Below are 55,224 nucleotides of genomic sequence, written 5' to 3' on the forward strand. Positions count from 1 at the left end.
CGGCGCGGGGCGGGCGGGGGGGGGCGCCCCCCCCCGGGCCGGGGCCCCCCCCCCGGCCCCGGGCGGGCCCCCCCCCCGCCCCCCACCCCCCCCCCGGGGGGGGGGGCCCCCCCCACCGCCGTGCCGTTCCCGCCCGGGCGGGGGAGTCAGCCGGCGGTATCGGCGGACGGGGGCGTCCAGAGCATGAGGTTGCTCATCAGCTCCGCCTGCTCGATGGCGTCGTCCAGGGCGTGGTGGGTGTGCGGGCGGGTGGAGAGCAGTTCGCGCGGCATCCGGCCCTTGACCGCCGCGCGCAGCGGGACCCGCGCCTTCGTCGCGTACAGGGTCTTCATGTCGAGGCAGCCGGAGTGCCCGAACGGGCTCTCGCCGCCGAAGCTCATCAAGTACCAGTAAAGGAAGGTCCAGTCGAAGGAGGCTGGGTACCCGCACATCACGGGCTGTGCCCCGGCGTCGGCGGAGACCTCCCGTACCCACGCGCGGAACTCCGCCATGGCCGCCGCCGGTTCGGCGCCCTCCCGGAGCAGCCGGTCCCGGTCGAGACCGCTGACAGCGAGCGCCTCGGGTACGTACTGGTCGCTGATCGGGCGGAGTTCGCGGTAGAAGGTCTGCCGTTCGGGGTCCGCGGCCGTATACGAAGCGCCGTCCTGCCGCCCCGCGACGGCGGCCCCGAAGCTGATCATCGAGTACGGACCGGGGATCGGGCCGTCGGCCTCGATGTCGACGGAGATGTAGAGGCTGGGGCGTGCGCTGCGGGCCGGCATGAGCGGGATCATGCCAGCTCGCGCCGCTCCGATCACCCCGATTCCCGGTGCCGGGAGGGTGGGACACCCGCTACGCGGGATTCCGGGGCGAGGACATCCGGTCCACCATCCGTACGACCGTCCGGCGGCTCGCGAGCCGTCCGCTGAAGGCCATGATGCGGTTCATGGATCCGGAGATCACGCTCGGCGGCGGATTCCTGCGGTCCAGCGCCTTCAGCGCGGTGCGCACCACCTCCGCGGAGCTCTGCATCCTGGTGCCGCTGGCGGCGTCCTCCGTGCCGACCACATCGAAGAACTCCGTCTTCGTCGCGCCGGGCGACAGCGCCAGGACGCGCAGCCCGGTGCCCTGGGACTCCTGCCAGAGTGCCTCGGTGAAACTGAGGACGAAGGCCTTGCTGGCGCCGTAGACGGCCATGTTCGGCACGGGCTGGTAGCCGGCCATGCTGGCGACGTTGACCAGGACGCCGTCGCCGCGGCTGCGCAGCGGGCCGATGAAGGTGCGGCTGATGTCGACGACGGCCATCACGTCGAGGCCCACTTCCTGGCGGAGCCGCTTCGGATCCTCGTCGTGGAAGCGCCCGTACGTGCCGAAGCCGGCGTTGTTGATGACGCTGGACACCGTGATCCCGCGCCGCTCGACCTCGGCGGCCAGCAGTTCACCGCACCCCTCGACGGACAGGTCCATGGCGACCGGCTCGACCCTGACGCCGTGCGCCGCCGACAGCTGCCCGGCGAGCTCCTTCAGGCGGTCCTCCCGGCGCGCGACGAGCACGAGGTCGGATCCTCGCGCGGCGAGCTGGCGGGCGAACTCGGCGCCCAGGCCGGAGCTCGCGCCGGTGATCAGGGTGGTCCGGCCCCGGTAGTCGACCGCGTTCACAGTGGCTCTCCTGCCCGTGGATGACATCGTTGGTAACACTGTATGCCCACTTGGCAGTGACTGCCAAGCGGGCAGTTGGGGCAAGGATGGCGGCCCGCCTATATGCTGGCCGGATGGGGATAACCGCAACGCAGCCGAGCCTGTGGGACCGCTCCCGGCAGGCCGTGGTCGCGAGCATCTTCGACACGGCCATGCGGCTCTTCGCCGAGCAGGGGTACGAGGCCACGACCATCGCGCAGATCGCCAAGGAGGCGGGCATCTCCCAGCGGTCGCTGTTCCGGTACTTCGGTACCAAGGAGGACATCGTCTGCGGTGAGCAGGAGGAGCTCGGCGAACTGCTGCGCGCGACGGTGGAGGCCCAGCCCGCCGCCGCCACTCCGTGGGAGGCCCTGCGCGCCGGTTTCGAGGTGCTCATGGAGGCGCACGGCGACCCCGGGCAGCTGCTGGAGATCACGGCGCTGATATTCGACACCCCGCCGCTGCGCGCCCGCTACACGCAGAAGCGGCTGCGCTGGCAGGAGATGGTCCTGCCCGCCGTCACGGCCCGTATGGCCGCCGGGAAGGGCTCGGGCCCGGGCCCGAGCCCGGTCTCCGAGCTGCGCGCCGCGGCGGTCACCGCCACCGTCTTCGCCTGCGTGGACGCCGCGACCGAGGCCTGGGTCCGCGGCGGCGGCAGCGCCGACCTGGCGGCCCTCTACGACGAGGCACTGGCCGCCGTCCGCGGCTGATCCGGAAAAGGGCGCCCGCGGAAGACTCCGCAGGCGCCCGGAACCCGGAACGTACGAATCAGGGGGCGGCGGACGTCAGGAACATGCCCGTGTGGTCGGCTCCGGCGGTGTTCTTGCAGCTGGACGCGGAGTTCGCGGGCTGGGCGACGGCGAGGTTCAGGCAGCGCCCGACCGCCAGCTGGCCGAAGTAGTTCGGGTGCATGGACTCCTGGACCGGCCCCTGCGTCTCGCTGCTGTCGATCCAGCGTGCCCACTCGCTCGTTTTCGCCGACGCGGGCGCCGAGCTGCTCACCAGCTTGCTGGCCTTCGCGCACACCTCACGGCCCTGCATCATGTCCCGCAGGTCCAGGAACTGCACGCCCTTGGCGGCGGCAACTCCCTTGAGGCGGCCCGCGATCTGCGGCACGAGCGAGTCGCGCGCCCAGTCCGAGTCCCGGTTCCAGAACGGGCAGCCGCCGGAGTTGAGGCGGCTCCAGTCGCTCTGCGTGTACCGGTTCTCGGCGCCGCGCGGGATCGGCGACGGGTAGGACTGGAGCACGATCCGGTACGAGGAGTCGGTGTACCCGGCGGCCCGCATCACGGCGCGGATCTCGTCCACCGACTTGCCGACGTTCGCCATGACCGCGTCCATCTTCTGGTCGACCCCGTACTGCTGGTCGTCGTAGCAGTACGAGCCCCACAGGACGAAGTCGAGGGCGCACTCCTTGATGATGTCGGCGAAGCCGAGGTCGTTTCCGCCGATGGACAGGGCGATGACCTTGACGTTGTCGGCCGCGGCCACGGTGGCGAGCTGATCGGCCTGGGGGGCCTCGCCCTTGAAGACCACGCCGCCGTTGGAGGCGCGGAAGACGTTCTCGGAAGTGGCCCCGGAGCAGGCCAGGTTCACGGCCACGTCGGCGATCGCCCCGGCGCTCGTGACCTCGGCGGAGTCGGAGCGGTGGCACCCCCCGGCGGTGCTCCCGTACACCTTGGCGGGGTCGTAGGTGTTCCCGGAGACCCAGGCGCGGTCGGTCCCGGTGCGATCCCCGCTGTTGGTCAGGCTGTTGCCCTTCCAGCGGCCGGCCTCGCCGGAGATGTAGCTGTCGCCCATGGACACCACGGCGGTGGGCCCGGTCCCGGGGCTGGCCACGGAGGTCCCGGCGGAGCCGGCGACCAGAGCGCTGACGGCGAGCGGCAGAACCATCCCGACCCCGGCGAGCCGTCGCACTCGTCTACGGGCCGGGTCCTTGCTGGCGTTGCGGAATCCGATCACGGCGGAACTCCTGCGGTCGGCCATGCCCAAGCCGAAGAGAACTCCGGTGCATGGCTGGGAAAGTGGGGGTACCGCCGGCCGGTGGCATCGGAAAGGTGACATGCAGCGTGTTGTTACCGCTAGGTAGCCGCAGATTACGATGACGTAACGACCGACCGGTCGTTCGGGCCCTCAACATTCCGCTTCCGCGGCCGAGTTCCACCGATCGCGCCGCGGCGCGCCGAGGTGCGCCGCTCGAAGTCCCGCACCCGCGCGTGGAAACGCCTCCGCCCCCGAGGCCTGGGGCCTTGGGGGCGGAGGTGGGGTCGGCCGCTGTGCGGGCGGTGGGGAGACCGGGGGTCAGCCGACCAGTTGGTCGTAGGCCGGGAGGGTGAGGAAGTCCGCGTAGTCCGCGTCCAGGGAGACCTGGAGGAGGAGGTCGTGGGCCTGCTGCCACTTTCCGGCCGCGAAGGCCTCCTCGCCGATCTCGGCGCGGATCGCGGTCAGTTCCCCGGCGGCGATCTCGCGGGTGAGGTCGGCGGTGGCCGTCACGGGTTCGCCGTCGTGCTCGAAGACGACACCCGCGTTGATCCACTGCCAGATCTGCGAGCGGGAGATCTCGGCGGTGGCCGCGTCCTCCATCAGGCCGAAGATGCCGACCGCGCCCAGGCCGCGCAGCCAGGCCTCGATGTAGCGGATGCCGACCTGGACGGCGTTGCGCAGGCCCTCGTACGTCGGCCTCGCGTCCAGCGAGTCGATCGCGATGAGCTCGCCCGGGGCCACCGAGACGTCCTCGCGCAGCCGGTCCTTCTGGTTCGGCTTCTCGCCGAGGACCGCGTCGAAGGAGGCCATCGCGATCGGCACCAGGTCGGGGTGGGCGACCCACGAGCCGTCGAAGCCGTCGCCCGCCTCACGGTCCTTGTCGGCCTTGACCTTCTCGAACGCGATCCGGTTGACCTCGGCGTCCTTGCGGGACGGGATGAAGGCCGCCATGCCGCCGATGGCGTGCGCGCCGCGCTTGTGGCAGGTGCGGACCAGGAGTTCGGTGTACGCCCGCATGAACGGGGCGGTCATCGTCACCGCGTTGCGGTCCGGGAGGACGAACTTCTCGCCGCCGTCGCGGAAGTTCTTCACGATCGAGAACAGGTAGTCCCAGCGGCCCGCGTTCAGGCCCGCCGCGTGGTCGCGCAGCTCGTAGAGGATCTCCTCCATCTCGTACGCGGCCGTGATGGTCTCGATCAGGACGGTCGCGCGGACCGTGCCCTGCGGGATGCCGACGTAGTCCTGGGAGAAGACGAAGATCTCGTTCCAGAGGCGCGCCTCCAGGTGCGACTCCGTCTTCGGCAGGTAGAAGTACGGGCCCTTGCCGAGCTCGATGAGGCGCTTGGCGTTGTGGAAGAAGTACAGGCCGAAGTCGACCAGCGCACCGGGGACCGGGCGGCCCTCGACCTGGAGGTGGCGCTCCTCCAGGTGCCAGCCGCGCGGGCGCATCACCACGGTCGCCAGCTGCTCGGTCGGCTTGAGGGCGTACGACTTGCCCGTGCGCGGGTCCGTGAAGTCGATGCGGCGCTCGTAGGCGTCGATGAGGTTGAGCTGGCCGGTGACGACGTTCTCCCAGGTGGGGGCGGAGGCGTCCTCGAAGTCGGCGAGCCAGACCTTGGCGCCCGAGTTCAGGGCGTTGACGGTCATCTTGCGGTCGGTCGGACCGGTGATCTCCACACGGCGGTCGTTCAGCGCGGCCGGCGCCGGCGCGACCTTCCACTCGCCCTCGCGGACCTGTGCGGTGTCCGGGAGGAAGTCGAGGTGGGAGGTGCGGGCGATTTCGGCGCGGCGCTCACCGCGGCGGGCGAGGAGCTCGTCACGGCGGGGCGTGAACCGCCGGTGGAGCTCGGCCACGAACGCGAGGGCCGCCTCGGTCAGGACTTCGTCCTGCCGGGGCAGGGGCTCGGCGTCGACGATGGCCAGCGATGACGGCGCTGGTGCGGACATATCTGTCACTCCTTCAGCGGCGGTGCCTGGCGGCCGCGGGGAATGCTCGCGCAGGACGGCACGCAGTGCCGTCGGGTGTGGAGAGTTCCGGGATACGGTCGCGGGCGCCGTCTGGGGGTTCAGGGCGCTTCTGACCAGTGGATAGTAATTTCCTTATGGTGGAAGTTCAATGGTTTGTTGATGTCGAGATTCTCTGAGTCGACAGAGTCCTGCGCCCGGTGGCCCTCAGTGCCACCTTCGTCACTGCCCGCTCAACTGCCCCTGGGTCGCCGCTCAAGCGAGTCGTGCCAGGTCGGGCGGGGTGTCGATGTCGAAGGCCTCGGCGATGTCCCCGCACTCCACCAGCGTGAGCTCGTCCGCGTGATCTGTCAGGTGCACCCGCGCGCCCTTGTCCCCCGTCGCCGTCGCCGCGATGTCGGCCCAGCGGTCCGCGCCGAAGAGCACCGGATGCCCGCGCTCCCCGCCGTACGCCGCCGCCACCAGGCTCGCGGGGGAGCGGTACGCCTCCCGGACCCGGGCCACGGCCGCCGGCCCGATCCCCGGCTGGTCCACCAGTGAGACGAGGGCCGCGCGGGCGCCCGTACCGGCGAGCGAGGCGAGGCCGACGCGCAGGGACGAGCCCATCCCCTCCGCCCAGTCGGGGTTGTCCACGACCACGCAGCCGGTCAGGTCCGCCCGCTCGCGGACCTCGGCCGCGGAGGCGCCGAGCACCACGTGGAGCGGACCGCAACCCGCCTCGCGCAGCACCCGTACCGCGTTCTCGACCAGCGGGCGGCCGCGGTACGGGAGCAGGGCCTTGGGGCGGCCGCCCAGGCGACGGCCGCCGCCCGCGGCGAGGAGCAAGCCGGCGATCACCGGGCTCGAGGGTGTGTGCGCGTCGTTGGCTGGCATGTCAGCGATTCTCGCCCCTGCGGGCCGGTGCGTGGCCGCCGCGTCAGGAGGCGTCGTACGCGGGCCAGCGCGGGCCCGAGCCGCAGCGGCTCGGAGATCCGGTTCTCGGCGGCGGCCACCAGGGCGCGTTCGTCGCGGTCGGTCAGGCGGGAGGGCGGGGTCGGCGCGGTCGTCGCGGTCGACGCGGTGAGCGGGGTCAGCGGGATCCGCGGGGTCGCCATGGCGGTCTCCTTGCCAATCGGGGGCCAATACCGCGAGTCTGGACCTCGATTGGTCTGGTCGGCAGAGCCAATCAGGGGAGGTTGGCATGGCAAACGGGCGAGTCGTCCAGACGGCGGACAGAACCCTCGGCAGTCGCCAGCTCGCGGCGCTGCTGCCCTCGGAGGTGCTGGCCCGCCCCGGCTACCGGTCCCTCGCCGACTCCGTGCGGACGCTGATCCTCGACGGCCGGATCGCCCTGCACGTACGGCTGCCCGCCGAGCGCGAGCTCGCCGAGGCGCTCGGCGCCAGCCGGGCCACCGTCACCGGGGCCTACGACCTGCTGCGCGAGAGCGGCTACGTCCGCAGCCGGCGCGGCTCCGGCACCTGGACCGAGCTCCCCGAGGGCCACGGCCCGGTCGGCGCGCACCTGCTGGCCGGCTCCGGCGGGTACCTGTCCGACGGGGAACCCGGGATCGACCTGGCCATCGCCGCCCTCGGCGCCCCGGAAGGCAGCCTCACCGAGGCCCTCGCCTGGGCCGCGCCCCGGCTGCCCGCGCTCGCCCGGACCCCCGGCTACCACCCCTTCGGCCTGCCGGACCTGCGCGGTGCCATCGCCGAGCGGTTCACCCGGCGCGGGCTTGCGACCCGCCCCGGGCAGATCCTGGTCACGGCCGGCGCCCAGCAGGCGTTCTCGCTGGTCGTGAGCCTGCTGTGCGGGCCCGGGGACCGGGTGGTGACCGAGAACCCCACGTACGCGAACGCCCTCGACGCGCTGCGGCAGGCGCGGCTGCGCACCGGGTCGATCGCCGTCTCCGACGCGGGCTGGGACATGGAGATCGCCGAGTCCACGCTGCGGCAGACCGTGCCGAGGGTGGCGTACGTGATCCCGGACTTCCACAATCCGACGGGCCTGCTGATGCCGCAGGAGCAGCGGCTGCGGCTGCTGGCCGCGACGCGGCGGACCGGGACGTGGCTGGTGGTCGACGAGACCATCGCCGACATCGCCCTGGACGTACCGGCGCCGGCGCCGCTGGCCTCGCTGGCGCCGAGGGGCGGGGCGGAGCACGTGGTGACGATCGGCTCGCTCAGCAAGACGCACTGGGGCGGGCTGCGGGTGGGGTGGGTCCGCGCCACCGCCAAGATGATCACGGAGCTGACGGCGGTGAAGGTGGCCGCGGACATGACGGGGTCGGTACTGGACCAGCTGGTGGCGCTGCCGCTGCTGGAGGGGCTGGAGCGGACGCTGCCGGCGCGGCTCGCACAGTTGCGGGGGCAGCGGGAGGCGTTGGAGCGGGCGCTGGAGCGGCACACTCCGGAGTGGTCGTGGGAGCGGGGGCCGGGCGGGCTGTCGCTGTGGGTGGATCTGGGGGAGCCGGTGAGCTCGGCGCTGGCGGAGCGGGCCGGCGCCTGCGGCGTGCACATCGGGCGGGGGGCGCGGTTCGGGGTGGATCCGGGGACGTTCGAGCACCGGCTGCGGATTCCGTACACGCTGGCCGCCGATCGCCTGGACGAGGCCGTTCGCCGGCTGGCGGCCGCCCTCCACGACGGCGTCCCCCTGACCCCCGCCGTGGAGCGGCCGCACTGGGTGGCGTGAGCCCGGTCGGCGGGCGTGGGAGGCCGGCCCGGCGAGGCCGGATGTGCCGGATCGGTTACGGGGTGCGGATCAGGCGGCGGGTGGCGGCCGTGGCCACCGCCGAGGTGCGGGAGTCGACGCCGAGCTTGGCGTAGATGTGGACCAGGTGGGATTTGACCGTGGCCTGGCTCAGGAAGAGCTTTTTGGAGATCTGCTGGTTCGACAGGCCGTCCGCGACCAGCTGGAGCACCTCCAGCTCCCGCTTCGTCAGTGCCTGCGCCGGCAGCCGCATGCGGTCCATCAGGCGCAGGGCCACCGCCGGGGCCAGCGCCGACTGGCCCGCCGCCGCCGTGCGCACCGCCGCCGCCAGCTCCTCCGGCGGGGCGTCCTTCAGCAGGTAGCCAGAGGCGCCCGCCTCCACCGCCGCCAGGATGTCGGCGTCCGTGTCGTACGTGGTCAGCACCAGGACCCGGGGCGCCCCGGGCCGGGCCGTGATCGCCGCCGTCGCCGCCGAGCCGTGCATGCCCGTACCGAACTGGAGGTCCATCAGGACCACGTCCACCGGCTCGGAGGCGGCCAGTTCCACCGCCCGCTCGGCGGTGGCGGCCTCCGCGACCACCGCGAAGTCCGGTTCGGTGTCCAGCACCGCGCGCAGCCCGGCCCGGACCACCGGGTGGTCGTCGGCCAGCAGCAGGCGGATCGTCATCAGGATGCCTCCAGGGGCAGCGGCAGGGTGACGGCCACGGCGGTGCCCTGGCCCGGCGCGGACTCCACGGTGAACAGCCCGCCCAGCGTCTCGGCCCGCGAGCGCATCGCGGGCAGCCCGAACCCGCCCTCGCCGGAGGGGGCCGAGGAGGGGTCGAAGCCGGTGCCGTCGTCGACGATGTCCAGCGTCACCGAGGCGTCCATGAAGGTCAGCGTGATCTCGGCGCGGTCCGCGCGGGCGTGCCGGACGACGTTGGCCAGCGCCGACTGGGCGATGCGGAGCAGGGCGACCTCGTACGGGGTGGGCAGGACCCGGGGCGGGCCGCTCAGGCAGAACCGGACGCGCGGCCCCGGCGCGGCCGTGCACAGCCGCTCCAGCGCGGCGGCGAGGGACCCGTGCTCCAGGTCGGGCGGGGTGAGCGCCCGTACGAACCGCCGTGCCTCGGCGAGGTTCTCCTGGGCGGCCTCCCGGGCCTGCGCGATGTGCGCGAGGGCTGCCGCCCGGGGGTCGGCGGGGCCGACCTCGGCGAGGGAACGTTCCGCCGCGCGGAGCAGGAGCTGGATCGAGGACAGGCCCTGGGCCAGGGTGTCGTGGATCTCGCGGGCCAGGCGTTCCCGCTCCGCCAGGATCCCGGCGTTCCGTTCGGCCGCGGCCAGTTCGGCCCGGGTGGCGATGAGCTCCTCGATCAGCTCGCGGCGGCGCTCGCTCTCGCGGTACAGCGCCTGGTAGCCCAGTACGGTCGCCACCGCCACGGCCCCGCCGAGCAGCGGTCCGAGGAAGGCCCCCGGCGAGACCGCACCGCTCTGCGCGTGCGCCAGGAAGCCGCCGATCGCCGCGCACGCCGTCACCGCGACGGCCGCGATGCCCCAGCGCAGCCGCAGCAGGTGCAGCTCCAGGAAGTACAGCGGGAACGCGATCCACAGCCCGTCGGGGGAGAGGACCAGCAGCCCCGCCCAGGCCGCGCCCAGCCCGGCCAGCCACACCGCCCCGGCGCGCGGCGAGCGGTGCACCGAGGGCGCCAGTACGCCCCCCGCGTACACCGCGGCCAGCACCGCACAGGCGGCCACCACCCAGCCGGCCTCCGGCGCGGAGTCGGTGACGGCCCGCCCGGCGGCCAGCGCGAGCAGCCCGAACAGCAGCGCGTGCAGGCACAGGCGCAGCACGCGCGAGACGGGGGTGAGGGGGCGCGGAGCGGGGGATTCAGGAGCAGTGGCCATGGCCCGACCAGCGTAAGCGCGGGTCGGCGGGGCCCGGTCAATCGAAAGTTTGATGTCCGGATGCGTCGTTCGATACCAGGATCGCTACCGTGGCGCGATGCCTTGTGTCCACGCGGAAGACCAGGGTGGGGATCATGTTCGTCGCATGGAGAGATCTACGGTTCGCGAAGGGCCGCTTCGCCCTCATGGGCTCGGTCGTACTGCTGATCACGCTGCTGGTCGGCCTGCTGTCCGGGCTCACCGCCGGCCTGGCCCGGGAGAACGTCTCGGCCGTCACCGGGCTGCCCGCCGGCCACCTGGCCTTCGCCGCGCCCACCGGGGACCAGAAGGTGTCCTTCACCAACTCCCAGGTGTCCGAGAAGGCCTGGCAGGCCTGGCGGGCCCAGCCCGAGGTGAAGTCGGCCGAGCCGCTCGGCATCCGCACCACCAACGCGTCGGCGGGCGCCCGCACCGCCGCGGTCTCCGTCTTCGGCGTCGACCCGGCCGGCCCCCTCCCGCCGCGCGGCAGCGGCCTCGCCCAGGGGCAGGTGGTCCTCACCGAGAAGGCCGCCAAGGAGCTCGGCGGCCTGAGCGCGGGCGGCAAGCTGAAGATCGGCCCGCTGGAACTTGCCGTGGCCGCCGTCTCCGGCACCGCCGCCTACAGCCACACCCCGGTCGTCTGGATGGACCTGAACGACTGGCAGCGCATCGGCAACCCGGGCACCTCCATCGACACCCTCGCCACCGTGATCGCGCTCGACACCGCCGGGTCGGCGGACCTCGCCGCCGGCGACAAGGCGGCCGGCACGAAGGCTCAGACCATCGACGAGGCACTCGGCGCCATAGGGTCCTACCAGGCCGAGAACGGCTCGCTCCAGCTCATGCGCGGCTTCCTCTTCGCCATCTCGGCCCTGGTCATAGGGGCCTTCTTCACCGTGTGGACGATCCAGCGCAGCGGTGACATCGCCGTGCTGAAGGCACTGGGCGCCTCCACCCCGTACCTGCTGAAGGACGCCCTCGGCCAGGCCGTCGTCATGCTCGCGATCGGCACCGGGCTCGGTACGGCGCTCGCCGCCGGGTTCGGCGCGCTGATCAGCGGCGGCAACGTCCCCTTCGTCCTCGACACGGCGACCGTGCTGGCGCCCGCCGCGATCATGATCGCGCTCGGCGCGCTGGGCGCGGCCCTGTCCATCCGGCGGATCACCGCCGTCGACCCCCTGACCGCCCTCGGGAGCGCCCGATGACCCTGCTCGTGCACGACGTCACGCTCACCTACCCGGACGGCGAGAGCCGGCTCACCGCCCTCGACCGGGTCCGCCTGGAGGTGCCCCCGGGCACCCTGACCGCGGTGATCGGGCCCTCCGGCTCGGGCAAGTCCAGCCTGCTGGCCGTCGCCGCCACCCTGGTCACCCCGGACTCCGGGCAGGTGGTGGTGGCCGGCCAGGACACCGCCCGGCTGAGCGCGGCCGAGAAGTCGGCCCTGCGCCGAGAGAAGATCGGCATCGTCTTCCAGCAGCCGAACCTGCTGGCCTCGCTCACCGCCGCCGAGCAGCTCCAGGTGATGACCCACCTCTCGGGCCGCCCCTCGCGGGCGCTGCGCCGCCGGGCGCTGGAACTGCTGGACGCGGTGGGGCTGGCCGACAAGGCCGACAAGCGGCCCCACCAGCTCTCCGGCGGCCAGCGCCAGCGGGTCAACATCGCCCGCGCCCTGATGAACGAGCCGGCCGTGCTCCTGGTCGACGAGCCGACGAGCGCCCTGGACCACGAGCGCGGGGCCGCCGTCCTCGACCTGCTGGTCACCCTGACCCGCGAGCGCTCCACCGCGACCGTGCTGGTCACCCACGACCACGCCCACCTGGAGCGGATGGACCGGACGGCGACGATGGCGGACGGCCGTCTGACGGACTCCGAGTCCGAGACGGTCCCGGCAGCCTGAGCGCCCGTACCTGCGCCAAGGCCCCGGCCCCCTCGCAGCAGAGGGGGCCGGGGCCTTCACGTACGTACGGGACCTACGCGGGGCTCTGGCTCTGCAGTGCCACCGACAGCTCGGCCGCGACGTTCTGCAGGATCGGCACGAAGGACTCGGCCACGGCCTCGGTCACCCGGCCCGCCGGACCCGAGATGGAGATCGCGGCGGCGGTCGGCGAGTTCGGCACCGACACGGCCAGGCAGCGGACTCCTATCTCCTGCTCGTTGTCGTCGACCGCGTAGCCCGCCTTGCGGACCTGCTCCAGGGCCTCCAGGAAGCCCTCGGGCGTGGTGATGGTCTTCTCGGTCGCGGCCGGCATCCCGGTGCGCGCCAGCAGCGCCCGTACCTCGTCGGCGGGCGTGTACGCGAGCAGCGCCTTGCCCACGCCGGTGGAGTGCGGCAGCACCCGGCGGCCGACCTCGGTGAACATGCGCATGGAGTGCTTGGACGGCACCTGGGCGACGTAGACGATCTCGTCCCCGTCGAGCAGGGCCATGTTGGCCGTCTCGCCGGTCTCCTCGACCAGGCGGGCGAGGTACGGCCGCGCCCAGGTTCCCAGCAGGCGCGACGCGGACTCGCCGAGGCGGATCAGCCGGGGGCCGAGGGAGTACCGTCGATTGGGCTGCTGCCGGACGTAGCCGCACGCCACCAGGGTGCGCATGAGGCGGTGGATGGTGGGCAGCGGCAGACCGCTGGCGGTGGAGAGCTCGCTGAGGCCGACCTCGCCCCCGGCATCGGCCATGCGTTCAAGCAGATCGAAGGCGCGCTCAAGGGACTGAACGCCACCGCTGGCGGCGGTGGGCTTTGCGGAAGCGTCGGTGGTGCTGGCGCTGGACGTCGGCACGGCGCGGTCCTTTCGGTGCTGGCAGGCAAGGAAGCAGCCTACCGGTCGGTCGGCGTCGGCCCTAGAGCCGGGTCGAAGCCGTCCCCGCCGGTCAGAGGGGGTTTGTCCGGGTCGCGGACCTCCTCGGAAAGTTACCCGTCCGCCCCCGGTGGTGGTAGCTACATTCTGGATAGTGAAATCTTAATTCCATCCTGTGGAAACATCCAATTGCGGCAGCGGTGTGTCGGTGCTCTGTCCGGCCGCTCTTGACGGGCCCCGGATCGGCGGCGAGACTCCGTCAACAGAACGTTGAATTTCGCTCTGTGGAAGTAGATGGGGAGGTTCCGGCGTGTCCGACGACGTGGAACTGGTACTGCGCTCGACTCGCGTCATCACCCCCGAGGGGACGCGCGCCGCTTCGGTCGCCGTCGCCGCCGGGAAGATCGTCGCCGTACTGCCGCACGACGCCGAGGTACCGGCCGGCGCCCGGTTCGAGGACTTCGGCGACGACGTCCTGCTCCCCGGCCTGGTCGACACCCACGTGCACGTGAACGACCCGGGCCGCACCGAGTGGGAGGGCTTCTGGACCGCCACCCGCGCTGCCGCGGCCGGGGGCATCACCACGATCCTCGACATGCCCCTCAACTCCCTGCCGCCGACCACCACGGTCGACAACCTCCGCGTCAAGCAGGAGGTCGCCCGGACCAAGGCGCACGTGGACGTCGGCTTCTGGGGCGGCGCCCTGCCGGACAACGTCAAGGACCTGCGCCCGCTGCACGACGCCGGCGTCTACGGCTTCAAGTGCTTCCTGTCGCCCTCCGGCGTCGACGAGTTCCCCGAGCTCGACCAGGAGCGGCTGGCCACCTCCCTCGCCGAGATCACCGGCTTCGGCGGCCTGATGATCGTGCACGCCGAGGACCCGCATCACCTGGATTCCGCTCCGGTCGTCCCCGGACCCAAGTACGCCGACTTCCTGGCCTCCCGCCCGCGCGACGCCGAGAACACCGCGATCGGCAACCTGATCGCCCAGGCGAAGCGGCTGAACGCGCGCGTCCACGTACTGCACCTGTCCTCCTCCGACGCGCTGCCGCTGATCGCCGCCGCCAAGGCCGAGGGCGTCCGGATCACCGTCGAGTCCTGCCCGCACTACCTCACCCTCACCGCCGAGGAAGTGCCGGACGGCGCGAGCGAGTTCAAGTGCTGCCCGCCCATCCGCGAGGCCGCCAACCAGGACCTGCTGTGGGACGCGCTCGCCGACGGCACCATCGACTGCATCGTCTCCGACCACTCGCCCTCCACGGCGGACCTGAAGACGAACGACTTCGCCACCGCGTGGGGCGGCATCTCCTCCCTCCAGCTCGGGCTGCCGGCCATCTGGACCGAGGCCCGCCGCCGCGGACGCACCCTGGAGGACGTCGTGCGCTGGATGTCGGCCGCCCCGGCCGCGCTCGCGGGCCTCGCCGGCAAGGGCGCGATCGAGGCCGGCCGCGACGCCGACTTCGCCGTGCTGGCCCCCGAAGAGACCTTCACCGTGGATCCCGCGGAACTGCACCACCGCAACCGGGTCACGGCGTACGCGGGCAAGACCCTGCACGGCGTCGTGAAGTCCACCTGGCTGCGCGGTACGCAGATCGCCGACCACGGCACCCCGACCGAGCCCACGGGCCGACTCCTCGAAAGGCAGAACTGACCAGTGGCGATTGAATCCTTCACCGGTAACGCGAACCCGTACGGAGGCGGCGACCCGTACGCCGACTACCGCACCGCGGACTTCCCGTTCACCCAGCACGCGAACCTCGCCGCGCGTCAGCTCGGCGCGGGCGTCCTCGCCGCCAACGACGAGTTCTTCGCCCAGCGCGAGAACCTGCTCGTCGAGGAGGCCGCGCACTTCGACCCCGAGCACTTCGGCCACAAGGGCAAGGTCATGGACGGCTGGGAGACCCGCCGCCGGCGCGGCGTCTCGGCCGGGCAGCCCTGGCCGACCGCCGAGGACCACGACTGGGCGCTGATCCGCCTCGGCGCCCCCGGCGTCATCCGGGGCATCGTCGTCGACACCGCCCACTTCCGCGGCAACATGCCGCAGGCCGTCTCGGTGGAGGCCGCCTCCGTCGAGGGCTCCCCGACCGCGGAGGAGCTCCTCTCCGACGACGTGAAGTGGACGACCCTCGTACCGCGCACCCCCGTCGGCGGCCACGCGGCCAACGGCTTCGAGGTCGACGTGGAGCAGCGCTTCACGCACCTGCGCCTGAACCAGCACCCGGACGGCGGCATCGCCCGCCTGCGCGTCTACGGCGAGGTCCGCCCCGACCCGAAGTGGCTCGCCGCGCTCGGCACCTTCGACGTGGTCGCCCTGGAGAACGGCGGCTCCGTCCAGGACGCCTCCAACCGCTTCTACTCCCCGCCGACCAACACCATCAACCCGGGCCGCTCCCGCAAGATGGACGACGGCTGGGAGACCGCCCGCCGCCGCGACAACGGCAACGACTGGATCCGCTACCAGCTGGTGGCCGACTCCGAGATCCGTGCCGTCGAGATCGACACCGCCTACCTCAAGGGCAACTCGGCCGGCTGGGCCTCGCTGTCCGTCAAGTCCGGCGAGGAGGGTGAGTGGACGGAGTTCCTGCCGCGCACCCGCCTGCAGCCCGACACCAACCACCGCTTCGTACTGGACACCCCGGCGGTCGGCACCCACGTCCGCATCGACATCTTCCCGGACGGCGGCTTCTCCCGCCTGCGCCTGTACGGCTCGCTGACGGAGGCCGGCGCGGCCGCGCTGACCGCCCGCCACCAGGAGCTGGGCGGCTGACGACGCCCCGTGACCGCCCCGGGGGCCGACACCCCCGGGGCTACGCCGCGTGGCCGCCGTCCACCGCGAACTCGGCGCCCGTCACATAGGCGGCGTCCGGGCCCGCGAGGAAGGACACCAGTCCCGCCACCTCCTGTGCGGTGCCGAAGCGCCCGAGGGCCGTCAGCGCGCTCTGCGCGGCGGCGTGGGGGCCGTCCGCCGGGTTCATGTCGGTGTCCACCGGGCCCGGGTGCACGAGGTTCGCGGTGATGCCGCGCCCGCCGAGCTCCCGCGCCAGCGCCTTGTTCAGGCCGGTCAGCGCGGCCTTGCTCATCGCGTACAGGGTGCCGCCCGGGCCGGGGACCCGTGCGGCCATGCAGCTGCCGATGGTGATGATCCGACCGCCGGTGCCCATCTGCGCGGCCGCGGCCCGGGTGGTCAGGAACACCCCGCGCACGTTGACCGCCAGTACCCGGTCCACATCGGCCGGGGTCAGGGTGTCCAGGGGTCCCAGTACGCCGATGCCGGCGTTGTTGACCAGGGTGTCGATCCGCCCCAGGCCCCGTACGGTCTCCGCCACCGCGGCGACCGCCTGCGCCGGGTCGCCCGCGTCGGCCCGGACCGCCAGGGCGCGCCGGCCGAGCGCCTCGATCCTGCCCACGACCTCGGCCGCGGCCTGCGCGCCGTGGACGTACGTGAGGGCGACGTCGGCCCCGTCCTGCGCCAGCCGCAGGGCGGTGGCCGCCCCGATACCGCGGCTGCCGCCGGTCACCAGTGCCACCACTGCTTCGTTGGTGCTCATGGTCCTTCTCCCTCGTTTCACTGCCCGATAAGTCGTTGCGGGTTCAATGAAATAGGGGGAGGGGAGCGTGCGCTGGCGGGAATCGGACCTCGCGTTCGTGCGCGCCGCGCCGATGAGTTCCGGGGCGGCCGGGAGTCTGAACCCGTGCAGGAGAAACCCGTGCAGGAGACACCGGACGCCAGGAGCGCAGAGACATGGGCAAGCTGACCCTCACCACCTTCCTGACCCTCGACGGCGTGATGCAGGCCCCCGGCGGGCCGGAGGAGGACGCCAGCGGCGGATTCGAGTACGGCGGCTGGCTGGCGCCGCTCGACGACGAGGGCGTGGGTGCGTTCACCACCGAGCTGTTCGACCGGGCCGGGGCCTTCCTGCTCGGGCGCCGGACGTACGAGATCTTCGCCGGCTACTGGCCGAAGAAGACCGACCCCACCGACCCGATCGCGAGCCGGCTGAACGGCCTGCCGAAGTACGTGGCCTCGACCACGCTCAAGGAACCGGCCTGGGCGGGGACCACCGTCATCGACGGGGAGCAGCTCCAGAGCGAGATCATGCGGATCAAGGACGCGCTGGAGGGGAGCCGGGAGCTCCAGGTGCACGGCAGCGGGCAGTTGGCCCAGTGGCTGCTGGCACGGGACCTCGTGGACGAGCTGAACCTGGAGGTGTTCCCCGTCTCCCTGGGCACCGGACGGCGGCTGTTCCCGACGGGCGGGCTGCCGACGGCCTACGAGCTGGCCGCCTCGCGCACGACGCCGAACGGCACCGCCATCCTCACGTACCGCCCGACGGGCCGCGCCACCTTCGCCACCTTCGACTGATCCGCGGGACGCGGGACGCCGGACGCCGGCCGGGGCCCGGGCGGGCCCCGGTGAAACCGCTCGACCGCCATGATCGGCTCCGGTACGGTGAGCCGCGCCCGAGGGAGCCGCCGAAGTCTCCACCCGCTTCACGCCGATGGAGAGTCCCTGGTGAGCTCGCCCGCCCTGCTCGCACGCACCGCCGCCCCCCGCCGCGCCTGGCTCGCCGACCTGCCCGTCCTGGCCGTCGCCGTCGTCTGGGGCGGCAGCTACCTCGCGGCCAAGGGCATCACCACGGCCCACACCGTGATCGCCGTCCTCGTCCTGCGCTTCGCGCTCGTACTGCCCGTACTGGCCGTCGCAGGGTGGCAGCGGCTGCGGGCGCTCACCGCCCGGCAACTGTCCGGTGCGGGCCTGCTGGGCCTCGTACTCGGCGGGATCTTCCTGCTGGAGACGTACGGGGTCGTCCACACCTCCGCCACCAACGCCGGGCTGATCATCAGCCTGACCATGATCTTCACCCCGCTCGCCGAGGCCGCCGTACGCCGCGAGGCCCCCTCGGGCGCCTTCCTCGCGGGCGCCGCGGCCTCCGTCGCCGGCGTCGTCCTGCTCACCCAGGGCGCCGGGTTCTCCGTCCCCGGCGCCGGCGACCTGCTCATCCTCGGCGCGGCCCTCGCCCGTACCCTGCACGTCCTGCTGATGGCGCGGATCAAGGCCGTGCAGGACGCCGACTCGCTGTCGCTGACCACCGTGCAACTCGGCGGCGCCGTCCTCGTCTTCGCCGTACTGGCCGCCGTACCCGGCACCGGCGACAGCCCCTGGGCGACGGCCGCCGCCTTCGGGCCCGCCGAATGGGCGGGGCTCGCCTTCCTCTCCGTCCTCTGCACGCTCTTCGCCTTCTACGTGCAGATGTGGGCCGTACGCCGCTCCTCGCCCTCCCGCGTCAGCCTGCTGCTCGGCACCGAACCCCTGTGGGCGGCCGCCGCGGGCATCGCCGTCGGCGGCGAACACCTCGGCCCGGCCGGGTTCGCGGGCGCCGCGCTCGTCCTCGGCGGCACCGCCTGGGGCCGCCGTGCCATGGCCGGATGATTTCGCAGGATTTCGTAGAGGGCCGTGTGGCCTCGTATGACCTCGTATGACCTCGGCAGTCGTCCAATGTCGGACGCGTGACCGGAAATCGATGGTCCCAGCACCGAGCGGTCACATTAATCTGACCGCATGCCACAACCGGACATCAGCGTGAACGACGCCGACTTCCACGCGGACCCCTACCCCTTCTACGCCCGGCTGCGCGCCGCGGGCCCGGTGCACCAGGTCGAGGTCACCGCCGCCGAGTACGCGCCCACGTTCCTGGTCGTCGGGTACGAAGAGTCCCGCCAGGCCCTGAACCACCCGGGTCTGCTGAAGAACTGGACCGGCAACGAGGTCCTGCCGGGCATCGCGACCACCGCCGCCAACAGCAACATGCTGGAGGCCGACCCGCCGCACCACACCCGGCTGCGCCGCCTGGTCGCCCGCGAGTTCACCCTGCGCCGCGTGCAGGCCATGCGCCCCCGCGTCCAGCGGATCACCGACGAACTGCTCGACGCCATGGCCGCCCGCCCGCAGCGCACGGCCGACCTGATCAAGGCCCTCGCCTTCCCGCTGCCCATGACGGTCATCGGCGAACTCCTCGGCGTCCCCGACCTGGACCGCGAGCGCTTCAGCTACTGGTCCAAGGAGGTCCTCGCGCCCACCTCCCTGACGCCGAGCACCACCGCGCACCAGAAGCTCGGCGACTACCTCGCGGAGCTCGTCGAGGCCAAGGCCGAGGACCCCGGCGAGGACCTGCTCAGCGCCCTCATCCGGACCCGCGACGAGGACGGCGACGCGCTGTCGCCCGACGAGCTGATCGGCATGGCCTTCCTGCTGCTGATCGCCGGCCACGAGACCACCGTCAACCTCATATCCAACGGCACGCGTGCCCTGCTGGCCCACCCGGACCAACTCGCCGCCCTGCGCTCCGACTACGACGGCCTGCTCGACGGCGCCATCGAGGAGATGCTCCGCTACGACGGCCCGGTGCAGAACACCACCTACCGCTACGCCCGCGAGGACATGGAGCTCGGCGGCACCGCCATCCCGGCCGGGGCCACCGTCCTCGTCTCGCTGGCCGGAGCGGACCGCGACCCCGGGCGGTACGAGGCCCCCGACGCGTTCGACATCCGGCGCGCCCCGCAGGGCCACCTCGCCTTCGGGCACGGGCTGCACTTCTGCATCGGCGCCCCGCTCGCCCGCATGGAGGGCCGCATCGCGCTCCGCGGCCTGCTGGAGCGCTTCCCGGACCTGGCCGAGGACCCGGCCGAGGAGGCGCCGACGTACATAGGGGGCAGCCTGATCCGCGGCGTGACCCGGCTCCCGGTGCGCTGGTAGCCGCGCCCGTGGCCGATTCCGTACCGCCCCCGCCCGCGTCCCCGGCGCCCCTACAGGTCCGGGAGCTCCGCCATGCGGACCTGGCGCCGCTCCCGCCGCGACAGCTCGCACGCCTCCGCGATCCGCAGCGCGGCCAGCGCCTCCCGGCCGTCGCACGGGTTGGGGCCCTCGCCGCGCACCAGGCGGACGAAGGCCGCCAGCTCCGCCTCGTACGCGGGGGCGAACCGCTCCAGGAAGCCCGTCCAGGGCTTGCTCGCCGGGGGCGGGCCGTGCGGTTCGGTCGAGGCGATCGGCGTACGGTCGTCCAGCCCCGAGGAGACCTGGTCGAGATCCCCGGCCAGCTCCATCCGCACGTCGTACCCGGCGCCGTTGCAGCGGGTGCCCGTACAGGTGGCCAGCGTCCCGTCGTCCAGGGTGAGGACGGCCACGGCGGTGTCCACGTCGCCGAGCTCGCGGAAGACCGCCGGACCCGCGTCGGAGCCGGTCGCGTACACCTCGGTCACCTCGTGCCCGGTCACCCAGCGGACCATGTCGAAGTCGTGCACCAGGCAGTCCCGGTACAGACCCCCCGACGTCGCCAGGTACGCGGCGGGCGGCGGCGCCGGATCGGCGGTCATCGTCCGTACGGTGTGCAGCCGGCCCAGGGCTCCGGAGCGCACCAGCTCCCGTGCCGTGCGGCAACCCGCGTCGAAGCGGCGCATGAAGCCCAGCTGGAGCACCCCGTCCGCGGCGCCCACCTCGCGCAGCACGGCCAGCGTCCGGGCGAGATCGGTGGCCAGGGGCTTCTCGCAGAACACCGGGAGCCCGCCGCGGACCGCCCGCAGGACCAGCTCGGCGTGCCCGTCGGTGGAGCAGGCCACGACCACGGCGTCCACGCCCCAGGTGAAGACCTGCTCCACGGACGGGGCGGCGGTCGCCCCCAGCCGGTCGGCGAGGCGCGCCGCCCGCGCGGGATCGGCGTCGGCGAGCAGCAGCGAGCCGGCGTCCGGGTGGCGGGCCAGTGCCGCCGCATGGAAGGAGCCGATCCGGCCCGTTCCGATCACCCCGATGCGCATGCAATCAACCTGACCCCCTCACCGGGGGCTGTCAATCCGCCCGACAGTACCCGTATGGCCCAGATGGGCTCGAAGGACCCGATGAACGCACATGGTCCACTGTGGCGGATACTGAGCGGCTGGAACCGTAATGACCGCTTTGGCAGCAGCGGACCGCACAAGACACAGGACGAGGGAAGGGCACGCAGACGTGGCTAGGGTTCGGACAGGGGTACGCGTCGTGGGCGCTGTGCTCGCGGCGGTACTGGGAGCCTCCCTCGTGGGCTGCAGCAGCACGGGCGGCAAGCGCGCCGAGGACCGGGCGAAGGCCGCCCAGGCGGGCCGGCCCGCCGTGTCCACCCCGCGCTGGACCTTCGCGATGGTCACGCACGCGGGAGACGGCGACACCTTCTGGGACATCGTCCAGAAGGGCGCCAAGGAGGCCGCGGCGAAGGACAACATCAACTTCGTCTACGCCCACGACGACCAGGCTCAGCAGCAGGCCCAGTTCGTGCAGAACGCCATCGACCAGAAGGTCGACGGGATCGTGGTGAGCCTGGCCAAGCCCGAGGCGCTCAAGGACGTCATCGGCAAGGCGGTCAAGGCCGGAATCCCGGTGATCACGGTCAACTCCGGATCCGCGCAGTCCGCCGAGTACGGCGCCCTCACCCACATCGGCCAGGACGAGCAGATCGCCGGTGAGGCGGTCGGCACCGAGCTGACCAAGCGCGGCAAGAAGAAGGCCGTCTGCGTCCTGCACGAGCAGGGCAACGTCGGCCACGAGCAGCGCTGCGCCGGGGCGAAGAAGACGTTCGGCGGAACGATGGAGAACCTGTACGTCGAGGGCACCAACATGCCCTCCGTCCAGGCGGCCATTCAGGCGAAGCTCCAGGCCGACCCGTCGGTCGACGCGATCGTCACCCTCGGCGCCCCCTTCGCCCCGACGGCGGTCAAGGCGAAGGACGCGGCGGGCAGCAAGGCCGAGGTCGACACCTTCGACCTCAACGCGTCCGTGGCCCGTGACCTCAAGTCCGGCGCCCTCGGCTTCGCCGTCGACCAGCAGCCCTACCTCCAGGGCTACGAGGCCATCGACCTGCTCTGGCTGTACCGCTACAACGCGAACGTGCTCGGCGGCGGCGGCCCGGTGCTGACCGGCCCGCAGATCGTGACCGCCGACGAGGCGGGCAAGCTGGAGGAGTTCATCAAGCGGGGCAGCCGATGAGCACGGCAACGGCCGTCGACGAGCGGCTCGCACCCACCTCGCTGGTCCGCAAGCTGCTCGGCCGCCCCGAGCTCGGCGCGGTCGTCGGCGCGGCCGCCGTCTTCGTCTTCTTCTCCATCGCCGCGCCCAGCTTCCTGCAGGCCTCCAGCCTGAGCACGATCCTGTACTCGGCCTCCACCATCGGGATCATGGCCTGCCCGGTGGCCCTGCTGATGATCGGCGGCGAGTTCGACCTCTCCGCCGGCGTCATGGTCACCACCTCGGCGCTGGTCAGCTCGATGTTCAGCTACCAGATGACCGCAAACGTGTGGGTGGGCGTCGGGGTGTCCCTGCTGGTCACCCTGGCCATCGGCTTCTTCAACGGGTTCATGCTGACCCGTACCAAGCTGCCGAGCTTCATCATCACGCTCGGCACCTTCCTGATGCTGACCGGCCTGAACCTGGGCTTCACCAAGCTGATCAGCGGCTCCGTCTCGACGAAGACCATCGCCGACATGGAGGGCTTCGACTCCGCCCGCGCGCTCTTCGCCTCGCAGTGGAACGTCGGCTCGGTCACGCTCAAGGTCACCATCCTGTGGTGGCTGGCCCTGGTCGCCGTCGCCACCTGGATCCTGCTGCGCACCCGCGCCGGCAACTGGATCTTCGCGGTCGGCGGCGGGGCGGACGCGGCCCGCGCGACCGGCGTCCCCGTCGTCAAGACCCGGATCGGCCTCTACATGGGCGTCGCCCTGTGCGCCTGGATCTCCGGGCAGCACATCCTCTTCTCGTTCGACGTGGTCCAGTCGGGCGAGGGCGTCGGCAACGAGTTCCTGTACATCATCGCGGCCGTCATCGGCGGCTGCCTGATGACCGGCGGCTACGGCTCCGCCATCGGCTCGGCCGTCGGCGCCTTCATCTTCGGCATGACCAGCAACGGCATCGTGTACGCCCAGTGGAACCCGGACTGGTTCAAGTTCTTCCTCGGCGCGATGCTGCTGCTGGCGACGCTGCTCAACGCATGGGTCCGCAAGCGGGCGGAGGCGAAGTGATGACCGAGACCGTGTCCGCGACCGCGTACGAGAAGTCCTCCGCGCCGGCGCTCGTGAAGATGACCGACGTCAGCAAGTTCTACGGCAACATCCGGGCCCTCCAGGGGGTCTCCCTGGAGGTGCACGCCGGCGAGATCACCTGCGTCCTCGGTGACAACGGCGCCGGCAAGTCCACCCTCATCAAGATCATCGCGGGGTTGCACCGGCACGACGCCGGCCGCTTCGAGATCGAGGGCGAGGAGACCGCCCTCGCCAACCCGCGCGCCGCCCTCGACCACGGCATCGCCACCGTCTACCAGGACCTGGCCGTCGTCCCGCTCATGCCCGTCTGGCGGAACTTCTTCCTCGGCTCCGAGCCCACGAAGGGCCGCGGCCCCTTCCGCCGCCTCGACGTGGAGTTCATGCGCGAGACCACCCGCGCCGAGCTGCTGCGCATGGGCATCGACCTGCGCGACGTGGACCAGCCGATCGGCACCCTGTCCGGCGGCGAGCGGCAGTGCGTGGCCATCGCCCGCGCCGTCTACTTCGGGGCGAAGGTCCTCGTCCTCGACGAACCGACCGCCGCCCTGGGCGTCAAGCAGTCCGGCGTGGTCCTCAAGTACGTCGCCGCGGCCCGCGACGCGGGCCTCGGTGTGGTCCTGATCACGCACAACCCGCACCACGCCTACCTGGTCGGCGACCGGTTCGTGCTGCTCAAGCGCGGCACGATGGCCGGCAGCCACACCCGTGACTCGATCACCCTGGACGAGCTCACCCGGCAGATGGCGGGCGGCTCCGAGCTGGACGAGCTGAGCCACGAACTGGAGCGGGTGGCAGAATCAGGACCGGACCACCCGTCCGGAGCAGCCGATCCGGCGTCCGGCACCACCGCACCCTGAGGACGACACGACTCGATGAGCACGTACCGGGACTTCACGCTCACCCACCGGGGGTCGGCGCGAGGCACCGTCCTGCGGACCATCGGGACCCGTGAGCGCCGGTCGCACCTGACCGCCCCGCGCGTCCCGACCGTCGGCATCGACATCGGCGGCACCAAGGTGATGGCCGGCGTCGTCGACGCCGACGGGGTCATCCTGGAGAAGATCCGCACCGAGACCCCCGACAAGTCCAAGAGCCCCAAGGTCGTCGAGGACACCATCGTCGAGCTGGTGCTGGACCTGTCCGACCGGCACGACGTCCACGCCGTGGGCATCGGCGCGGCCGGCTGGGTCGACGCCGACCGCTCCAGGGTGCTCTTCGCACCCCACCTGGCCTGGCGCGACGAGCCCCTGCGCGACGCGCTCCAGTCCCGCCTCGCGGTCCCGGTCATGGTGGACAACGACGCCAACACCGCCGCCTGGGCGGAATGGCGCTTCGGCGCCGGGCGCGGCGAGGACCACCTCGTCATGATCACGCTCGGCACCGGCATCGGCGGCGCGATCCTCGAAGGCGGCCAGGTCAAGCGCGGCCGCTTCGGGGTCGCCGGCGAGTTCGGCCACATGCAGGTCGTCCCCGGCGGCCACCGCTGCCCGTGCGGCAACCGCGGCTGCTGGGAGCAGTACAGCTCCGGCAACGCCCTGGTCCGCGAGGCCCGCGAGCTGGCGGCAGCCGACTCCCCGGTCGCGCACGACATCATCGCCCGGGTCGGCGGCAACGTCTCGGAGATCACCGGGCCGCTCATCACCGAGCTGGCCCGCGAGGGCGACGCCATGTGCATCGAGCTCCTGGAGGACATCGGCCAGTGGCTCGGCGTCGGCATCGCCAACCTCGCCGCCGCCCTCGACCCCTCCTGCTTCGTCATCGGCGGCGGCGTCAGCGCCGCCGACGACCTGCTGATCGGCCCGGCCCGGGACGCCTTCCGGCGCCACCTCACCGGCCGCGGCTACCGTCCCGAGGCCCGTATCGCCAAGGCCGAGCTCGGCCCCGAGGCCGGCATGGTCGGGGCCGCCGACCTGGCCCGGCTCGTCGCCCGCCGCTTCCGCCGCGCCACGCGCCGGCGCGTCGAGCGGTACGAGCGCTACGCGCAGTGGGGCCTGTTCGACTCCCCGGCCACCGCGGAGCGCAAGGCCGCGGACCTCAAGACAGCGGAGCTCAAGGCAGCCGGGCTCAAGGCCGCCGAGGCCGAGGCCGCGGACACGAAGCCCGCGGACCTGGGGGACGGGGACACGCAGTGACACCGCCTTCCGTGCCCCGCCAGGCGCCCGCCCCCGACGAGGGCGGCACGCCGCACCCGGCGGAGGACCGCAAGCACGTCGTCCGGCGCCGCTGGATCACCGCGATCACCATCCTGCTGCTGGTCGGCGTGCCCGCGGGCTACCTCGCCGTATCCGCCCAGCAGAGCCGCGAGAGTGGCCGCGACAAGGCCGCCAAGGTCGGTGCGACCAAGGTGCGCCCCGGCTGGCCCTCCAAGGTGCAGCGCAGCATCTACGAGGTGCCGATCCCTCCGAAGGCCTGGCGGGTCGGGTTCCTGGAGACCAACAACTGGCGCACCAGCCGCCTGTACGTGCAGTTCGCCGTCACCCCCGCCGACCTGGACGCCTTCCTGGCCGACGTCGGCACCAGCCGCTCCGAGCTGACCCGCGAGGTCTCCGTCGGGGCGCATGACGCCGCGATCGCGGGCTGGAGCTGGGGCCCGAACAACGCCTGGTACGGCACCACCCTGGAGCTGCCGAACCCGCGCCCCACCCGGGACGTCACGGTCGACCTCACGGACCCGGCCAAGCCGAGGGTCTACGTGGTCTCCACTGCGACCCCGTAGCGTCGCTAGCCTGGGATCATGAAGCTCACCAAGCGGCTGCACTCCTGTGTCCAACTGGAGAAGGACGGGCGCGTGCTCGTCATCGACCCGGGCGTCTTCAGCGAGCCCGACGCGGGGCTCGGGGCGGATGCCCTGCTCGTCACCCACGAGCACCCCGACCACTTCGACGAGGGCCGGCTGCGCGCCGCCCTCGACGCCAACCCGGCGGCCGCGCTCTGGACGCTGCGCAGCGTCGCGGAGCGACTGGCCCCCGCCTATCCGGGCCGGGTGCACACGGTCGGCCACGGGGACGCCTTCAGCGCCGCCGGCTTCGAGGTCCAGGTCCACGGCGAGCTGCACGCCGTGATCCACCCGGACATCCCGCGGGTCACCAATGTCGGCTACCTCGTGGAGGGTTCGCTCTTCCACCCCGGTGACGCGCTGACCGTCCCCGAGGTGCCCGTGGACACCCTGATGCTCCCGGTGCACGCACCCTGGAACAAGATCGCCGAGGTGATCGACTACCTGCGCGAGGTCAAGCCGCGCCGGGCCATCGACATCCACGACGCGTACCTCTCGGACATCGCCCGGCCGATCTACGACAACGTCCTCGCGGCCCTGGGCGGCACCGACCACGGGCGGCTCGCCGCCGGGGACGCCGCGCAACTGTGACTGTCGGTGCCGGGCGGTAGGTTGGACGGCATGCGTATCGCCACGTTCAACGTCAACTCGATCACCGCCCGGCTGCCCCGTCTGCTGGCCTGGCTGGAGAGCTCCGCCGCCGATGTGGTGTGCATCCAGGAGACCAAGTGCTCCGAGGAGCAGTTCCCGCGCGAGCAGCTGCGCGAGCTGGGCTACGAGTCGGCCGTCAACGCCACCGGCAGGTGGAACGGGGTGGCCCTGATCTCCAAGGTCGGCCTGGAGGACGTGGTCAAGGGCCTGCCCGGCGGGCCCGGCTACGAGGGTGTCGAGGAGCCCCGGGCGATCTCCGCCACCTGCGGCGGGGTGCGCCTGTGGTCGGTGTACGTGCCGAACGGGCGCGAGGTCGAGCACGACCACTACGGGTACAAGCTGGACTGGTTCCGCGCGCTGACCACCGCCGTCGCCGAAGACGCGGCCGGCCCGCGTCCGTTCGCGGTGCTCGGTGACTACAACGTGGCCCCGACCGACGAGGACGTGTACGACCCGGCGGTCTTCGCGGGCCTGACCCACGTGACCCCCGCCGAGCGCGCCGCCCTGGAGGCACTGCGTGCCGCGGGGCTCTCCGATGTGCTGCCGCGCCCGCTCAAGTACGACCGGCCGTACACGTACTGGGACTACCGCCAGCTCGCCTTCCCCAAGAACCGGGGCATGCGCATCGACCTGGTCTACGGGAACGAGCCCTTCACCAAGGCCGTGACCGACGCCTACGTCGACCGCGAGGAGCGCAAGGGCAAGGGCGCGTCGGACCACGCGCCGGTGGTCGTGGACCTGACGCCGGACGCGTAGGGGGCGTCCGGCGGATCCCGCGCGCCCTGTGGCCAGCGCGGGATCCTGGTGCCAGGCTGGGCGGTATGAACATCCCCTTCCTGGACAACTGGCTGAACCGGCACGAAACGGAACGGGGTGCGGGGCTCGCCGCCGCCCTCGCGGACGACCCCGAGGGCGTCAACGAGTTGTTCTCGGAATGCGAGATGCTGCGCGTCCAGGCGCGCGCGGCCGGGCTGGAACTCGACGAGAGCCCGGCCTCGTTGGAGGCGCTCGACCAGCTGATGCCCCGCTGGCGCCGGGACCCCGAGGTCGTGCCCTGGCTCGGCAACGACGCGGGCTTCTACCTCGGCACGGTGATCATCCGGACCAAGCTGGGCGCCGCCTGGCAGGTCTGGCCCAACGGCCAGCCGGTGATCCGCCTGGCCTCGGGCCGCGAGCTGAACGTGGTGGAGTCGGGGGTGTCCTGGGCGATGACCGGCTCACCGGAACTCTCCCAGGCGTACGCCGAAGCCTCCGAAGGCTGACCCGATTGAGCTTTATGTCGCCTTTAGGCGTGTCGAGCGGAAGTGCCCTTCCGCCGCTGGATAGTTTGCGCTGACCTCGACACTCCGACAGGTGGGCAGGGCAGCGCATGGCCGTCGATCCGTTGATCGAGCTGCGGGACGTCAACAAGCACTACGGGGCGTTGCACGTCCTCCAGGACATCAACCTCACCGTCGGCCGCGGGGAGGTGGTGGTGGTCATCGGCCCGTCCGGTTCCGGGAAGTCGACCCTGTGCCGGACCATCAACCGCCTGGAGACCATCGAGTCGGGCACGATCCTGCTCGACGGCAAGCCGCTGCCCGACGAGGGAAAGGAGCTGGCCGCCCTCCGTGCCGACGTGGGCATGGTCTTCCAGTCCTTCAACCTCTTCGCGCACAAGACCGTCCTCGCCAACGTCTCGCTCGCGCAGGTCAAGGTCAGGAAGCGAAAGAGGGACGAGGCCGACAAGCGCTCCCGCGAGCTGCTCGGCCGCGTGGGCCTCGCCGACCAGGCCCCGAAGTACCCGGCGCAGCTCTCCGGCGGCCAGCAGCAGCGCGTCGCGATCGCCCGGGCCCTCGCCATGAACCCAAAGGCCCTCCTCTTCGACGAGCCCACCTCGGCCCTCGACCCGGAGATGATCAACGAGGTGCTGGAGGTCATGCGCCAGCTCGCCGCCGACGGCATGACCATGGTCGTGGTCACGCACGAGATGGGCTTCGCCCGGTCCGCCGCCAACCGCGTCGTGTTCATGGCCGACGGCAGGATCGTCGAGGACCGCACACCGGAGGAGTTCTTCACCGCCCCGGAGAGCGAGCGGGCCAGGGACTTCCTCTCCAAGATCCTCAAGCACTGAGGGGCGGGCCGATGAAACGCACCCACGGCGCGCGCCCGCGCGCCCGCCTCCTTCTCCTGCCGCTCCTGCTCGCCGCCGCCCTGCTGGCCCTGCTCGCCGGCTGCGGCAAGGAGGGCAGCCCTCCGGTCAAGGGCCCGCAGCCCGAGGACCTGCCGGTGTACAAGGTCGCGACCGGCTTCGAACTGCCGCAGTCCCGTACCTGGGAGCGCGCCAAGCGGCGCGGCCACCTCGTGGTCGGCGTCAAGGAGGACCAGCCGTACCTGGGCGAGAAGGACCCCGCGAGCGGCCGCTACTCCGGTTTCGACGTCGAGATCGCCAAGATGATGGCGGCCTCGCTCGGCTTCGACCCCAAGACGACCGAGTTCAAGACGATCGCCTCCGCCAACCGCGAGACGGCCCTCCAGAACGGCCAGATCGACTACTACGTCGGCACCTACACGATCAACGACAACCGCAAGAAGCAGGTCGGGTTCGCCGGCCCGTACTTCATGGCGGGCCAGTCCCTGCTCGTGCGCAAGAACGAGAAGGAGATCAAGGGGCCCGGCGACCTCGCCGGCAAGAAGGTCTGCTCCGCCGCCGGATCCACCCCCTACCAGCGGCTCCAGCGGGACTACCCGCAGGCGGTCCTGGTCGCGTACGACACCTACTCGGTCTGCGTGGACAACCTCCTGACCTACCAGGTCGACGCCGTCTCCACCGACGACTCCATCCTCCTCGGCTACGCGGCCAAGGTCCCCGAAGAGCTCAAGGTCGTCGGCACGCCCTTCTCCAAGGAGCCCTACGGCATCGGCGTACCGCGCAGCGACGACGCCCTGCGCTTCGCCCTCGACGACGTCCTTCAGGAGCAGGAGAAGAACGGGAACTGGAAGAAGGCGTACGAGGCCACGCTCGGCCTGTCCGGCGTACCCGCCCCGAAGCCGCCCGCCATCGACCGCTACCCGGCGAGCTGAGGGGAGAGCCCACCACCATGGACGTACTCACGCAGAACTTCTCGCTCTACTGGAAGGGTTTCCTCGGGACCGTCGAACTCACGGTCTACGCCTCGATCCTCGCCCTGGCCCTCGGCTTCGTCATGGCCTCCTTCCGCGTGGCGCCCGTCGGCTCCTTCCGGGTCTTCGGCACGGTCTGGGTCACCGTGCTCCGCAACACCCCGCTCACCCTGCTCTTCTTCGCCGTGCTGCTGGGCCTGCCACGGTTCGGGCTGGTCCTGCCCTTCCAGGTGTTCGCGGTCCTCGCGCTGGGCTGCTACACCTCGGCCTTCATCTGCGAGGTACTGCGCTCGGGCATCAACACCGTGCCCAAGGGCCAGGGCGAGGCCTCCCGGAGCCTCGGCATGAGCTTCACCCAGAGCCTGGGCTCGGTGGTGCTGCCGCAGGCCTTCCGCAGCGTCATCCCGCCCATCGGCTCCACGCTGATCGCCCTCGCCAAGAACTCGGCGATCGCCGGCGCCTTCAGCGTCACCGAGCTGCTGGGCACGTACAAGACCCTCAGCGAGCTGGGCTACAACATCGTCTGGACCTTCGTCTGGATCGCCGTCGGCTACCTGATCATCACCTTGTCCATCAGCGCGCTCTTCAACGTGCTGGAGAAGCGCTGGGGGATCACCCGATGACCGCGCACGCGCTCCACGGGGACATGGAGTCCACCGCCCTCTACGACCTGCCCGGCCCGCGGACCCGGCGCCGGCACTTCCTCTACGGTCTCGCCTCCACGGTGGTGATCCTCGGACTGCTCGCCTGGATCCTCTACCTCCTCTTCGACACCGACCAGTTCACCGCCGCCAAGTGGAGCCCCTTCACGTACAAGGGCATCCAGGAACTGCTGCTCAAGGGGCTGGGGAACACCCTCAAGGCCTTCCTGTACGCCTCGGTGTTCTCGTTCGTCCTCGGCGCGGTGCTCGCGGCCGGGCGGCTCTCCGTGCACCGGCCGGTGCACTGGGCGGCCACCTTGTGCGTGGAGTTCTTCCGGGCCATGCCGGTGCTGGTGATGATCTTCTTCATCTTCGTCGCGCTGAAGGTCCAGCCGCTGCCGGCGCTGGTGGCGGGGCTGACCCTGTACAACGGCTCGGTGCTCGCCGAGGTCTTCCGCACGGGCATCAACTCCGTCGACCGCGGCCAGCGCGAGGCGGCGTACGCGCTCGGCATGCGCAAGACCCAGGTGATGACGTTCGTGCTCGCCCCGCAGGCGCTCCGGGCGATGCTGCCCGCCATCATCAGCCAGCTGGTGGTGGCCCTGAAGGACACCTCGCTCGGCTACCTGATCACGTACGAGGAGTTCCTGCACGCGGGCAAGCTGATCGCCTCGAACCTCGACTACGACCTGCCGTTCATCCCCGTCGTGATGATCATCTCCCCGATCTACATCGGGATGTGCATGCTGCTCTCCTGGTTCGCCGGCTGGGTGGCGCGGTTCGAGCGGCGCAGTCTGAAGACCGAGGCCGTCGAGGTCGTCGAGGCCGATCCCGGAACGGTGCTGCCGGGCACTCCACGGTAGCTCCGAAGAGCCGCCCCGCCCGGCAGCAGCCGCAGATCACTGCTCGCGCAGCGGCACCGAGACGTACGAGGGATCGGTGCGCGGTGAGGAGAAGGTCAGCTGTGCGCCGGTGGGGTTGTGCTCGATGTAGAGGGGGTCGACGGTGTCGATCACGAGGGCGAGCCGGTGGCCCTCGGGCACGTCGTAGGCGGTGGAGAACAGCTCCAGGTCCACGCCGAAGGACCGGCCCCGGGGCTTGCCGTGGAAGGTGTACGGGGCGTTGCTCACCAGCTTGCCGATGCCGAGCGGGCCGACGTCGTAGAGGTACGCGACGAACGTGCCGTCCGAGGCGGTGGGGGTGACGGTGGTGTGCAGCTTCACCGTGCCGCGGATGCGGCGCTCCGCGTCGTGGCGCGGGGACTGCCAGACGGCGGCGAAGGCGCGGGGGAGGAGCGGGACGGAGGCGGTCGGGGGCGCCTTGACGAACTGGTCCAGGATGCTGGAGAGGAAGATGACGCCGCCGTCGGCGCCCGAGTCGACGCCCGCGAAGAGGTGCTCGCTGTCGGAGAGGGGGAGCGTCTCGGTGCCCGCGGAGCCGACCGCCTTCCAGTTGGCGTAGCCCTCGTAGCCGTCGTTGCTGCGGGACTTGATCTGCACCGGGGCCTCGGTGTCCACGCCGTTGCGCTCGCCCTTGAGGTAGCGGTCGAACCAGCGGTGGGCGTTGGTCCAGGTGTCGTTGGGCAGCCCGAGCAGGCCGGTGCCCTCGGCGGTGGCGTGGTCGCCGGGCCGGAACTCCAGGCGCTTGGGGCCGGTCAGCTTCTCGAAGAAGGCCGCGTACTGGTTGGGCGGGAAGATGGTGTCGCCCCAGGCGTTGCCCAGCATGATCGCGGCGCCGTTGGCGTTGATCCCGTCGATCTGCTCCGCGGCCGAGCGCTTCTTGCCCCACTCGATCATCTGCGGCTCCCGGTCCAGCCGGGAGCCCAGGAAGTCGCCGAGGATCTGCTGGAGTTCGGGGCCCGGGCGGCCGGTGAGGTAGCCGGCGCCGCCGAGCATCGCGGCGGCCTGGAGGTGCTGGGTGCGGCCGGAGTAGATCGACTCGATGATGTCGGCCCAGCCGCTGAGCGCGACGACGGCTTTGATCCGGGGGTCGTGCGCCGAGGCCAGCAGGCTGATGCCCGCGCCGTACGAGACCCCGCCCAGGCCGATGTGGCCGGCGTCGGCGGGGGTGTTGGCCAGCGCCCAGTCGATGACGGCGGAGACGTCGGCGGTGTCGGGCGGGCCGGCCACCTCGATCTGGCCGCCGGAGAGCCAGAAGCCGCGGGAGGTGTAGCTGACGACGACGTAGCCGTCGTCGGCGAGCTTCTCGGCCTGCGCGACGTATTCGATCTGCGGCATGCCCCAGCTGGTGGGCAGCACGATGAGCGGGTACTTGCGGCCGGTCTGCGCGTCGGCCGGGGCGAAGACGTTGCCCTTGAGGGTGATGCCTCCGGAGCCGGGGATGTCGTGGAAGCGGAGGCCGGACGAGGCCGACGGAGCCGGCGCCGCGGCGGGGGCGGGTGCCGCCTGGGCCTGGTGGGGGGCCAGGCCCAGGGCGGTTGCCGCCAGTACGGCCGCCACGGCGGCGGCGGTTCTGGTGGTGCGGGCGGTGCGGACCATCGATCGCTCCTCGCGTGCGCCGGTGTCAAAGTGACCCGACGGTAGTGCGAGGGGCTTACCGGAGGTAACCCGCCGGTAAGTTACGCGGTGGTAACGATTGAACGAGTGTCAAGTGCGCGGATCAGCCGTTCTGGGGCGTGGCGCCCGCGCCGCCCGCCAGGGCGCTCTTGGCCTTCCACTCGTCCCAGGACAGGTTCCACTCGCCGTAGCCGTTGCCGATGTCGGCCTTGCCCTTGGAGCCGTCGCCGGTGACCTCGACCAGGTCGCCCACCTGGGCCTCGGCGAACAGCGCCTTCGCGTCGGAGTCGCTCATGCCCACGCAGCCGGAACTGGAGTTGGCGCGGCCGAAGTTGCCCGTGTTCCACGGCGCGGCGTGGATGTACATGCCCGACCAGGTCACCCGCATCGAGTAGTCGACCATCTTGTCGTAGGAGTCGCCCAGGCCCACCGTCTGGGAGTCCATCCGGATGGTGCCCTCCTTGGTCATCAGCACCATCTTCCCGGACCAGGAGGCCTTCTGGCCGCCGGGCGTGCCCGCCGAGACCGGGATCGTCTTCACGGTCTCGCCGTCCTCGGTCACCGTCATCTTGCGCGTGTCGAGGTTCACCTGGAGCCGGCGGTCCTTGCCGATCTTGAACTCGGTGTTGTAGTCCTTGACGAACATCCCGCCACCCTGGCCCGAGTCCACCCCGTTGAGGTTCATCTCGACCTTCACGTCGGTGCCGGACTTCCAGTACTCCTTCGGCCGCCAGTCCACCCGGTCGTTGCCGGTGTAGTCCTTGAACCAGCCCCAGGAGCCCTCGGTGTTGTTCGAGGTGGTGACCTTCAGGTGCTTCTCGACCTCGGCCTTGTTCTTCACCGGGTTGTCGAAGACGATCGAGACCGGCTGGGCGATGCCCACCACCGGGTTGGCCTTGCCCGGGTTGATCGTGACCTTGTTCACCTTGTCCGCGGCGACCGTCTTGAACTGGGCGTTCGCGCTCTGGCTGTCGGTGTTCTGCGCCTCGATCCTGTAGTCCGTGCCCGGCGAGGCGTTGCGCTCGGAGGTCCACGTCTTGCCGTCGTCGGCTATCTTCCCGGGCAGTTCGCCGCCCTTGCCGTCGGACACCTTGACCTGGGCCAGCTTCCCCTCGGCGAGGGTCACCTTCACCGGCTCGCCGGGCTTGGCCTGATCGCCCGTGAGGTTCACGGATATCGCCATGTCCGGCTTCTTCTTCGCGTCCGCAGTGCCGGAAGCGCCCGCGCTCCCGCTTCCGCCCGAGCCGCCGCAGGCGGTCAGCGCGGCGGCCATGAGTGCGGTCCCGGCCAGCATGGCGTGGCGACTGCGTGCGGTACGGCGTGTGCGGCTCAACGAAAACCCCTCCAAGTAATGATCGTTCGCAAATGGAGATGCGGACGGCACGACTTTAGGTTGCGCAATCCGCCGAAAAGATCGGACTTTCGGTTGTGACGTGGACCGCAGCGAAACGGTCATCGTCCGGTCACAATCGCCGCGCACGTCGGTCACGGACCCCTGTGAGAGTCCTGTGTGTCCCGCATCCCCGGACGTACAGGAAGGCCGATTCACCGTGTGCGCACTGCTCGTGACCCCTGCCCAGCGACACCAGTCCCCGGAGCGGGAGCTGAGTGTGCGTCCGATGTCCGTACCGGAATACCAGGGTTTCCTTTCGCGGAACCGGAACGCGAGCTTTCTCCAGTACCCGTCCTGGGCCGAGGTAAAGGACCTTTGGCGCTCGGAAAGGGTCGGATGGCACTACCCCGACGGGCAAATAGCCGGTGCCGGGCTGGTCCTCTACCGCCAATTCCCCGGGACCCGCAAATACTTCGCGTACCTCCCCGAAGGCCCGGTCGCCGACTGGTCCGACCCGCAGATCGACCGGTGGCTGGACCCCCTCAAGCGGCATCTGCGCGCGGCCGGCGCCTTCGCCGTCCGCATGGGGCCCACGCCCGCCTACCGGCGCTGGGACGCCGCCGCCGTCAAGTCCGCCACCGGAGCGGGCCGGCAGATCTCCGACGTGCTCGCCACCGAGGTCGACCCGGTCGGCGCCGCCCTCGCCGACCGGCTGCGCACCCGCGGCTGGAAGCGCTGCGGCGGTGAGGACGACGGCGACGCCCAGCCCCGCCACGTCTTCCGCGTACCGCTCGCCGGCCGCTCCCGCGACGAGCTGTGGTCCGGCCTCAACCAGGAATGGCGGCGCAACGTCCGCAAGGCCGAGAAGGCAGGCGTACAGACCGTCCTCGGCACCGCCGCCGACCTGCCCGAGTTCTACCGGCTGCTGCGCATCACCGAGGAGCGCGACGGCTTCCGGCTCGGCCGCTCGCTCGCCTACTACGAGCAGCAGTACGAGGTCCTCAACGCCGAGGCGCCCGGCCGGATGCGCCTCTACCTGGGCGTTCACCAGGGCGAGATCCTCGCCGCACACACCATGATCGTGGCCGGGAACCGGGTCTGGTACCAGACCGGCGCCTCCGCCGACCACCGCCGCGAGGTCCGCCCCAGCAACGCGCTCCAGTGGCGGATGATGTGCGACGCCCACGACCTCGGAGCCGACGAATACGACATGCGCGGGGTACCCTCCACCCTTGACCCCGACGAACGTTCTTTCGGGCTGCTGCGCTGGAAGCTCGGCACCGGCGGGCAGGTCGTCGAAACGCTCGGCGAGTGGGAGACCCCCATGGACGGATACGCCAACACGGCGCTCCACAAGGCATTCCAGGCCTACCTGGCCCGCCGGTGACCACCACCGACACCAGACCGGCCACCGGCCCCTCCGCCGAAGGCGCCGCCGACGCGGCACCGGGCAAGAGCTCGGTGCTGCGCAGCGGCGCCCTCATGGCGGCCGGCTCGATCGTCTCCCGCGCCACCGGATTCGTCCGCTCCGCCGTCGTCGTCGCCGCGCTCGGCACCGGGCTGCTCGGCGACAGCTACGCCGTCTCCAACACCGTCCCGAACATCCTGTACATGCTGCTCATCGGCGGCGCGCTCAACGCGGTCTTCGTCCCCGAGCTGGTCCGCGCCGCGAAGGAGCACCAGGACGGCGGGGCCGCCTACACCGACCGGCTGCTCACCGCCTGCACCGCGGCGCTCGTCGCGCTGACGGCCGTCGCCGTGCTGGCCGCGCCGCTGATCGTCTCCGCGTACACCCCGTACACCGGCGGCCAGGCGAGCACCACTGTGGCGCTGGCCCGGTACTGCCTGCCGCAGATCCTCTTCTACGGGCTGTTCACCCTGCTCGGCCAGGTGCTGAACGCCCGCGGCCGGTTCGGCGCGATGATGTGGACCCCCGTCCTCAACAACATCGTGATCATCGGCGTCTTCGGGCTCTTCCTGTACCTCTCCCACGGCGCGCCGGACGGCCTGACGGCCGGCGAGACCCGCCTCCTGGGCCTCGGCACCACCGCCGGCATCGTCATCCAGGCCCTCGCGCTGGTCCCGTCGCTGCGCGCCGCCCGCTTCCGCTGGCGCCCCCGCTTCGACTGGCGCGGCCAGGGCCTGGCCCGCCCGCTGCGCAACGCGGGCTGGCTGGTCATGCTCGTCTTCACCAACCAGATCGGCTACTGGGTCGTCACCCGGCTCTCCACCGCCACCGGGCACCGGGCCGTGGAAGCCGGGCTCGCGGGCGGCGCCGGGTACACCGCCTACAGCAACGCCTACCAGCTGTGGATCGTCCCGCAGGGCATCATCACCGTCTCCCTCGTGACCGCCCTGATGCCCCGGATGAGCCTGGCCGCCGCCGACGGCGACCTCGGCGCGCTCCGCCGGGACGTGTCGTACGCGCTGCGCTCCAGCGCCGCCCTCGTCGTGCCCGCCGCCGCGCTCTTCGCCGCGCTCGCCCCCTGGGTGATGGGCAGCGTCTTCGGGTACGGGCGCACCGGCGCCGCCGACACCGCGGTCATGGCGGGCATGCTCATGGCCTTCGCGCCCGGCCTGATCGCCTTCTCCGGCCAGTACGTCCTCTCGCGCGCCTTCTACGCCCTCTCCGACACCCGGACCCCCTTCTTCCTGAACCTGGTCATCGCCGCCCTGAACGCCGGGCTGTCGGCCGCCGCCTACTTGCTGCTGCCCCCGCGCTGGGCGGTCACCGGCATGGCCGGCGCCTACTCCGTCGCCCTGTTCGCGGGCCTCGCGGTGACCGCGTACACCCTCGCGCGGCGGCTCGGCCCGCGCACGGGGACCCGTACGCAGCGCCGCGCCACCGCGGTCCGCACCCACCTGCGGCTGCTGGCCGCCTGCCTGCCCGGGGCCGCCGCCGCCTACGCGGCCGCCCGGGCCGCCGGCGGCCTCGGCGACTTCGCCGCCGTCGGCGCGGGAACCGCGGCGCTCGCGCTCGTCGTCGTCCTGCTCGCCAAGCCGCTCGGCCTCACCGAAATCACCGACCTGCTGGACTCCCTGCGGCGCAAGACCGGCCGTTAGCGGGAGATGAAGCCCCGAACCACTTGGACAATGACCCGATGCCACGCGTACTGCTGATCGAGGACGACCCGTCCATCCGCGAAGGAGTGGCTCTCGGCCTGCGCCGACGCGGCCACGAGGTGAGCGCCGCCGAAACCGGCGAGGCGGGCCTCGCGCTGATGGGGACCTTCCTCCCGGAGCTGGTCCTGCTCGACCTCATGCTGCCCGGGATGAACGGCGTGCAGGTCTGCCGCCGCATCCGCGAGACCAGCCAGCTCCCGATCATCATGCTGACCGCCCGCGGCGACGACTTCGACATAGTCGTCGGCCTCGAAGCCGGCGCCGACGACTACATCGTCAAACCCGCCCGCACCGAGGTCATCGAGGCCCGCATCAAGGCCGTGCTGCGCCGCCTCGGCGCCCCGGCGGGCAGCCGCCCCGAGGTCGAGTTCCACGGCGAGCTCGCCATCGACCGGGCCGGACTGACCGTCGCCAAGAACGGCGAGCGCGTCCCCCTCGCCCCCAGCGAGATCAAACTCCTGCTGCACCTGTCCGCCTCGCCCGAGCAGGTCTTCTCCCGCCAGCAGCTCCTGGAGTACGTCTGGGACCACAGCTACCACGCCGACGCGCGGCTCGTGGACGCCTGCGTACGCCGTCTGCGCACCAAGGTCGAGGACCCCGACGCCAGCCCCCGCTACATCCAGACCGTGCGCGGCTTCGGCTACCGCTTCGGCCCGCTGTGAGGCGCATCGCGCCGCTCGGGCTGCGCACCCGGCTGATCGCGGCCTTCCTGCTGGTCGCCGCGATCAGCGCGGTGACCACGGCCACGCTGACCTACCAGCAGGCCCGCACGGCCGTCCTCAAGCAGAGCCAGGACACCGCGGTCAGCACCCTGCGCGACCAGGTCGAGAACCTCCCCCTCGATCTGCCGCTGGACCAGGCGCAGCTCCAGCGCATCGTCACCGACCTGGGGAAGAGGGGCAAGCCGAACCCCTGGAACGTCTTCGGCGAGTACGGCACCCTGCGGGCCTCCAGCACCAGTGCGCCCACCTCCACCGTGGTCACCGAGGAGCTCCGACGCCAGCTGACGGCCCATCCGCACGCCGCCTTCCAACGGGTGACGGACCCCTCGGGGACCCCGTACCTCGCCGTCGGCATGTCGGCCGTCTGGCTCCACAACGACGTCCGGGAACCCACCGGCCTGGTCCTCTTCGCGACGATGCGCCTGGCCCCCGAGGGGAAGACGGTCGAGGCCATGGTCGAAGCCGCCAAGCGCGGCGCCGTCCCCGGCCTCGCCATCGCCGTCATCCCCGCCCTGCTCGCCGCGCGCAGCGTGCTGCGCCCCGTACGCGACATGCGCCTGGCCGCCCAGCGGCTCGGCAGCGGCCGCCTCGACACGCGGATCGAGGTCCGCGGCTCCGACGAGCTCGCCGGACTCGCCCGCACCTTCAACGAGACGGCCGTCGCCCTCGAACAGTCGGTGGACGAACTGCGGGAGGCCGAGGTCCGGGCCCGCCGCTTCGCCTCCGACGTCTCCCACGAACTGCGTACCCCGCTGGCCGGGATGCTCGCCGTCACCGAGGTCCTGGACGAGGAGGCCGAACGCCTCGACCCCGACACGGCCTCCGCCCTGCGGCTGGTCAGCGCCGAGACCGGCAAGCTCGCCGTCCTCGTCGAGGACCTCATGGAGATCTCCCGCTTCGACGCCCGCGCGGCCGAACTCAACCTCGACGACGTGGACGTGGCCGAGGCCGTGCGCAAGACCATCGAGCGCCGCCACTGGGACGACGAGCGGGTGGTCATGGACCTGCCGTGGCAGGTCCGCGCCCGGCTCGACCCGCGCCGCTTCGACGTGGTCCTCGCCAACCTCGTCGGCAACGCCCTCAAGCACGGAGGCGCCCCGGTCCGCGTCGGCGTGCGCACGGGGGAGCGGCCCGACGGCACGCGGCTGCTGATCGAAGTCGCCGACAGCGGGCCCGGCATCGCCCCCGAGGTGCTGCCGCACATCTTCGACCGGTTCTTCAAGGCCGACGCCGCCCGTACCCGCTCCGCGGGCAGCGGCCTCGGCCTCGCCATCACCCTGGAGAACGTCCGGCTGCACGGCGGCACCCTGCACGCCGCGAACGGCCCCGCCAGGGGAGCGGTGTTCACGCTCGACATGCCCCTGGAGGCCGACGCGTGACCCGGCGGATCCGGACGGCCGCGGCCGCCGTGGCGGCCCTGCTGCCGGGCGCACTGCTGCTCAACGGCTGCGGGATCAAGCCCACCGGGGTCATCGAGAGCGGAGCCGCCGCGAAGGTGATCGTGCCCGGGCCCGGGACCAAGGGGACGGTGTACCTCGTGGCGTCCGACGGGCGGCTCTTCCCCATACCCGACAGGGAGCAGCCCTCCGTGTCGGAGACTTCGCTCCTCATACGGCTGCTCGTCGGCCCCACCGAAGCGCAGAGGGCCGCGGGCCTGGAGACCCGGCTGCCCGTGCTGGACATCAAGAAACAGGGCGCCAGCGCCGGGACGACCATGATCTCGGCCGACACCATCGGGGTCGGCGTGCCGTTCAAGGTCTCCACCCTCTCCGAGACGGCCCGCCGGCAGCTGGTGTGCACGGTGGCCTCCGTCAACCCGGAGTACCAGGTGGTCCTGCTCGGCCCGGACGCCGACATCGGCCCCGCCCGCTGCGACCTCGGCAGCTGACCTCCCCTTGCGGCGGAGCCGGTGCGCCCGCCACCGTGGCCCCATGGACCCCGCCGCGTACGTGCCCGACGTGTTCGACCCCCGGATCTACGGCGCCGGGATCCCGTACGCGAGCTACCGGCTGCTGCGCGAGCATCACCCGGTGGCCTGGCAGGAGGAGCCGGAGATCGCCGGCTGGCCCGCCGGCCCCGGATTTTGGGCGGTCACCCGGCACGCCGACGTGGTCCGGGTGCTGCGCGACCACGCCACGTACTCCTCCTGGCTCGGCGCCACCCAGATCCGCGATCCCGACCCGGCCGACCTGCCGTTCCTGCGGCGCACCATGCTCAACCAGGACCCGCGGCGCGGTGCGGGCGACCACGGGCGGCTGCGCCGGCTGGTCTCCCGCGCCTTCACCCCCGCCCGCGTCGACGCCTTCGCCGGCCGGGTCCGCGAGCGCGCCCGTACGCTGCTGGCCGCCGCCCGGGACGGCGCCGAGGACGGCGCCGCCGACCTGGTCCGCACGGTCACCGACGAGTACGCCCTGCTCAACCTGACCGACCTGCTGGGCGTTCCGGCCGCAGACCGGGGCCTGCTGCTGGAGTGGACCGTACGGGTCATCGGCTACCAGGATCCCGAGGACGCGCCCGCGCCCCGGCTCGGCCCCGACGGCAAGCCCCTCGACCCGCGCTCCCCGGCCCTGCTCGGCGAGATGTTCTCGTACGCCCGGGAACTGGCCGCCCACAAGCGCGCGCACCCCGGCGACGACGTGATGACCGCGCTCGCCGAGGCCGGGCTGGACCCGGCCGAGCTGGAGATGTTCTTCTTCCTGCTCACCGTCGCGGGCAACGACACCGTACGCAGCGCAGCCCCCGGCGGCCTGCTGGCCCTGGCCGGCGACCCGGACGCGTACCGGCAGCTCGGCGACGGCCGGGTCCCGGTGCACACCGCGGTGGACGAACTGCTGCGCGTCCACCCGCCGGTGCTCAGCTTCCGCCGCACCGCCGCCGTCGACACCGAGCTCGCCGGGCAGCCGATCCGCGCCGGGGACAAGGTGGTGGTCTTCCACGCCTCCGCCAACCACGACGAGCGCGTCTTCACCGACCCCGGGCGCCTCGACCTCGGCCGGACGCCCAACCCGCACGTCTCCTTCGGCGACGGACCGCACGTCTGCCTCGGCGCCCACTTCGCCCGGCTCCAGCTGGGCGTGCTCTACGAGGAGTGGCGCGCGGCCATGCCGGCCCCCGAACTCGCGGGCGAGCCGCGGCGGCTGGTGTCGAACTTCATCAACGGGATCACGCGACTGCCGCTGCGGGTGTCAGGGCGGCCCGGGTGACGTCGGCCGCCAGTTCGGTCACATCGGGACCGTAGGCCTGTGAGTTGACCACCTTCAGGATCAGGCAGAAGGCGTCCGCGCCGTACTTCCGGGCCAGCTGCTTGTGGTTGCGGGCCAGATAGCGGGCCGCGGCCTGGTTGCTGACCGCGGTCTGCCCGGACAGAAGGAAGACCGGCCGGCCGCCCTCCCCGCCCGCGAGCCGGGCCAGCAGTACGAACTCCACCCGGTCCCTGACCCAGCGGTAGGCCTCGCCGCCCACCTGGATCGCGCCCCGGTCCTCGTGCTCCTGGCTGTCCATGTTGACCCGCACCCCCGGCAGCATGGAGGCCAGGTGCGCGACCGTACGGGTGTTGGAGGCGGGGCCGCCGACGCAGAACTCGGCCCGCTCGCCGAATCCCTGACGCGCCTCGTCGTGCGTGACGATCTGGACGTTCGCTCCGCAGTCCTTGATCAGGGCGGAGATCTCCAGCAGCGCGAAGGCGTCGTTGCGGTGCACCGACGATTCCTTGCCGCCCATCTGCCGGTTGACCACGAACAGACAGTCCGAGCCGGTCGGCAGCCCGAAGAACACCTGCTTGCGGCGCAGGTTACGGCGCCACAGATAGGTCCGGGCGAACCAGCCGAACCCGCCGCTGAGGGCGGTGGCTATCAGCCCGAGCACGATGTTGCGCACGTCATCGTTCATGCGGCGGATGGTAGCCGTCCCCGCGCGCTCCTGACGTGGGGGGTGCGGTGAAGTTACAGTGCGGGACCTGGCTCTGACCGGCCGTCGACTGGGAGGTTCGGGATGCGTCGTCCCGCCGTTCGTCCGTTAGCGCTCGTCGCCCTCGCCGGGGCGCTCGTCTCCACCGGGGCCGCCGCCCCGCCCACCGCCGCCGCACCGCCCAAGGTGCCCGTCGCCGCCGGGTACGGCGGTGCCGTCGCGAGCGTCGACGCCGACGCCTCGGCCGCCGGCATCGCGGTCCTGCGCTCCGGCGGCAACGCCGTGGACGCCGCCGTCGCGACGGCCGCCGCGCTCGGGGTGACCGAGCCGTACTCGGCCGGCATCGGCGGAGGCGGCTACTTCGTCTACTACGACGCCGGGTCCCGCCGGGTGCAGACCATCGACGGCCGCGAGACCGCGCCCGCGACGGCGACGGCGGGCCTGTTCCAGGAGAACGGCGTCCCCATCCCCTTCGAGCAGGGCCAGACCAGCGGCCGCAGCGTCGGCGTCCCCGGCACCCCGGCCACCTGGAAGAGCGCCCTGGACGCCTGGGGCACCCGGTCGCTCGGACAACTCCTGAAGCCCGCCGAGAAACTGGCGCGCGACGGGTTCACCGTCGATACGACGTTCCGGGCCCAGACCGAGCTCAACCGGGACCGCTTCAAGGACTTCCCCGACACCGCGAAGCTGTTCCTGCCGGGCGGGGACCTCCCGGTGGTCGGCTCCGCCTTCAAGAACCCCGACCTGGCGGCCACGTACGCCGAGTTGGGCCGCAAGGGCACCGGCGCGCTCTACCGGGGCCCGATCGGCGAGGACATCGTCCGGGCCGTCCGCAAACCCCCCGTGGACCCGGCCGCCACCCGGATCGTCCGCTCCGGCGACCTGACCACCGGCGACCTGCGCGCGTACGGGACCAAGCGGCAGGCCCCGACGCAGGTGGGCTACCGGGGCCTCGACGTGTACAGCATGGCGCCGTCCTCCTCGGGCGGCACCACCGTCGGCGAGGCGCTCAACATCCTTGAGCGCACCGACCTGTCGAAGCTGTCCGAGACCCAGTACCTGCACCGGTTCATCGAGGCCTCGCGGATCTCCTTCGCCGACCGAGGCCGCTGGGTCGGCGACCCGGCCGCCGAGAACGTGCCGACGCGGGAACTGCTCTCGCAGCGCTTCGCCGACTCGCGCGGCTGCCTGATCGCCCCGGACCGTACGCTGACCAGCCCGCTGGCCCCCGGCGATCCGCGCCACCCGGCGGCCTGCGGCGGCTCCGGCCCGGCCGCCCCGACCACGTACGAGGGGGAGAACACCACGCACCTGACGGTCGCCGACCGCTGGGGCAACGTCGTCTCGTACACCCTGACCATCGAGTCCACCGGCGGCAGCGCGATCACCGTCCCGGGCCGCGGGTTCCTCCTCAACAACGAGCTGACCGACTTCTCCTTCGCTCCGGCGGCCCCCGGGGTCCCGGACCCGAACCTGCCCGGCCCCGGCAAGCGGCCGCGCTCGTCCATGTCCCCGACCATCGTGCTGGAGCACGGGCGGCCGGTGCTCGCGGTGGGTTCCCCGGGCGGCGCCACCATCATCACCACCGTCCTGCAGACCCTGATCGGGCACCTGGACCGGGGCCTGCCACTGGTCGACGCCATCGCGGCGCCGCGGGCCAGCCAGCGCAACCAGACCACCACCGAGCTGGAGCCGGGGCTGTGGAACAGCCCGCTGCGTGCTGAGCTGGAGGCGCTGGGCCAGGGCTTCCGGCAGAACCCGGAGATCGGCGCGGCGACCGGGGTCCAGCGGCTCCCGGACGGGCGCTGGCTGGCCGCGGCCGAGACGACCCGGCGGGGCGGGGGCTCGGCGATGGTGGTCCACCCGTACGGGAAACCGTAGGGACCGCGCGCCGGTGAGGTTCAGAGGGCGGTGAGGATCCTCGGGCCGTCGGCGGTGATCGCGACCGTGTGCTCCGTGTGCGCGGCGCGGCTGCCGTCGACGGTCCGCAGGGTCCAGCCGTCCGCGTCGCACCGGTAGTCGTCCCCGCCGCCGGCGATCAGCATCGGCTCGATCGCGATGACCATGCCGGGGCGCAGCTGCATGCCGCGTCCCGGCCGGCCCTCGTTGGGCACGCCCGGGTCCTCGTGCATGCTGCGGCCCACGCCGTGGCCGCCGAAGTCCTCCATGATCCCGTACCCGGCGGAGCGGCAGACCGTGCCGACGGCGTACGCGATGTCGCCGATCCGGTTGCCCGGGCGCGCGGCGGCGATGCCGGCCGCGAGGGCCGCCTCGGCGGTCTCGATCAGCCGCAGGTCGGCGGGGCGGGGCCGGCCGACGGTGAAGCTGATCGCCGCGTCCCCGACCCAGCCGCCCAGCTTCGCCCCGCAGTCGATGCTGACCAGGTCCCCGTCGCGGAGCCGGTAGCCGTCGGGGATGCCGTGCACGATCGCGTCGTTGACCGAGGCGCAGATCACCCCGGGGAAGGGCACCGGCGCGAAGTGCGGCCGGTAGCCGAGGAACGGCGAGCTCGCGCCGGCCTCGGCCAGTACCGCGCGGGCCGCCCCGTCCAGGTCCAGCAGGGACACCCCGACCCGCGCCGCCTGCCGTGCGGCGGCCAGGGCGTGGGCGACGACCCGGCCCGGGGCGCGCATTGCGTTGATCGACTCTTCTGTCTTCAGTTCCACCATGCCAATAACTATACCGGTATAACTTTAACGGGATAGTTATTGGAGGAGGCGGTAGGATGAGGCCATGGTCCGTACCCCTCTCACCCCCGAAGAGCGCGAGCGCGGCGAGCGCCTCGGCGCGTTGCTGCGCGAGGCCCGCGGTGTCCGCAGCATGGTCGAGGTCGCGGCGAGCGCCGGGCTGTCCGCCGAAACCCTCCGCAAGATCGAGACCGGCCGCGCGCCGACCCCGGCCTTCTTCACCGTGGCCGCCCTCGCCGAGGCGCTCGGGCTGTCCCTCGACGATGTGCTGCGCCGCTGCGCGTTCGTGCCGGCCTGAGGCTCGGTCTGACGCTCCGTCGGGGCCGCCCGAACTCATGCCGGGGGCGCGGACCTGCGGTTTCTTTCGGGCGGGGCCGGCGGGCCGAACGGCCCAATCGGCGGTGGGGGCGGGCGGGAGCGGGGCAAGCGTGAAGGCGTGTCGACCTCGAACGCTTCCCAACGACTCGGTTTCGCACTCCTCGGCGCCCTGCTGGCGGCCGGTCTGCTGCTTGCCGCGTGCCCGGCGCCGGAGGGCCGGGCGTCCGCCGGGGATCCCGATCCGCGGCCTGCCGCGCCCCGGGGGCCGTCGTAGGCTCCGGGGATGACTCTCGACGAGCTGAACCAGGGCAAGTACGTCAGCTTCACGACGTTCCGCAAGGACGGCACGCCCGTCGCGACGCCGGTGTGGGCCGTGGCCGACGGGGGCGAGCTGTACGTGTGGACGCGCAGCGACTCCTGGAAGGTGAAGCGGATCCGCAACAACGGGCGGGTCACGGTCCGTGCCTGCGACGTGCGGGGGCGGGTCGCGGAGGGGGCGGCCGAGCTGGAGGGCGAGGCGCGGCTGCTGGACGAGGCGGGGCTGACGCGGGTGCGGAAGCTGATGTCGCGGAAGTACACGTGGCAGTTCTGGGCCGTGGACGTGCCGGCAGCGCTGGTCCGGCGCGGGAAGCGCCCGCACACCGCGATCGCCGTCAAGCTTTGAGACTCCCGTAGCCCGCCCGTAACACCGGTGAGATGCAATGCGGGGCATGGAGACCGCGACTTCGCAGGCGATCGGTCAACTCTCGGGCTACTTACGCGGGTTGATGCAGAGACTCGATCCGGGGACGGGGTGGTACGGGGAGTTCCTGCGCCGGGATCCGCAGGGCCTGCGGGCCTGCCTGGACGGAGCCGCGATGCCGCCGTGGGACATCGTGGAGTCGCTGCTCGGCGACCTCGCGGGGATCAGGGGCGCCGGGCTCGCGGCGCGGGAGCGGGAGTACGCGGCCCGGCTGCGGACCGCGGCGGTCGCCGTGTGGGACAGGCTGCCGGGCGGCGCGGAGGAACTGCGGACCCTGCTGGCGGCGGCCGCCGACCAGCGCTCCGTCTCGGAGGCGGCGACCCGCACCCTGACGGCCCGCCTGGCCGCGGCTCCGGACCCGGAGGAGGCGGAAACCCTGACCCGGGAACTGGCCTGGATCCAGGACGACACGGCCAGGGCCGCCTCCCGCCACGAAGACCTCATGTCCCGCCTCAGGGCCCTGGAGGCCCCGGCCCACCCCGCGTCGTCCCGCCCGGACCCCGCCCCGGCCGAGCCGGGGTGGTCCGGCGGCCCCGCTCCCGCCGGGGCCGAACCGCCGGCCGGGGCGTGGGCCGGGGTGGGGGAGGACGGGCCGGTGTCCGAGGTGCCGCGGCAGCGGCAGGCGGGGGAGGCGCGGCCGGAGCCGCCCGTCGGACGGGCCGAGGGCCGGTGGCTGCGCGGGGCGCGGCGGGCCGGCGGGGCCCGGTACGCGGGCGCCCCGGCCCCGGCCCCCGCATCCTTCACGCCACCGCCCGGCCACCCGGCCGAGGCCGCCGCCGCACCCCGCGGCGCCCGCTTCGCCCACTCCGAGCCCGACCCCGTGCTCGACCCCGAGCCCGGGCCTCACCCCGCAGCCGAGCCCCCCGCTCCCCACCGGTCCCGCTCCGGAACGATCGGCCGCCCCCGCTTCACCCCACCGGAGCCGGAGCACTTCGCCCCGGCGGAGCCGGAGAGCCGGCCCGCCGCCCCCGGGTGGGACGCACAGGCCGGCGCGCCCGCGGCGTACGGGCCGCGTCCCGGCGGGATCGCCGCGGTGATCGGGGAGTTGCTGGGGCTGCGGGCCCAGGAGCGGGGCGGGGAGGCCCACGCGCTGCTGTGCGAGGCCGCCGCGTGGCCCGCCGTGTGGCTGCCCGGGTTCGCCGACGAGCTGGTCCGGGCCGGGCTCGTGGCGGACTGGGCCACGCTGCTCTGGGAGGCGGCCTCGCTCCCGCCCGAGCGGCTCGCCGCAGCGGCCGCAGCCCTCGGCGAAGCCGGCCGGCACGCCGACTGCGAGGCCCTGCTGCGCCAGGGCGCGGGCCGCCCCGCCGCCGAGATCGCCGACGCCGCCCTGGCCCTGGCCGGGGACGGCCGGACCCGCGAGGCCGACGCCCTGCTCGGCGCCTTCGTCAAGGTCCGCACCGCCGAGGAGGCGGTCCGCCTGGCCCGCCGTGATCCGCAGTGGTTCGCCCCCCGGCTGCTCAGGGCCGCCGAGGCCCTCTCCGGCACGCACCACCGTGACCTCGTACACGCCCTGCGGGTTGCGAAACCGCCCGTCCATTGAGCGGATTCGACCATCCGTTGTCATTACTTGATCGACTCACCCAAGCGCGCACGGCGGTCTTGCCCCGCGGTGTGACGCGGCCTACGTTCTACTCCCTACGCACACCGTCTACGTGCGTAGAACTCGGCGTTCCCGTCGCGAGGAGCAGCTCATGGCCCAAGTCGTCCGCGCCGCACTCGTCCAGGCCACCTGGACCGGAGACACCGAGTCGATGATCGCCAAGCACGAGGAGCACGCCCGGCGGGCCGCCGCCGACGGCGCGAAGATCATCGGCTTCCAGGAAGTGTTCAACGCCCCCTACTTCTGCCAGGTCCAGGAACCCGAGCACTACCGCTGGGCCGAGCCCGTCCCCGACGGCCCCACCGTCCAGCGGATGCAGGCGCTCGCCCGCGAGACCGGCATGGTCATCGTCGTACCGGTCTTCGAGCTGGAGTCCGAGGGCTTCTACTACAACACCGCCGCCGTCATCGACGCCGACGGCAGCTACCTCGGCAAGTACCGCAAACACCACATCCCCCAGGTCAAGGGCTTCTGGGAGAAGTACTACTTCCGCCCGGGCAACCTCGGCTGGCCCGTCTTCGACACCGCCGTCGGCCGCGTCGGCGTCTACATCTGCTACGACCGCCACTTCCCCGAGGGCTGGCGCGCGCTGGGCCTGGCCGGAGCCCAGCTCGTCTTCAACCCGTCCGCCACCTCCCGCAGCCTGTCCTCCTACCTCTGGCAGCTGGAACAGCCCGCCGCCGCCGTCGCCAACGAGTACTTCATCGCCGCGATCAACCGCGTCGGCCAGGAGGAGTACGGGGACAACGACTTCTACGGCACCAGCTACTTCGTCGACCCCCGCGGCCAGTTCGTCGGCGAGACCGCCAGCGGCAAGGAGGAGGAACTCCTCGTCCGCGACCTCGACTTCGACCTGATCAAGCAGGTCCGCGACCAGTGGGCCTTCTACCGCGACCGCCGCCCCGACGCCTACGGAGGGCTCGTTCAGCCGTGACCAACCCGATCCCCCTGCACAGCCGCCACCAGGCCGTACTGCCCGACTGGCTCGCGCTCTACTACGACCGCCCCATCGAACTCACGCACGGCGAGGGCCGCCACGTCTGGGACGCCGACGGCAACCGCTACCTCGACTTCTTCGGCGGCATCCTCACCACGATGACCGCGCACGCCCTGCCCGAGGTCACCAAGGCCGTCTCCGAACAGGCCGGACGGCTCATCCACTCGTCGACCCTGTACCTCAACCGCCCGATGATCGAGCTGGCCGAGCGGATCGCCGCCCTGTCCGGCATCCCCGAGGCGCGGGTCTTCTTCACCACCTCCGGCACCGAGGCCAACGACACCGCCCTGCTGCTGGCGACCGCGTACCGCCGCTCCAACCAGATCCTGGCGATGCGCAACAGCTACCACGGCCGGTCCTTCTCGACCGTCTCCATCACCGGCAACCGCGGCTGGTCCCCGACCAGCCTCTCGCCGCTCCAGACGTACTACGTCCACGGCGCCGTCCGCACCCGCGGCCCCTTCGCGCACCTCGACGACACCGCCTTCACCGCGGCCGCCGTCGCCGACCTCGAAGACGTGCTCGGCCAGGCCCGCGGCGGAGTCGCCGCCCTGATCGCCGAGCCGATCCAGGGCGTCGGCGGGTTCACCGCCCCGCCCGACGGGCTGTACGGGGCGTTCCGCGAGGTCCTCGACCGGCACGGCATCCTCTGGATCAGCGACGAGGTGCAGACCGGCTGGGGCCGCACGGGCGACAACTTCTGGGGCTGGCAGGCGCACGGACGCAGCGGCCCGCCGGACATCCTCACCTTCGCCAAGGGCATCGGCAACGGCATGTCCATCGGCGGGGTCGTGGCCCGTGCCGAGATCATGAACTGCATCGACACCAACTCCATCTCCACCTTCGGCGGTTCCCCGGTGACCATGGCGGCCGGCGTCGCCAACCTCGCGTACCTGCTGGAGCACGACCTCCAGGGCAACGCCCGCCGCGTCGGCGGCCTGCTCCTGGAGCGGCTGCGCGCCATCGCCGCCGCCGTGCCCGCCGTACGGGAGGTCCGCGGCCGGGGCCTGATGGCCGGCCTGGAGCTGACGAAGCCCGGCACCGACGAGGCCGACCCGGGCGCGGCCGCCGCCGTACTGGAGGCCGCCCGCGAAGGCGGCCTGCTGCTCGGCAAGGGCGGCGGACACGACACCAGCGTGCTGCGCATCGCGCCGCCGCTCTCCCTCACCGTCGCCGAGGCGGAAGAGGGCGCCGAGATCCTCGAACGGGCCCTGCACAGCATCGTGTGACCGGAAGGCGCCGCACATGTCCATCCGCACCCTCATCCGCGGCGGCCTCGTCATCACGGCCGCCGACGAGCTCCACGCCGACGTCCTGGTCGAGGACGGCCGCGTCGCCGCCCTCGCGGCCCACGGCTCGGCGGCCGCCGACGCCTGGACGGCCGACCGTACGATCGACGCGAGCGGGAAGTACGTCATCCCCGGCGGGGTCGACGCCCACACCCACATGGAGCTGCCCTTCGGCGGGACCGCCGCCTCGGACACCTTCGAGACCGGAACCCGGGCCGCCGCCTGGGGCGGCACCACCACCATCGTCGACTTCGCCGTGCAGAGCATGGGCCAGGCGCTGCGCCAGGGGCTCGACACCTGGTACGACAAGGCCGACGGCAAGTGCTCCATCGACTACGCCTTCCACATGATCCTCTCGGACGTCAACGAGGGGACCCTGAAGGAGATGGACCACCTGATCGGGGAGGGCGTCACCTCCTTCAAGCTGTTCATGGCCTACCCCGGCGTCTTCTACAGCGACGACGGGCAGATCCTGCGCGCCATGCAGCGGGCCTCCGGCAACGGCGGGCTGATCATGATGCACGCCGAGAACGGCATCGCGATCGACGTGCTCGTCGAACAGGCCCTGGCCCGGGGCGAGACCGACCCGCGCCACCACGGCGAGGTCCGCAAGGTCCTCCTCGAAGCGGAGGCCACCCACCGGGCGATCCAGCTCGCGCGCGTGGCCGGATCCCCGCTGTACGTGGTCCACGTCTCCGCGGAGGAGGCGCTGGCCGAGCTCGCCGCCGCCCGGGACAAGGGTCTGCCGGTGTTCGGCGAGACCTGCCCGCAGTACCTGTTCCTGTCCACCGACAACCTCGAAGAGCCCGATTTCCAGGGCGCCAAGTACGTCTGCTCCACCCCGCTGCGGCCGAAGGAGCACCAGGCCGCCCTCTGGCGGGGGCTGCGGACCAACGACCTCCAGGTGGTCTCCACCGACCACTGCCCGTTCTGCTTCCGCGGCCAGAAGGAGCTCGGCCGCGGCGACTTCTCGAAGATCCCGAACGGGCTGCCGGGGGTGGAGAACCGGATGGACCTCCTCCACCAGGCCGTCCTGGACGGACACATCAGCCGCCGCCGCTGGATCGAGATCGCCTGCGCGAGCCCGGCCCGCATGTTCGGCCTCTACCCGCAGAAGGGCACCATCGCGCCGGGCTCCGACGCCGACATCGTCCTCTACGATCCGCACGCCGAGCAGGTCATCTCCGCCGAGACGCACCACATGAACGTGGACTACTCGGCGTACGAGGGCAAGCGGATCACCGGACGCGTCGACACCGTGCTCTCCCGCGGCGAACTCGTCATCGACCGGCGCGAGTACACGGGCCGGGCCGGCCACGGGGTGTTCATCCCCCGCTCCACCTGCCAGTACCTCTAAGGAGCCGTGATGGACTTCGGCCTCGTCCTCCAGACCGACCCGCCCGCCTCCCGGGTCGTCAGCCTCATGAAGCGCGCCGAGCGGAACGGCTTCCGCTACGGCTGGACCTTCGACTCGGCGGTCCTGTGGCAGGAACCCTTCGTCATCTACAGCCAGATCCTCGCGAACACGCAGAAGCTGCACATCGGGCCGATGGTCACCAACCCCGGCACCCGCACCTGGGAGGTCACCGCCTCCACCTTCGCCACCCTCAACGACATGTACGGCAACCGCACCGTGTGCGGGATCGGCCGCGGAGACTCGGCGATGCGGGTCGCCGGGCGCAAACCGAACACCCTGGCCCGGCTGGGGGAGGCCATCGACGTCATCCGGGACCTCGCCGAGGGCCGGGAGGCCGAGGTCGACGGCAATCCGCTGCGGCTCCCATGGGTCCAGGGCGGGAAGCTCCCGGTCTGGATGGCCGCGTACGGGCCGAAGGCGCTGGCCCTGGCCGGCGAGAAGGCGGACGGGTTCATCCTCCAGCTCGCCGACCCCTACCTCACCGAGTGGATGGTCGGCTCCGTCCGGCAGGCCGCCGAACGGGCCGGACGCGACCCGGACGCGCTCACCATCTGCGTCGCGGCGCCGGCGTACGTGGGCGAGGACCTGGCCCACGCCCGCGACCAGTGCCGCTGGTTCGGCGGGATGGTCGGCAACCACGTCGCCGATCTCGTCGGCCGCTACGGCGAACACTCCGGCATGGTGCCGGACGCCCTCACCGAGTACATCAAGGCCCGCGAGGGCTACGACTACAGCCACCACGGCCGCGCCGGGAACCCGTCCGCCGACTTCGTGCCCGACGAGATCGTGGACCGCTTCTGCCTGCTCGGCCCGCCCGAGGCCCACATCGAGAAGCTGCGGACCCTGCGCGACCTGGGCGTCGACCAGTTCGCCGTGTACGACATGCACGACGCACAGGAGGCCACCATCGACGCGTACGGGCAGCACGTCATCCCGGCGCTCGGATCCTGACCGAGATCCCCACCGACCCGAAGGGGCGTGCGCACATGCCGGACCACCCGATAGGCGCCACCGGGGACCGCGTCGAGCTCGCCCCCGGCGCGGTCCCCTCCGACGGCCGCTTCGCCAACCCCGACCTGCTCCCCGTACCGGTCGCGGACCGGCGCTGGACCACGTACAACTTCACGGCCCTGTGGGTCGGCATGGCGCACAACATCCCCTCCTGGCTGCTCGCCTCCGGGCTGGTGGCCCTGGGGATGGACTGGAAACAGGCCGTCTTCACCATCGCGCTGGCCAACATCATCGTGCTGGGGCCGATGCTGCTCACCGGGCACGCCGGCCCCAAGTACGGGATCCCGTTCCCGGTGCTGGCCCGGGCCTCCTTCGGGATGCGCGGGGCCAATCTCGCCGCGCTGATCCGGGCGGCCGTGGCCTGCGCCTGGTTCGGGATCCAGACCTGGATCGGCGGGTCCGGGATCTACGTCCTGCTCGGCAAGATCTTCGGCGGCTGGGCGGGAGCCGCGGAGATCGGCGGCGAGCCGTGGCCGCTGTGGCTGTGCTTCGCCCTCTTCTGGGTCCTCGAACTCGCCATCATCTACCGGGGGATGGAGGCCCTGCGGCGGTTCGAGAACTGGGCCGCGCCCTTCGTCATCGTCGGCGCGCTGGCCCTGCTCGTGTGGATCGGGGTGAAGGCGGGCGGCTTCGGCGAACTGCTCGACCAGCCCTCCCGGCTCGGCTGGGGCGCGGAGTTCTGGACGGTCTTCTTCCCCGCCCTCATGGGGATGATCGCCTTCTGGTCCACCCTCTCGCTCAACATCCCGGACTTCACGCGCTTCGGCGCCGGGCAGCGCTCCCAGATCCTCGGACAGACGCTCGGGCTGCCGACGACGATGACCCTCTTCGCGCTGCTGTCGGTGTTCGTCACCTCCGGCTCGGAGGCGGTGTACGGGGCCCCGATCTGGGACCCGGTGGAGCTGGTCGCAAAGACCGACAGCGTCTTCGGGCTGCTCTACGCCCTGGTCACGGTCCTCGTCGCGACGATCTCGGTGAACATCGCGGCCAACGTCGTCTCCCCGGCGTACGACCTGTCCAACCTGGCGCCCCGCCTGATCGACTTCCGCAGGGGCGCCCTGATCACGGGAGTCGTCGGCGTACTGATGATGCCGTGGAAGCTGACCTCCACCCCCGAGCTGTACATCTTCACCTGGCTCGGCCTGGTCGGCGGACTGCTCGGCACGGTCGCCGGCATCCTCATCGCGGACTACTGGATCGTGCGGCGCACCCGGCTGTCGCTGCCCGACCTCTACCGGGCGGGCGGGCCGTACTGGTACACGGGCGGCTGGAACATCCGGGCGTTGGTGTCCTTCGTGGTCGGCGGTGTGCTGGCCATCGGCGGCTCGCACTCGGCCCCCGGCAAGGGCCCCTTCCCCGAGGAGGGCCTGATCCCTTTCCTGAAGCCGCTCGCGGACTACGGCTGGGCGGTGGGCCTGGCTGCGTCCATGCTGCTCTACACGGCGCTCATGAACCGCCGGCACCCCGCCCGCTCCTGACGCTCCGGCCCGGCGGATCCACCGCCTCGGCGAAGCGGAGGTCGAGGACGATCTCCTGCCAGGTGCAGCAGTCGGCGGCCTCGACGGCGACCTCCGCGCCGCACCCGACACACGCGAGGTTCGGCCCGTCGGTGCCCATGGGCCCGCAACAGCCGATCCGCCGCCGCTCGATCGGCTCGACCCCGCGGATGTCCCCGGGGCTCACGACCACGGCCGTCCCCGGCCCGCGCGGCGCACTGCCCTGCGCTCGCCCCTTCGGCGCGGGGCCCCAGGAGAACCGGTGCGGCTCCGGGTCGTAGGCGTACGTCCCGGGCGCCATCCGCGGTGGACACGGCTCGACGGGCGCCTCGTACGGGGCCCACGTCACGCTCTCCGGGGGGATCGGCACCTCTCGCACCGTGGTGGTCAGCTCGGTCCGGCAGCGCACGCAGCGAAATACGGTCACCGCCCCATCGTCCGCCACGGGCCCGGCCCGCCGCATTCCCTTTCCCTGCGGCACCTGGAGTCCATCTGGAGGCCGTCTGGTGTACGTGACGACCGGTGGGGTTTGTCAGCCCGGCGTGGTGTGATGGGGGCATGATCGAAGAGTTCCTGGCCCGAGACCTGTCCGCAGTGGAAGAAGCGATCCGCAAGGCGGCGGCGGTCGAGATCATGCCGAGATTCCGGCAGCTCGCCGACCACGAGGTCGACCAGAAGACCGGTCCCCACGATCTGGTGACCGTCGCCGACCGCAAGGCCGAAGAGCACCTCACGGCCTCCCTGACGCACCTGCTGCCCGGCTCCGCCGTAGTCGGCGAGGAGGCGGTCCACGCCGACCCGACCGTGTACGGGGCGCTGCGCGCCGACGCGCCGGTCTGGATCGTCGACCCGGTCGACGGCACCCGGCAGTTCGTCGCCGGCGACGCGGCGTTCTGCACCCTGGTCGCCCTTGCCCACCGCGGTGAGATCCTCGCCTCCTGGACGTTCGCCCCGGCGCTGGAGGAGCTGGCGACCGCCGTGCGCGGGCAGGGCGCGTACGTCAACGGCGAGCGGATCCACAGCGGTTCGCCGCAGCCCGGCGCCGAACTGCGGATCGCGATGGCCCACCCGCTGTACACCTCCGACGAGGACAAGGCGACCCTGTCCCGGCTCGACGTGCCCGGGGTCGCGGCCCGGCCCTGCGGCTCCGCGGGGCTGGAGTACCTGAAGGTGGCCCGCGGCGAGATGGACGGCCTCGCCTTCACCTGGCCCTCGGCGTGGGACCACGCGGCCGGACTGCTGCTGGTCGCCGAGGCGGGCGGCGCGCAGAGCACCGTCGCCGGGGTCCCGTTCCGGGTGGACCGGGACAACGAGCTGCCGTTCGCCGTGGGCCGCGACGAGGCCACCGCCATCCGGATCCGCGAGCTGCTGCGCGGCGCGTGAGCCGTTTCGTCCGGTCCGGCCGGGCGCGGGCGGGGGCCCGTACGGCCGGGGCGAATATCCTGGGAGCACAGCCGCCGCCGGACGAAGGAGTCTCAAGGTGCCGTCGATTCTCGATGCGGTCGTGGTGGGGGCGGGGCCCAACGGGCTGACGGCCGCCGTCGAGCTGGCCCGGCGCGGCTTCTCGGTGGCCGTGTTCGAGGCCGCGCAGACGGTCGGCGGCGGGGCCCGCACCGAGGAGCTCACCCTCCCGGGCTTCCGGCACGACCCCTGCTCGGCCGTGCACCCGCTCGGCATCGGCTCGCCGGTCTTCTCCACCATGCCGCTGAAGCGGTACGGGCTGGAGTGGCTGCACGCCCCGCTGCCCATGGCGCACCCCTTCGACGACGGCACGGCCGCCGTGCTCTCCCGCTCCGTCTCCGAGACGGCGGCCTCCCTCGGACCGCGCGACGCGGGCACGTACCGGCGGCTGGT

Annotated in this window: 54 protein-coding genes (1 of these 54 only partly in view); 38 read left to right on the top strand and 16 right to left on the bottom strand. The window is 72.2% G+C overall.

Annotated features, from left to right (window positions below):
- Window positions 1–146: 146 nt before the first annotated feature.
- Window positions 147–761 carry a 3'-5' exoribonuclease domain-containing protein gene (locus ACIQU4_RS09620; RefSeq protein WP_403727762.1) on the bottom strand — a complete coding sequence of 205 codons (615 nt, stop codon included), beginning with the start codon at window positions 759–761 and terminating at the stop codon, window positions 147–149.
- A gap of 70 nt (window positions 762–831) precedes the next feature.
- The gene (locus ACIQU4_RS09625) at window positions 832–1,638 is read right to left on the bottom strand and encodes an SDR family NAD(P)-dependent oxidoreductase (RefSeq protein WP_403727763.1); all 807 of its coding nucleotides are present in this window, start codon (window positions 1,636–1,638) and stop codon (window positions 832–834) included.
- Window positions 1,639–1,751: 113 nt separating this feature from the next.
- Here ACIQU4_RS09625 and ACIQU4_RS09630 point away from each other — a divergent pair, with 113 nt between their 5' ends.
- Window positions 1,752–2,366: a TetR/AcrR family transcriptional regulator gene (locus ACIQU4_RS09630; protein ID WP_403727765.1), complete on the top strand. Its 615-nt coding sequence runs from the start codon at window positions 1,752–1,754 to the stop codon at window positions 2,364–2,366.
- A 58-nt stretch (window positions 2,367–2,424) separates the two neighbouring features.
- Here the strand turns inward: ACIQU4_RS09630 and ACIQU4_RS09635 are convergent, their stop codons facing one another.
- The 4 genes from ACIQU4_RS09635 to ACIQU4_RS09650 all read right to left on the bottom strand — a co-directional run bounded on the left by ACIQU4_RS09635 (window position 2,425) and on the right by ACIQU4_RS09650 (window position 6,698).
- On the bottom strand, window positions 2,425–3,618 hold the full coding sequence (locus ACIQU4_RS09635; RefSeq protein ID WP_403727767.1) for a GDSL-type esterase/lipase family protein: 1,194 nt from the start codon (window positions 3,616–3,618) through the stop codon (window positions 2,425–2,427).
- Between the two features lie 339 nt (window positions 3,619–3,957).
- On the bottom strand, window positions 3,958–5,586 hold the full coding sequence (gene aceB / locus ACIQU4_RS09640) for a malate synthase A (protein WP_403727769.1): 1,629 nt from the start codon (window positions 5,584–5,586) through the stop codon (window positions 3,958–3,960).
- 273 nt (window positions 5,587–5,859) lie between these two features.
- Window positions 5,860–6,477: an NTP transferase domain-containing protein gene (locus ACIQU4_RS09645; RefSeq protein ID WP_403727771.1), complete on the bottom strand. Its 618-nt coding sequence runs from the start codon at window positions 6,475–6,477 to the stop codon at window positions 5,860–5,862.
- Window positions 6,438–6,698, bottom strand: coding sequence for a hypothetical protein (locus ACIQU4_RS09650; RefSeq protein WP_403727772.1), 261 nt, complete (start codon window positions 6,696–6,698; stop codon window positions 6,438–6,440). The genes ACIQU4_RS09645 and ACIQU4_RS09650 overlap by 40 nt, the downstream gene beginning before the upstream one ends.
- An 86-nt stretch (window positions 6,699–6,784) precedes the next feature.
- On the opposite strand from ACIQU4_RS09650, the gene ACIQU4_RS09655 reads away from it, so the two are divergent.
- On the top strand, window positions 6,785–8,272 hold the full coding sequence (locus ACIQU4_RS09655) for a PLP-dependent aminotransferase family protein (RefSeq protein WP_403727774.1): 1,488 nt from the start codon (window positions 6,785–6,787) through the stop codon (window positions 8,270–8,272).
- A 55-nt stretch (window positions 8,273–8,327) separates the two neighbouring features.
- Here ACIQU4_RS09655 and ACIQU4_RS09660 read toward each other — a convergent pair whose 3' ends face one another.
- On the bottom strand, window positions 8,328–8,957 hold the full coding sequence (locus ACIQU4_RS09660) for a response regulator (RefSeq protein ID WP_403727775.1): 630 nt from the start codon (window positions 8,955–8,957) through the stop codon (window positions 8,328–8,330).
- The gene (locus ACIQU4_RS09665; protein WP_403727777.1) at window positions 8,957–10,174 is read right to left on the bottom strand and encodes a sensor histidine kinase; all 1,218 of its coding nucleotides are present in this window, start codon (window positions 10,172–10,174) and stop codon (window positions 8,957–8,959) included. The genes ACIQU4_RS09660 and ACIQU4_RS09665 overlap by 1 nt, the downstream gene beginning before the upstream one ends.
- A 134-nt stretch (window positions 10,175–10,308) precedes the next feature.
- On the opposite strand from ACIQU4_RS09665, the gene ACIQU4_RS09670 reads away from it, so the two are divergent.
- Entirely contained in the window at window positions 10,309–11,397 is a 1,089-nt protein-coding gene (locus ACIQU4_RS09670; RefSeq protein WP_403727779.1) for an ABC transporter permease, read from the top strand.
- Complete coding sequence (locus ACIQU4_RS09675) at window positions 11,394–12,089, top strand: ABC transporter ATP-binding protein (protein ID WP_403727780.1); 696 nt, start codon at window positions 11,394–11,396, stop codon at window positions 12,087–12,089. The genes ACIQU4_RS09670 and ACIQU4_RS09675 overlap by 4 nt, the downstream gene beginning before the upstream one ends.
- Before the next feature lie 73 nt (window positions 12,090–12,162).
- Here ACIQU4_RS09675 and ACIQU4_RS09680 read toward each other — a convergent pair whose 3' ends face one another.
- Window positions 12,163–12,966 (bottom strand): IclR family transcriptional regulator, encoded by an 804-nt coding sequence (locus ACIQU4_RS09680; RefSeq protein WP_030155279.1) that lies wholly within the window; start codon window positions 12,964–12,966, stop codon window positions 12,163–12,165.
- 328 nt (window positions 12,967–13,294) lie between these two features.
- On the opposite strand from ACIQU4_RS09680, the gene allB reads away from it, so the two are divergent.
- A complete protein-coding gene (gene allB / locus ACIQU4_RS09685) occupies window positions 13,295–14,635 on the top strand; it encodes an allantoinase AllB (protein ID WP_403727782.1) in 1,341 nt (446 codons plus the stop codon).
- A gap of 3 nt (window positions 14,636–14,638) precedes the next feature.
- Window positions 14,639–15,751: an allantoicase gene (gene alc / locus ACIQU4_RS09690; RefSeq protein ID WP_403727783.1), complete on the top strand. Its 1,113-nt coding sequence runs from the start codon at window positions 14,639–14,641 to the stop codon at window positions 15,749–15,751.
- 40 nt (window positions 15,752–15,791) lie between these two features.
- On the opposite strand, the gene ACIQU4_RS09695 is transcribed toward alc, so the two are convergent.
- A complete protein-coding gene (locus tag ACIQU4_RS09695) occupies window positions 15,792–16,532 on the bottom strand; it encodes a 3-oxoacyl-ACP reductase family protein (protein ID WP_403727785.1) in 741 nt (246 codons plus the stop codon).
- Between the two features lie 194 nt (window positions 16,533–16,726).
- Here ACIQU4_RS09695 and ACIQU4_RS09700 point away from each other — a divergent pair, with 194 nt between their 5' ends.
- The 3 genes from ACIQU4_RS09700 to ACIQU4_RS09710 all read left to right on the top strand — a co-directional run bounded on the left by ACIQU4_RS09700 (window position 16,727) and on the right by ACIQU4_RS09710 (window position 19,738).
- Window positions 16,727–17,347 carry a dihydrofolate reductase family protein gene (locus tag ACIQU4_RS09700; protein WP_403727787.1) on the top strand — a complete coding sequence of 207 codons (621 nt, stop codon included), beginning with the start codon at window positions 16,727–16,729 and terminating at the stop codon, window positions 17,345–17,347.
- 150 nt (window positions 17,348–17,497) lie between these two features.
- A complete protein-coding gene (locus tag ACIQU4_RS09705) occupies window positions 17,498–18,415 on the top strand; it encodes a DMT family transporter (protein WP_403727789.1) in 918 nt (305 codons plus the stop codon).
- Window positions 18,416–18,544: 129 nt separating this feature from the next.
- A complete protein-coding gene (locus tag ACIQU4_RS09710; protein WP_403727790.1) occupies window positions 18,545–19,738 on the top strand; it encodes a cytochrome P450 in 1,194 nt (397 codons plus the stop codon).
- Between the two features lie 50 nt (window positions 19,739–19,788).
- Here the strand turns inward: ACIQU4_RS09710 and ACIQU4_RS09715 are convergent, their stop codons facing one another.
- On the bottom strand, window positions 19,789–20,793 hold the full coding sequence (locus tag ACIQU4_RS09715) for a Gfo/Idh/MocA family oxidoreductase (protein ID WP_403727792.1): 1,005 nt from the start codon (window positions 20,791–20,793) through the stop codon (window positions 19,789–19,791).
- Between the two features lie 220 nt (window positions 20,794–21,013).
- Here ACIQU4_RS09715 and ACIQU4_RS09720 point away from each other — a divergent pair, with 220 nt between their 5' ends.
- From ACIQU4_RS09720 to ACIQU4_RS09775, 12 genes are all read left to right on the top strand, one after another.
- Window positions 21,014–21,994 (top strand): sugar ABC transporter substrate-binding protein, encoded by a 981-nt coding sequence (locus tag ACIQU4_RS09720; protein WP_403727793.1) that lies wholly within the window; start codon window positions 21,014–21,016, stop codon window positions 21,992–21,994.
- Entirely contained in the window at window positions 21,991–23,022 is a 1,032-nt protein-coding gene (locus ACIQU4_RS09725) for an ABC transporter permease (protein WP_030155264.1), read from the top strand. The genes ACIQU4_RS09720 and ACIQU4_RS09725 overlap by 4 nt, the downstream gene beginning before the upstream one ends.
- A complete protein-coding gene (locus tag ACIQU4_RS09730; RefSeq protein WP_403727795.1) occupies window positions 23,022–23,900 on the top strand; it encodes an ATP-binding cassette domain-containing protein in 879 nt (292 codons plus the stop codon). The genes ACIQU4_RS09725 and ACIQU4_RS09730 overlap by 1 nt, the downstream gene beginning before the upstream one ends.
- A 15-nt stretch (window positions 23,901–23,915) precedes the next feature.
- Window positions 23,916–25,175: an ROK family glucokinase gene (locus ACIQU4_RS09735; RefSeq protein WP_403727797.1), complete on the top strand. Its 1,260-nt coding sequence runs from the start codon at window positions 23,916–23,918 to the stop codon at window positions 25,173–25,175.
- An 11-nt stretch (window positions 25,176–25,186) separates the two neighbouring features.
- Entirely contained in the window at window positions 25,187–25,759 is a 573-nt protein-coding gene (locus ACIQU4_RS09740; protein ID WP_403727799.1) for a hypothetical protein, read from the top strand.
- 18 nt (window positions 25,760–25,777) lie between these two features.
- Complete coding sequence (locus tag ACIQU4_RS09745; protein ID WP_403727800.1) at window positions 25,778–26,410, top strand: MBL fold metallo-hydrolase; 633 nt, start codon at window positions 25,778–25,780, stop codon at window positions 26,408–26,410.
- Between the two features lie 30 nt (window positions 26,411–26,440).
- Window positions 26,441–27,226, top strand: coding sequence for an exodeoxyribonuclease III (locus tag ACIQU4_RS09750; protein WP_403727802.1), 786 nt, complete (start codon window positions 26,441–26,443; stop codon window positions 27,224–27,226).
- Between the two features lie 65 nt (window positions 27,227–27,291).
- Window positions 27,292–27,732: a DUF6278 family protein gene (locus tag ACIQU4_RS09755; RefSeq protein ID WP_030155256.1), complete on the top strand. Its 441-nt coding sequence runs from the start codon at window positions 27,292–27,294 to the stop codon at window positions 27,730–27,732.
- A gap of 107 nt (window positions 27,733–27,839) precedes the next feature.
- Window positions 27,840–28,583 (top strand): amino acid ABC transporter ATP-binding protein, encoded by a 744-nt coding sequence (locus ACIQU4_RS09760; RefSeq protein WP_134070034.1) that lies wholly within the window; start codon window positions 27,840–27,842, stop codon window positions 28,581–28,583.
- Between the two features lie 11 nt (window positions 28,584–28,594).
- Complete coding sequence (locus ACIQU4_RS09765) at window positions 28,595–29,533, top strand: glutamate ABC transporter substrate-binding protein (RefSeq protein ID WP_403727804.1); 939 nt, start codon at window positions 28,595–28,597, stop codon at window positions 29,531–29,533.
- A gap of 17 nt (window positions 29,534–29,550) precedes the next feature.
- The gene (locus ACIQU4_RS09770; protein ID WP_403727806.1) at window positions 29,551–30,195 is read left to right on the top strand and encodes an amino acid ABC transporter permease; all 645 of its coding nucleotides are present in this window, start codon (window positions 29,551–29,553) and stop codon (window positions 30,193–30,195) included.
- Window positions 30,192–31,076, top strand: a complete 885-nt coding sequence (locus ACIQU4_RS09775) for an amino acid ABC transporter permease (RefSeq protein ID WP_403727808.1) — start codon at window positions 30,192–30,194, stop codon at window positions 31,074–31,076. The genes ACIQU4_RS09770 and ACIQU4_RS09775 overlap by 4 nt, the downstream gene beginning before the upstream one ends.
- Window positions 31,077–31,112: 36 nt before the next feature.
- Here ACIQU4_RS09775 and ACIQU4_RS09780 read toward each other — a convergent pair whose 3' ends face one another.
- Both ACIQU4_RS09780 and ACIQU4_RS09785 read right to left on the bottom strand, forming a co-directional pair.
- A complete protein-coding gene (locus ACIQU4_RS09780; RefSeq protein ID WP_403727810.1) occupies window positions 31,113–32,711 on the bottom strand; it encodes a CocE/NonD family hydrolase in 1,599 nt (532 codons plus the stop codon).
- A 121-nt stretch (window positions 32,712–32,832) separates the two neighbouring features.
- Window positions 32,833–34,062, bottom strand: coding sequence for an Ig-like domain-containing protein (locus tag ACIQU4_RS09785; RefSeq protein ID WP_403727812.1), 1,230 nt, complete (start codon window positions 34,060–34,062; stop codon window positions 32,833–32,835).
- Between the two features lie 286 nt (window positions 34,063–34,348).
- On the opposite strand from ACIQU4_RS09785, the gene ACIQU4_RS09790 reads away from it, so the two are divergent.
- From ACIQU4_RS09790 to ACIQU4_RS09815, 6 genes are read left to right on the top strand one after another with little or no spacing between them, the layout of a single operon-like run.
- Window positions 34,349–35,449 (top strand): lipid II:glycine glycyltransferase FemX, encoded by a 1,101-nt coding sequence (locus ACIQU4_RS09790; protein ID WP_403727814.1) that lies wholly within the window; start codon window positions 34,349–34,351, stop codon window positions 35,447–35,449.
- Window positions 35,446–37,125 carry a murein biosynthesis integral membrane protein MurJ gene (gene murJ, locus ACIQU4_RS09795; protein ID WP_403727816.1) on the top strand — a complete coding sequence of 560 codons (1,680 nt, stop codon included), beginning with the start codon at window positions 35,446–35,448 and terminating at the stop codon, window positions 37,123–37,125. Before ACIQU4_RS09790 ends, murJ begins: the two co-directional genes overlap by 4 nt.
- 38 nt (window positions 37,126–37,163) lie before the next feature.
- Window positions 37,164–37,847 (top strand): response regulator, encoded by a 684-nt coding sequence (locus ACIQU4_RS09800; protein ID WP_403727818.1) that lies wholly within the window; start codon window positions 37,164–37,166, stop codon window positions 37,845–37,847.
- Window positions 37,844–39,286 carry an ATP-binding protein gene (locus ACIQU4_RS09805; RefSeq protein WP_403727820.1) on the top strand — a complete coding sequence of 481 codons (1,443 nt, stop codon included), beginning with the start codon at window positions 37,844–37,846 and terminating at the stop codon, window positions 39,284–39,286. Before ACIQU4_RS09800 ends, ACIQU4_RS09805 begins: the two co-directional genes overlap by 4 nt.
- Entirely contained in the window at window positions 39,283–39,795 is a 513-nt protein-coding gene (locus ACIQU4_RS09810; RefSeq protein WP_403727822.1) for a hypothetical protein, read from the top strand. Before ACIQU4_RS09805 ends, ACIQU4_RS09810 begins: the two co-directional genes overlap by 4 nt.
- A gap of 43 nt (window positions 39,796–39,838) precedes the next feature.
- The gene (locus tag ACIQU4_RS09815; protein WP_403727824.1) at window positions 39,839–41,110 is read left to right on the top strand and encodes a cytochrome P450; all 1,272 of its coding nucleotides are present in this window, start codon (window positions 39,839–39,841) and stop codon (window positions 41,108–41,110) included.
- Here ACIQU4_RS09815 and ACIQU4_RS09820 read toward each other — a convergent pair.
- Entirely contained in the window at window positions 41,070–41,795 is a 726-nt protein-coding gene (locus ACIQU4_RS09820) for a hypothetical protein (RefSeq protein ID WP_403727826.1), read from the bottom strand. The two genes, ACIQU4_RS09815 and ACIQU4_RS09820, sit on opposite strands and share 41 nt — an antisense overlap.
- A gap of 102 nt (window positions 41,796–41,897) precedes the next feature.
- Here ACIQU4_RS09820 and ggt point away from each other — a divergent pair, with 102 nt between their 5' ends.
- Window positions 41,898–43,694 carry a gamma-glutamyltransferase gene (gene ggt / locus ACIQU4_RS09825; RefSeq protein ID WP_403727828.1) on the top strand — a complete coding sequence of 599 codons (1,797 nt, stop codon included), beginning with the start codon at window positions 41,898–41,900 and terminating at the stop codon, window positions 43,692–43,694.
- Between the two features lie 20 nt (window positions 43,695–43,714).
- Here ggt and map read toward each other — a convergent pair whose 3' ends face one another.
- Window positions 43,715–44,482, bottom strand: coding sequence for a type I methionyl aminopeptidase (gene map, locus ACIQU4_RS09830; protein ID WP_403727830.1), 768 nt, complete (start codon window positions 44,480–44,482; stop codon window positions 43,715–43,717).
- Between the two features lie 64 nt (window positions 44,483–44,546).
- Between map and ACIQU4_RS09835 the strand changes: the two genes are divergently transcribed.
- The 8 genes from ACIQU4_RS09835 (at window position 44,547) to ACIQU4_RS09870 (ending at window position 53,352) form a co-directional block, all read left to right on the top strand.
- Window positions 44,547–44,798: a helix-turn-helix domain-containing protein gene (locus ACIQU4_RS09835; protein WP_030155225.1), complete on the top strand. Its 252-nt coding sequence runs from the start codon at window positions 44,547–44,549 to the stop codon at window positions 44,796–44,798.
- A gap of 303 nt (window positions 44,799–45,101) precedes the next feature.
- Window positions 45,102–45,482, top strand: coding sequence for a PPOX class F420-dependent oxidoreductase (locus ACIQU4_RS09840; protein WP_403727832.1), 381 nt, complete (start codon window positions 45,102–45,104; stop codon window positions 45,480–45,482).
- Window positions 45,483–45,528: 46 nt separating this feature from the next.
- Window positions 45,529–47,100: a hypothetical protein gene (locus ACIQU4_RS09845; protein ID WP_403727833.1), complete on the top strand. Its 1,572-nt coding sequence runs from the start codon at window positions 45,529–45,531 to the stop codon at window positions 47,098–47,100.
- Between the two features lie 151 nt (window positions 47,101–47,251).
- The gene (locus ACIQU4_RS09850; RefSeq protein ID WP_385591415.1) at window positions 47,252–48,094 is read left to right on the top strand and encodes a nitrilase-related carbon-nitrogen hydrolase; all 843 of its coding nucleotides are present in this window, start codon (window positions 47,252–47,254) and stop codon (window positions 48,092–48,094) included.
- The gene (locus ACIQU4_RS09855) at window positions 48,091–49,386 is read left to right on the top strand and encodes an aspartate aminotransferase family protein (protein ID WP_403727834.1); all 1,296 of its coding nucleotides are present in this window, start codon (window positions 48,091–48,093) and stop codon (window positions 49,384–49,386) included. The genes ACIQU4_RS09850 and ACIQU4_RS09855 overlap by 4 nt, the downstream gene beginning before the upstream one ends.
- A gap of 16 nt (window positions 49,387–49,402) precedes the next feature.
- Entirely contained in the window at window positions 49,403–50,803 is a 1,401-nt protein-coding gene (gene hydA / locus ACIQU4_RS09860) for a dihydropyrimidinase (protein ID WP_403727836.1), read from the top strand.
- A 9-nt stretch (window positions 50,804–50,812) separates the two neighbouring features.
- Window positions 50,813–51,814: a TIGR03842 family LLM class F420-dependent oxidoreductase gene (locus tag ACIQU4_RS09865; RefSeq protein ID WP_403727837.1), complete on the top strand. Its 1,002-nt coding sequence runs from the start codon at window positions 50,813–50,815 to the stop codon at window positions 51,812–51,814.
- Window positions 51,815–51,849: 35 nt separating this feature from the next.
- Window positions 51,850–53,352 (top strand): NCS1 family nucleobase:cation symporter-1, encoded by a 1,503-nt coding sequence (locus tag ACIQU4_RS09870; RefSeq protein ID WP_403727838.1) that lies wholly within the window; start codon window positions 51,850–51,852, stop codon window positions 53,350–53,352.
- Here the strand turns inward: ACIQU4_RS09870 and ACIQU4_RS09875 are convergent.
- Window positions 53,321–53,797 carry a hypothetical protein gene (locus tag ACIQU4_RS09875; RefSeq protein WP_403727840.1) on the bottom strand — a complete coding sequence of 159 codons (477 nt, stop codon included), beginning with the start codon at window positions 53,795–53,797 and terminating at the stop codon, window positions 53,321–53,323. The two genes, ACIQU4_RS09870 and ACIQU4_RS09875, sit on opposite strands and share 32 nt — an antisense overlap.
- Window positions 53,798–53,928: 131 nt before the next feature.
- Between ACIQU4_RS09875 and ACIQU4_RS09880 the strand changes: the two genes are divergently transcribed.
- Window positions 53,929–54,753 (top strand): inositol monophosphatase family protein, encoded by an 825-nt coding sequence (locus ACIQU4_RS09880; RefSeq protein ID WP_403727841.1) that lies wholly within the window; start codon window positions 53,929–53,931, stop codon window positions 54,751–54,753.
- Window positions 54,754–54,850: 97 nt separating this feature from the next.
- A protein-coding gene (locus ACIQU4_RS09885; RefSeq protein WP_403727842.1) for a phytoene desaturase family protein crosses the window boundary here: on the top strand, window positions 54,851–55,224 show its 5' portion. 1,045 nt of this gene lie beyond the right edge of the window; the window shows 374 of its 1,419 coding nt (coding positions 1–374); its start codon is at window positions 54,851–54,853; its stop codon lies beyond the right edge, outside the window.

It is taken from the genome of Streptomyces sp. NPDC090741, from assembly GCF_044769045.1.
Taxonomy (GTDB): Bacteria; Actinomycetota; Actinomycetes; order Streptomycetales; family Streptomycetaceae; genus Streptomyces.

What these genes read in the sequence shown, in the direction of transcription:
- ACIQU4_RS09620 (WP_403727762.1), bottom strand. Translation starts at nt 761, where the DNA reads ATGCCGGCCCGCAGCGCACGCCCCAGCCTCTACATCTCCGTCGACATC.
- ACIQU4_RS09630 (WP_403727765.1), top strand. Translation starts at nt 1,752, where the DNA reads ATGGGGATAACCGCAACGCAGCCGAGCCTGTGGGACCGCTCCCGGCAG.
- aceB (WP_403727769.1), bottom strand. Translation starts at nt 5,586, where the DNA reads ATGTCCGCACCAGCGCCGTCATCGCTGGCCATCGTCGACGCCGAGCCC.
- ACIQU4_RS09645 (WP_403727771.1), bottom strand. Translation starts at nt 6,477, where the DNA reads ATGCCAGCCAACGACGCGCACACACCCTCGAGCCCGGTGATCGCCGGC.
- ACIQU4_RS09650 (WP_403727772.1), bottom strand. Translation starts at nt 6,698, where the DNA reads ATGGCGACCCCGCGGATCCCGCTGACCCCGCTCACCGCGTCGACCGCG.
- ACIQU4_RS09655 (WP_403727774.1), top strand. Translation starts at nt 6,785, where the DNA reads ATGGCAAACGGGCGAGTCGTCCAGACGGCGGACAGAACCCTCGGCAGT.
- ACIQU4_RS09660 (WP_403727775.1), bottom strand. Translation starts at nt 8,957, where the DNA reads ATGACGATCCGCCTGCTGCTGGCCGACGACCACCCGGTGGTCCGGGCC.
- ACIQU4_RS09665 (WP_403727777.1), bottom strand. Translation starts at nt 10,174, where the DNA reads ATGGCCACTGCTCCTGAATCCCCCGCTCCGCGCCCCCTCACCCCCGTC.
- ACIQU4_RS09670 (WP_403727779.1), top strand. Translation starts at nt 10,309, where the DNA reads ATGTTCGTCGCATGGAGAGATCTACGGTTCGCGAAGGGCCGCTTCGCC.
- ACIQU4_RS09675 (WP_403727780.1), top strand. Translation starts at nt 11,394, where the DNA reads ATGACCCTGCTCGTGCACGACGTCACGCTCACCTACCCGGACGGCGAG.
- ACIQU4_RS09695 (WP_403727785.1), bottom strand. Translation starts at nt 16,532, where the DNA reads ATGAGCACCAACGAAGCAGTGGTGGCACTGGTGACCGGCGGCAGCCGC.
- ACIQU4_RS09700 (WP_403727787.1), top strand. Translation starts at nt 16,727, where the DNA reads ATGGGCAAGCTGACCCTCACCACCTTCCTGACCCTCGACGGCGTGATG.
- ACIQU4_RS09710 (WP_403727790.1), top strand. Translation starts at nt 18,545, where the DNA reads ATGCCACAACCGGACATCAGCGTGAACGACGCCGACTTCCACGCGGAC.
- ACIQU4_RS09715 (WP_403727792.1), bottom strand. Translation starts at nt 20,793, where the DNA reads ATGCGCATCGGGGTGATCGGAACGGGCCGGATCGGCTCCTTCCATGCG.
- ACIQU4_RS09725 (WP_030155264.1), top strand. Translation starts at nt 21,991, where the DNA reads ATGAGCACGGCAACGGCCGTCGACGAGCGGCTCGCACCCACCTCGCTG.
- ACIQU4_RS09730 (WP_403727795.1), top strand. Translation starts at nt 23,022, where the DNA reads ATGACCGAGACCGTGTCCGCGACCGCGTACGAGAAGTCCTCCGCGCCG.
- ACIQU4_RS09735 (WP_403727797.1), top strand. Translation starts at nt 23,916, where the DNA reads ATGAGCACGTACCGGGACTTCACGCTCACCCACCGGGGGTCGGCGCGA.
- ACIQU4_RS09745 (WP_403727800.1), top strand. Translation starts at nt 25,778, where the DNA reads ATGAAGCTCACCAAGCGGCTGCACTCCTGTGTCCAACTGGAGAAGGAC.
- ACIQU4_RS09750 (WP_403727802.1), top strand. Translation starts at nt 26,441, where the DNA reads ATGCGTATCGCCACGTTCAACGTCAACTCGATCACCGCCCGGCTGCCC.
- ACIQU4_RS09755 (WP_030155256.1), top strand. Translation starts at nt 27,292, where the DNA reads ATGAACATCCCCTTCCTGGACAACTGGCTGAACCGGCACGAAACGGAA.
- ACIQU4_RS09760 (WP_134070034.1), top strand. Translation starts at nt 27,840, where the DNA reads ATGGCCGTCGATCCGTTGATCGAGCTGCGGGACGTCAACAAGCACTAC.
- ACIQU4_RS09765 (WP_403727804.1), top strand. Translation starts at nt 28,595, where the DNA reads ATGAAACGCACCCACGGCGCGCGCCCGCGCGCCCGCCTCCTTCTCCTG.
- ACIQU4_RS09770 (WP_403727806.1), top strand. Translation starts at nt 29,551, where the DNA reads ATGGACGTACTCACGCAGAACTTCTCGCTCTACTGGAAGGGTTTCCTC.
- ACIQU4_RS09775 (WP_403727808.1), top strand. Translation starts at nt 30,192, where the DNA reads ATGACCGCGCACGCGCTCCACGGGGACATGGAGTCCACCGCCCTCTAC.
- ACIQU4_RS09780 (WP_403727810.1), bottom strand. Translation starts at nt 32,711, where the DNA reads ATGGTCCGCACCGCCCGCACCACCAGAACCGCCGCCGCCGTGGCGGCC.
- ACIQU4_RS09790 (WP_403727814.1), top strand. Translation starts at nt 34,349, where the DNA reads ATGTCCGTACCGGAATACCAGGGTTTCCTTTCGCGGAACCGGAACGCG.
- ACIQU4_RS09800 (WP_403727818.1), top strand. Translation starts at nt 37,164, where the DNA reads ATGCCACGCGTACTGCTGATCGAGGACGACCCGTCCATCCGCGAAGGA.
- ACIQU4_RS09815 (WP_403727824.1), top strand. Translation starts at nt 39,839, where the DNA reads ATGGACCCCGCCGCGTACGTGCCCGACGTGTTCGACCCCCGGATCTAC.
- ACIQU4_RS09820 (WP_403727826.1), bottom strand. Translation starts at nt 41,795, where the DNA reads ATGAACGATGACGTGCGCAACATCGTGCTCGGGCTGATAGCCACCGCC.
- ggt (WP_403727828.1), top strand. Translation starts at nt 41,898, where the DNA reads ATGCGTCGTCCCGCCGTTCGTCCGTTAGCGCTCGTCGCCCTCGCCGGG.
- map (WP_403727830.1), bottom strand. Translation starts at nt 44,482, where the DNA reads ATGGTGGAACTGAAGACAGAAGAGTCGATCAACGCAATGCGCGCCCCG.
- ACIQU4_RS09835 (WP_030155225.1), top strand. Translation starts at nt 44,547, where the DNA reads ATGGTCCGTACCCCTCTCACCCCCGAAGAGCGCGAGCGCGGCGAGCGC.
- ACIQU4_RS09840 (WP_403727832.1), top strand. Translation starts at nt 45,102, where the DNA reads ATGACTCTCGACGAGCTGAACCAGGGCAAGTACGTCAGCTTCACGACG.
- ACIQU4_RS09845 (WP_403727833.1), top strand. Translation starts at nt 45,529, where the DNA reads ATGGAGACCGCGACTTCGCAGGCGATCGGTCAACTCTCGGGCTACTTA.
- ACIQU4_RS09850 (WP_385591415.1), top strand. Translation starts at nt 47,252, where the DNA reads ATGGCCCAAGTCGTCCGCGCCGCACTCGTCCAGGCCACCTGGACCGGA.
- hydA (WP_403727836.1), top strand. Translation starts at nt 49,403, where the DNA reads ATGTCCATCCGCACCCTCATCCGCGGCGGCCTCGTCATCACGGCCGCC.
- ACIQU4_RS09865 (WP_403727837.1), top strand. Translation starts at nt 50,813, where the DNA reads ATGGACTTCGGCCTCGTCCTCCAGACCGACCCGCCCGCCTCCCGGGTC.
- ACIQU4_RS09870 (WP_403727838.1), top strand. Translation starts at nt 51,850, where the DNA reads ATGCCGGACCACCCGATAGGCGCCACCGGGGACCGCGTCGAGCTCGCC.
- ACIQU4_RS09880 (WP_403727841.1), top strand. Translation starts at nt 53,929, where the DNA reads ATGATCGAAGAGTTCCTGGCCCGAGACCTGTCCGCAGTGGAAGAAGCG.